Genomic DNA, 57671 nt, shown 5'->3' with positions numbered 1-57671 from the left:
TAAGATTTTGGCACTGATACCAACTAGCTTAGAACCAAAGCTGGTCGCAAACTCACCGACTTTTTGTGCGATGGCTTGGGGCTCAATGTTGTCGAAAGGCAGGTAGTTATTCACAAATGACAGCGCTTTGACCACTAACGGATGAGCAAACAGAGTCTGAATGCCACCGTGGGTCACCCATTGGTAAGTATTCTGAGAGAACAGAGAACCTTGCTGAACAATTGCTGCGAATACTGCCAATAAAGGGATAACAATAATGAAGGTCAGTATGATACAAGACAGCAGAGAGACGATGTTTTCTTTATTCGGGAGCTTTTTTTCAAGCCACTCATGGATTGGGAACATCAATAGTGAAATGATAAAGGCCATCACGATAGAGTTAACGTATGGCTCGATAAGCAAGTAACAAGCATAAGCCGCCGCGAGTAGGGCAATGATGATCACCCAGTGGCTGGAATTGATTTTGAGTTTTTCTGACACGGTAATGGTCTCTATATTTGCGTTCTGAGTTTATAATGGCTGCAAAACAGAGAGTTAGCAATGAGGAGTTTTGATAATGGGATGCTGTAATAAAGATAAGAAATGCCAAGACGAAGAACAGCAAACAAAAAAAGAGATCCCTTGGTTCAGAATGTTCCTTGGTACCTTGATGTTGTTGGTTTTCCTTTTCTGGGAACGTTAATGCTTTTGGTTCAGCTTTAGCCTTAGTCGACGGCTAAATAAGCTGTCATATTTGTGGCTGGTGAGCGCGATATATAAAAAAGGGCTGCATTTAATGCAGCCCTAAATTCAATCGGTTAGCGACTTATAAAGTGCTTTCGATTATTTGCTTTCAGCAGCAATGATCGCAAGAGAGCGGTCAGCAGCTTCTAGTGTTGCATCAAGTTCTTTTGAACCATGAGCAAGAGAAGTAAAGCTTGCTTCGAATGCTGAAGGTGCAAGGTAAACACCGTGATCTAACATTAGGTGGAAGAAGCGCTTGAAGCGTTCTACATCACACTTAGTTACATCTTCGTAGCACGTCACAGTTTCTTGGTCAGTGAAGAAGAAACCAAACATACCGCCAACTTGATGAACTAGCATCGGGATGCCGTGCTTGTCAGCAAGTTGCTTGAAGCCTTTTGCCAACTGCTTAGTTTTTGAAGCTAGACGCTTTTCGTTGCCTTCTTCTCGTAGAAGGTTCAAACATGCGTAGCCAGCAGCCATTGCAACAGGGTTACCTGAAAGCGTACCCGCTTGGTAAACAGGGCCAGTTGGTGCGATGTATTGCATCACGTCTTTACGACCACCGAAAGCACCGACAGGCATGCCGCCGCCAATCACTTTACCAAGACACGTTAGGTCTGGCTTGATGTTGTAGTAAGCCTGAGCACAACCTTCAGCAACGCGGAAACCTGTCATTACTTCATCAAAGATTAGCAATGCACCTTCTTGATCACAGATTTCACGTAGACCTTCGTGGAAGCCTTCTACAGGAGGGATACAGTTCATGTTACCCGCTACTGGCTCAACGATGATACAAGCGATCTCGCCTTTGTTTGCTGCGAAGATTTCACGTACTGAATCTAGATTGTTGAAGGTTGCCGTTAATGTCAGCTTAGCAAAGTCAGCCGGTACACCAGGAGAGCTTGGTTGACCTAAAGTCAGTGCGCCGGAACCAGCTTTTACCAGTAGACTGTCTGCGTGGCCGTGGTAGCAGCCTTCAAACTTAAGAATTTTGTCACGACCAGTGAAGCCACGAGCTAGACGAATCGCGCTCATTGTTGCTTCTGTACCTGAGCTCACCATACGTAGTTGTTCCATTGATGGAACCATCTCAGATACCAGTTCAGCCATTTTGATTTCAGTTTCGGTTGGAGCACCGAAGCTAAGGCCGCGTTGAGCTGCTGCAATAACTGCGTCACGAATAACCGCGTGGTTGTGACCAAGGATCATTGGACCCCAAGAGCCAACGTAATCGATATACGCTTTACCATCAGCATCAAAAATAAGTGGGCCATCAGCGCGTTCAACGAAGATTGGAGAACCACCTACGCCATTGAATGCACGAACTGGAGAGTTTACGCCACCAGGAATGGTTTGCTGTGCTTTTTCGTACAGCTCTGCTGATTTGGTCATTGATATATCCTCTTTTGACTGTCGGACCAATTGGCACGCATTGTACCTATCCCTAATCCAACTAGGAATGCTTTCGCCCAGATAATCACCCGAATCTGGTTGTTTTGTGTGGTTACACGTTTTAATTGTTAGATATTGGCGAGTTTACAGCAGTAAAAGGACCGATCCTGTGGTGAATACTTGAACGTTTCAGTCAGGTATTAGATAATCACCGGAATATAAGAAAATACTCAACAACTATGGTCTCGAATTAGATTTGTATCATGTTGTTTTTGACACAGGTAAGAGAGGTTGTCGTGAGCGAAGTAAATATCCCATTGTCTTTTTCTGATGCAGCAGCTACCCGCGTACAAACGCTAATTGCTGAAGAAGAAAACCCAGAACTAAAACTGCGTGTATACATTACAGGTGGTGGTTGTAGCGGTTTCCAATACGGCTTCACATTTGATGAAAAAGTAAATGATGGCGACACTACAATTGTAAACAGCGGTGTAACGCTGGTTGTTGATCCAATGAGCCTACAATACCTAATGGGCGGCATGGTTGATTACACTGAAGGCCTAGAAGGCGCACGCTTCTTTGTGAACAACCCGAACGCTACAACAACATGTGGTTGTGGCGCATCATTCAGCGTATAGCATGAGTTGAAAATAGCTTGAGCTCAAAGCTGTATTAGATACATTTCAAACGCCGAACTTATGTTCGGCGTTTTTGTTTTTACTTAGTAACTTATTACTTTTCAAAGCATTCCTCTCATTTTTAGTACACGGCATATTTTTTAAACTGTCGATAGCGTCCAACTTCGTTGAGGATTGGTCTGTTAAGGTTACCTTTGTGCATAAGGAAGTTGCACATCACGCTATTAAGCCAACTAGCGCGCCTGAATGACATCGGACAAAAGGATTTGTTATGCCCACTCTATTTTCTAACTCACCACTTTTTCAGAAATTGAAGCAGCCGTGGCTGGTTTCTCTGACTCTAGTCGTGTTGTTGTCGATCTGGCTTGGTTTAGGCGTAGGGCAAGCAGAAGAGTCACCTGAAAAAAAGGCAACAGAAATTCCGCTGGCTAAGGTTTCCTTTCAAACCTTCACCTCATCACCGACCTTTAAAACGATTGATCTCTATGGAAGAACGGCGCCCGATAGGCATGCTCGTCTAGGTGCAGAAGTCGCGGGTAAGATTGTCAGATTGAATGTTGTTAAGGGGGGGATGGTTAAAGCAGGACAAGCCATTGCCCAGATAGATAAGGGTGATTTAGAGATTCAACTAGAGCGAGCATCTGCGTTATATCGCTTGAAGCAGAAAGAGTTCAAAGCGGCGCAGTCACTGAAGAAAAGAGGACTGCAAGGTGAAATCGCCTACACCACAGCTGAGGCTTCATTAACAGAAGCAAAAGCCATGATGCGCAATGCGGAATTGGCTTTAAAGAATACTGTGATTACTTCGCCTTTTTCGGGTGTGGTTCAAGATTTGATGGTGGAGCTCGGTGATTTCGTTAGTGTTGGCGATCCTGTTGCTGGCGTGATTGACCTCGATCCTTTGGTTATTGAGGCGGATGTCAGTGAGCGTCATATCCAACATTTGCTAGTCAATCAATCTGCTTTGGTTCGTTTGTTAGGGCGAGAAGAAGCGGAAGGCCGTTTACGCTATGTTTCTCGTATCTCTTCTGTTGCTACTAATACCTTCCCAATCGAGATAGAAATCGATAACTCTAAAGGCCTATTACCAGCAGGTGTCAGTGCCGAAGTTAAACTCAACCTAGAAACAAGAGATGCAATAAAGATAACACCGGCGATGCTAGCATTGGATGAGGCGGGTAACCTAGGGGTCAAAACCTTGGTTTCAGTCGATGACTCACCAACGGTGAAGTTTGTAGGCATTCAGCTAGTAAAGGCCGAACAAGATGGAGTCTGGCTCACGGGGCTAGGTCAACGCGTCGATATCATCACAGTAGGCCAAGGGTTTGTGCGTGATGGTGATTCGGTGATTGCTGTTGAGCAAGTCGCTGAACTCTCTAACGTAACCGCAGAGTAGGAGATAACCGATGTATTCAATTATTGATGCAGCCTTGTCTCGTGCTCGAACAATGCTCTCCCTTTTAGCGTTAATCCTTGTAGCCGGTGTCTTCACCTATATCACGATACCTAAGGAATCGAGCCCAGACATTACCATCCCAATTATCTATGTTTCGGTCGGGCACCAAGGGATCTCGCCAACGGATGCAGAACGTTTATTGGTTCGACCTATTGAGCAAGAGCTGAGGTCGATTGAAGGCGTAAAAGAGATGACAGCAACCGCAGCAGAAGGGCATGCCTCTGTTGTGTTGGAGTTTAATGTTGGCGTCGATCTCACCAAAGCAATGGCCGATGTGCGTGACGCGGTTGATCTGGCTAAACCAAAACTACCAGAAGACAGTGACGAACCGACCGTAAATGAGGTGACGCTGGCTTCTGAGCAACCTGTTTTGTCTGTTGTGCTATTCGGTACCGTTCCTGAGCGCACCATAGTGCAAATTGCCCGAGAGCTTGGAGACAAATTAGAAAGCTATCGCCAAATCCTTGAAGTCGACATTGCAGGCGATCGCGATGACATAGTAGAAATCATCGTTGATCCATTATTGATGGAGAGTTACAGCCTAGATCAAGCGGACATCTATAATCTGATTGCTTTGAATAACCGAGTGGTGGCCGCAGGTTTTGTTGATACTGGCTACGGACGTTTTTCTGTCAAAGTCCCTTCGGTATTTAACTCCTTAAAAGACGTGCTTGAGTTGCCTATTAAAGTGGATGGCAAGCAGGTGGTCACTTTTGGCGATGTCGCTACGGTTCGTCGAGCGTTTCGAGATCCTGAAAGTTTTGCTCGTTTAGATGGCAAATCTGCGGTGGTGTTGGATATCAAGAAGCGTGCAGGTGAGAACATCATCGAAACCGTTGAGCTAGTCAAAGCGGTAATGGCTGGTGCTCAGCAGCAAGCGGAATGGCCAAATAACCTGTTGGTCAAATACACCTGGGATGAATCTAAAGATGTGAAGATCATGCTTAATGATCTGCAAAACAATATCTTATCCGCCATTATTCTGGTGGTGATCGTTATCATCGCGATTCTTGGTGTGCGTACCGCTTTGTTAGTGGGTATTTCCATTCCAGGCTCATTCCTAACCGGGTTATTGGTTCTTTCGGTGTTTGGCTTAACCGTCAACATCGTAGTGCTGTTCTCTCTGATTATGGCGGTGGGGATGCTAGTAGACGGTGCGATTGTGGTGACCGAATTTGCAGACAGGCGAATGCAAGAGGGTGAAGGGCGCAAAGCCGCTTACCGAGATGCAGCGAAACGGATGGCGTGGCCGATAACCGCATCGACTGCCACAACCTTAGCCGCATTTGCTCCGTTACTGTTTTGGCCTGATGTGACGGGCGAATTTATGAAGTTCTTACCACTAACTCTGATCGCGACTTTAACTGCATCATTGATCATGGCGTTGTTGTTTGTGCCCGTGCTGGGCGGTTTGATTGGCAAACCTCAATACGTATCGTCTAAAAGCCAAGCTCGAATGGTCGCACTGCATAATGGTGACTTTTCACAGGCTACTGGTTTAACCAAGGCTTACTACCACACGCTTTCTTTAGCGATTAAACACCCCTTTAAGATTTTGTTCAGTGCGATACTGCTCGCGGTTGCAGTTGGTTTTACTTATTCAAAAGCGGGTCTAGGTGCAGAGTTCTTCCCAGAAGTTGATCCGCCATTCTTTAATGTCAAAGTTCGCTCGCATGGGGATCTGTCTATCCAAGAAAAGGATGACATCATGCGTGATATTGAACTGATGATGCTCAATCATGATGAGTTCGATACCGTTTACACGCGTACTGGTGGTGACGACCAGATTGGTTTGATCTCAATTACGCCTGTTGACTGGCAATATCGACGCAGCGTTAAGGCGATTATTGATGAGTTGAAGGTACAAACCGATCAATACGCTGGTGTTGAGATTGAATATAAGTTCCCTGATGCTGGGCCTCCAGTTGAAAATGACTTAGTGATTGAGCTGTCGGCAAGAACTCCAGAGCAGCTCAATCAAGCTGCAAAAATTGTGAGAGGTTGGGCTGATGGAAATAAAGCACTGACCAATATCAGCGATACTGCGAGTAAAGATGGCATCGATTGGAAGGTGGATATTCGCCGCGACGATGCTGCGCGCTTTGCAGCTGATGCGACCTTAGTGGGTAACACCGTTCAATTCGTGACTAATGGTCTCAAGATTGGTGATTATCTGCCCGATGACTCTTCAGAAGAGGTCGATATCTTGGTGCGCTACCCTAATGATAAGCGTGATATCGGGCGCTTCGACCAGCTTAGGGTGAAAACGCCAGCAGGTTTAGTACCTATTACTAATTTCGCTCAGATCGTTCCCGACCATAAGCAAGACACCATTAAACGCCTTGATGGCAAGCGTGTGGTGAACATCATGGCGGATATGGAAGAAGGGTATAACCTTGCTCTCGAACTACCAAAGATCGAACAAGCATTGAGTGAGCTAGGGCTGCCGAGTAGCGTGGAATTTCGCATCCGTGGTCAAAACGAAGAACAAGAAAACTCGTCAGCCTTTTTACAAAGTGCTTTCTTGGTTGCTTTGGCGGTAATGGCTTTGATTCTGATTACTCAGTTCAATAGCTTCTATCAAGCGTTTTTGATTCTGAGTGCTGTATTGTTTTCGACCGTTGGCGTGTTCGTTGGCTTACTGATCTTCCAACGTCCGTTTGGCATTGTGATGTCGGGAATTGGGGTAATAGCGCTCGCCGGCATAGTCGTGAACAACAACATCGTGTTGATTGATACTTATAATCAGCTCATCAAAAGAGGCTTGGACAAGCGAGATGCGATTCTAAGAACCGGTGTTCAGCGTTTAAGGCCAGTAATGCTCACGACGGTTACGACTATCTTAGGTTTAATGCCGATGGTGTTAGAGATGAACATCGACCTGATTAATCAAAAGATAGAGTTTGGCGCGCCAAGTACACAATGGTGGTCACAGCTTGCGACCGCTATTGCTGGTGGTTTGGCGTTTGCCACGGTGCTGACTTTAGTATTAACCCCTTGTTTGTTAATGCTTGGACGGAACAACAAACCTGAAAAACAGTAGCTAGTTGTGGTATGTGAGCATAAAAAAGAGCGCCTTGATGGGCGCTCTTTGCATTTTTCTATTTTGCAGTGAAGCTACAAACGCCTAGTTAGTCGCTAGTAACTGACCGTATCGCTCAAGGTTTCTTAATCGAATCTCTGAGTTGGCAATAAAGGTTGCTTTTGCTTTACCAGTTAACGACTTGGATTGAGGCAATTTCACGGTACGCGCATTTTTATGTACGCCATTAACCAAGAATTCATAATGTAAGTGCGGGCCAGTCACACGGCCTGTACCGCCCAAAGTACCAATGGTTTGGCCTTGTTTTACGCGCTGACCGGTTTTCACCATACGTCGCTTCATGTGCAGGTACTTGGTGATGTAGGTGTTGCTGTGGCGGATGAACACGTAGTTACCATTGAATTGGTTGTAACCTGACTTCTGAACAATACCGTCACCGGCTGCCCAGATAGGCGTGCCAACAGGGGCTGCGTAGTCAGTACCGCGGTGAGCTCGAATCTTACCGGTTACTGGGTGTCTCCTGGTAGGGTTAAAGTTCGATGTTACGCGACGAAAATCAATTGGTGAGCGCAAGAACGCCTTCTTCATCGCACGACCATTTTCATCGAAGTAGTTGCCGCTTTTATCATCCAATACCGCGGTAAATGAATCGCCTTGGTTTTTGAATACGGCTGCCATGATCTTACCGCGACCAACTACTTCACCTTCAACCACTTTCTCTTGGTATAAGATTTTGAAGCTGTCGTTCTTACGAATATCTAACGCAAAGTCGATATCCCAACCGAAGATGCCGGCCAGTTCCATAATTTGGTTTGCGGTTAAACCTGCGCTGACGCCAGCGTTCCAGAAGTTAGAGGTGATGTTGGCTTCGGCATAATTGTATTGGTATACCACTTCTTTTTTGTCGAAACTTGATGAGAAAGAATCGCCAGATTTAGTGATCTTGAAGCTTTCAAACGCACTAAGTTGTCGTTTTAACTGAATAAGGTCGTTGTTTTCATCAAAGCCGAACTGCAAGACATCACCAGGTCTTAGGTTAGACAGCTGCTTCTTAATATCATTATTGGTATTGAGTAGCGTGATCAGCAGACGGTATGAGAGGCCAATACGTTCAAATAAAACAGAGGTGCTTTCGCCAGAGCGAACGGTGTATTTCTCCCAATTGAGCACTGCCGTCGGTGGAGCGTCACTTGAGCTAATAAGTGCAGAGGCATTGATAGTCAGTGGGTAATGTTTTCCCACAACTAAAGCGCCCGAATCGTCACGCAAACTGTTGACGTCGGGGAGTAAGAAAATCGCGACGAAAATTATGGCACTAAAAAATGCGATAAAAGCCCGGTGCAAAATAGGAAGGCGTGCAAAAATAGACAACATGTTCCGGTTCGTTCTGTAAATATTATGAAAATCGACGACGGAATAGTGTAACTGGTTTCAAAATACATCGCTATTCAAGTAAGATGTCTAATTAATGTATTTTTGCCAAATCTGTGGGAGTGAACAAGAATGGCGAGTATTGAAGCTGCACTAGCCGAGATCAAACGTGGCGTAGAAGAACTGATTCCAGAAGACGAACTGATTGCAAAACTAAAAGAAGGTCGTCCTTTACGCATTAAGCTGGGTGCCGATCCAACAGCTCCAGATATCCACCTAGGCCATACGGTTATCTTTAACAAGCTTCGTGCTTTCCAAGAGCTTGGTCATGAAGTGACATTCCTTATCGGTGATTTCACTGCAATGGTTGGTGACCCATCAGGTAAAAACTCAACACGTCCACCGCTAAGCCGCGAAGACGTATTGAAGAATGCTGAAACTTACAAAGAGCAAGTATTCAAGATTCTAGATCCTGCGAAGACGCAAATTCGTTTCAACTCTGAATGGCTATCTGAGCTTGGCGCTGAAGGCATGATTCGTCTTGCTTCTAACCAAACTGTTGCTCGTATGCTTGAGCGTGATGACTTCAAAAAGCGTTACGCTGGTGGTCAACCGATCGCAATCCACGAATTCATGTACCCACTTCTACAAGGTCACGACTCTGTTGCACTAGAGAGCGACGTTGAGCTTGGCGGTACTGACCAGAAGTTTAACCTTCTAATGGGTCGTGAACTGCAAAAAGCAGCAGGTCAAAAACCACAAGCGGTACTAATGATGCCACTACTTGTTGGTCTAGACGGTGTTAAGAAGATGTCTAAGTCTGCGCATAACTACATCGGTATTAGCGAAGCACCAAGCGAGATGTTTGGTAAGATCATGTCTATCTCTGACGATCTAATGTGGAGCTACTACGAGCTGCTGTCTTTCCGTCCTCTTGAAGAAGTTGCGGAACTGAAAGCTGGCGTTGATGCAGGTAAGAACCCGCGTGACGTTAAAGTGCTTCTTGCTAAAGAGATCATCGCTCGTTTCCACAGTGAAGCAGATGCTGAAGCCGCTGAGCAAGAGTTCGTTAACCGTTTTGCTAAGAACCAAGTTCCTGATGAAATGCCGGAGTTTGAATTCGAAGCAGGCCTGCCAATTGCGAACGTTCTAAAAGAAGCGGGTCTTGTAAACTCGACTTCTGATGCGATGCGTATGATCAAGCAAGGCGCTGCTAAGCTTGAAGGCGAGAAGATTGAAGACAGCAAATTCGTGCCTGAAGCAGGTACTGCCGTTTACCAAGTAGGTAAGCGTAAGTTTGCTCGTATTACTATTAAGTAATAATGTACATCAATAATTGAACCAAAGGCATCCACGGATGCCTTTTTTATTGACTTAAAATTGACGAAACTTTGAAACGCCTATTGCTACACTATGCGCGCTGTCAAATTGACAGTAATTCTGGAGATTTTTATGAACAATACCGACCATCCTCCCAGTTTGAATGGAGAAGAATGACCTGTCTCGGTATTGATCTATTGTCCTGCCGTTCAGGTAGGGTATCTTTGTTTTCCCCCGCATTCTTTTCCACACACTAGATTCTAACAAGTAGACACATCAGTAGCTTTCAGCTCTTGGTGCGCTTAGCTGTACGCTCTTGGTGTATTAGCTATAGGCTATTTGTTTTGATGGTCGTTACCTTTGCCAATCGGGAGATTCGCCATGACGGTAATGAACAACACTTTTTTATCTATTGAAGCTCTGTACTCAGAGCAAGACATCCAAGCTGTATCGAATGCATTTCAACAGTACGGACGTGAACAACAAATTAACCTTTTGAACCGAATGCCGCTCGAAGATGCGGTGCTAGTGCTGGGACAATGCTCTCTTAGTACGATTCAGACTTTACTTAGTGAGCTAGAAGAGCAGGGCTTTGAGAAGCGTTCTCGACATCTAGCTCACCAACTAGGGCTGATCTACTCAGAGGTAGAACCTCAGCAGGGCTACCTTTCTACTGGCGTCATGAGCCACGTTAGGCAGCGTATCGGTTGGATTATTGCGTTAGCACTATTGGGAATCGTCTCAGGGCTTATCATTGCTCAGTATGAAGACATTCTCAGTCAGTTAGTACTTTTGGCAATCTACATGCCGGTAATTGCTGCTGCTGGTGGTAACACCGGAACACAAGCCGCGACTTTGGTGATCCGAGCCTTAGCCACAGGTGAGTTGAAAAAACGCCAATGGGCTCACGTTCTGTGGAAAGAGTTTAGAGTTGCTATTTGTCTAGCTCTAGCGATTGCCGTAGTGATGATTGGACGTATTCTGCTATTTAGCGAAAACCAATCGACAGGTGGCTATGACATCAACATGATTGCGTTAGCGATTGCGGTAGCGCTGTTCATTCAGGTGACCATATCAACCGTGCTTGGCGGCGGGTTACCGATAGTCGCTAGGCTATTTAAGCTTGATCCAGCGGTGTTAGTGAGCCCAGTGCTTGCTTCCATAGTTGATATCTCAGGAATGTGGATCTACTTCACTGTGGTTAACTCATTCCTCGGTATCGCTTAGCTCCTATAAAAATAGGCACCTATAAAAATAGCTAAATACATCTGAGAAACAAAAATGGCGCTGCAGATTGAAGGTCTTCAGCGCCATTTTTATTGTTTGAGCAGAAGTTTACACAGAGCTAAGCATTACTTAGATTTGCTTTGTGTTTGACTGAACTCGACCACATCTTTGTAGAAAGCACGCTCAAACTGGGTGATAGGTGCTTCCACTGGTTTGTCTGGATCTTGTTCTTCAGGGAAGTAATCACGGACAAATTGTACAAACAGAGAGTTTGGTTTTCCCGCTTTATCTAATCCGTATCCCGCCATGTTGTAACTGCCGTATAGAGAACCACTCTTGGCGATAATGTTGCCTTGAATCGGTGCTTTTCTCATGCTCTGACGGTATTTGAGCGTTCCATCAGTGCCAGATGTAGGCATAGCCTCAATCAGGCTGAGCTGTTGATCGTTTTCCCAGATATAACGAAGCACTTGAGCCATGGTCTGTGACCTCATTCGGTTATTTCTGGATAACCCTGAACCATCGACGAGCTGCGCTTTACTGAGGTCAATATTAGCCTTGGTCAGCAGTATCTGTTTTATTGCTTCAGTGCCGTTATTGAAGCTGCCCGGTTGAACATAAAATGTTGCTCCTAGCGTTTTAGTTAGATTATCTGCGATAAGGTTATCTGACTTCTTGAGCATGATATCGAGCAGTTCAGGAAGCTTTTCTGAGTTGTGACTAGCGACTAACGTGGTTTTGTCTGCTTGCGCTTTTTTACCAATAATCACATCACCTTTTACTTCTATTTTCAGTTCTTTGAGAAGCGATGTAACGACTTGATAGGTGTAAAGTTCTGGATTTTGAATCGCGAACTTGAGTGGCAGTGGCTTTTTACGCTCAACCAAGCAACCAGAGAGCTTGTAAGCGTTATCTGGTGTGGTGGTGAGCTCTAAGTCGCATTGTGTTGCCTTCTGCCCAGAGCGAGTTACTGTCGCTGCGGTGGTCGTCACGTCTATCGGATAGTGAGCGGGAATATAAACGCGTGTCGCACCATTATCTTTTGTATAAATAGAGGCTTGTGCGCAGTTGCTGTCTAAGGTCATTGCACTAGAAGGCGCGCTGTAACAAACCCCTAGAATGTCCCAAGGCCAACCCACCGCTCGCTGATAGCCGGTATAAGCCGAGTTATCGAGGTATAAGTTGCCTTTGATGGCTCTGGACTGAGACTTAGCGTATTGAGCCAAAAGGCTTTTAAGCTGCTCACGTTGTAGTGTTGGATCGCCACTAAATGAAATGATTGAGTCACTCCCAGAACGAACAATATTGGTCGTGTAGTGAAAGTCATCCCCTAACTCCAACTTAGCCGCCAAAGCTGTCACCAGCTTTAAAGTACTGGCGGGTGGATAGAAGCCATCACTATTGGAATTCAGTTTGTTTGAATCGCCTTTCAGGGATTCCAAAATTACACTGGTGCTACTGCCATCAGGCAGTTTATCTAGAGGGGGGTAAGCGAAAGCGTTAACTGAGAAAGCGCTAATGGAAAAACTACATACCAGTAGTGTGGATAGAAGGCGCATAGAAGATTTCTTGGATGGCTGATGTTTTTAGTATACAGATATAAAAAACGCCCGCTAGATAGCGGGCGTTTTGATTCTCAATTAACTAATTAATCAATTAGATAATCAGAATTAGAAGTCGTAACGTAGACCTAGAGCGATTTCGTCTTCAGCTTGAGCAGAAGTTGCTTTGCCGTTAGAAGCTAGGTTTGTTGTACCGATCGTATCATTTTCAGAGATTAGGTTGAAATTGTACGAGATGTAAGTACGGAAGTTAGGCTTGAAGTAGTAAGTTGCATCGATTGCAACGTTATCTGCAGAAGTTTCACCGTCAGTTTCTGCATTGTTGTACGTTAGCGTGAATGCAGTTTTATCTAGTGTGTATGCTGCTGCGAATTCGTAACCTGTGTAGTCTACAGAATCGTTCTTGATTACACCTGTAGTCTGTTTTTCGCCATCAGTGAATACACCAGCGAAGTAGAAATCGCTCATGCGGTAAGATGCAGAAAGCATGTATTCGTTAGATTGATCTTGGTCTGCGTAACCAGCACCTAGCTTAACGCCAGAATCGCCGATTGCGTAGATAGCAGATAGAGAGTAGCCATCTTTACCGTTGTCGCTGAACTCATCGTTAGCGTCAACATCACGGTCAGCGAAGCGGTAGCTTGCTTTTAAGCCTAGGTCTTGGAATTGACCTTTGTAAGAAAGCATGTTGTCTGAACGATCAGCTACTGCGATTTTGTCTGCCGCTGAGTTACCGTGGTAAGACATGATATCGGTAAAGTCAGTGATAACGCCTAGCGCACCGTCGTTTTTACCGTATGTAACTTCACCGAATGTACCGCCAATACCAGCGTACGTGTAACGGTTAGTGATGTCGCCGTCGTTGTTATCAGTAGAGCCGCCGTTTTCAGCAGTTGTGAATTCGCCTTCGTAGAAACCAACACCGTATAGGCCGTCTTGGATTTCGACTTTACCTAGGAAGTTAAGACGTACACGTGTTTTGTCTTCAGCTTTGCCATCTTTTAGAGATAGACGAGCTTCAGCACGACCACCGATTTCTAGAGAAGTGCCGTTTGAGCTGTATACAGAAGTACCGGCAATATCACCAGCTTGTTTACCGTCGGCTGCCACTGCGTTAGTAGCAAGAGCTGCAGCAGATACAGCAAGCGCGATCATAGTCTTGTTCATGTTATTATTTCCTAATTACTGTCCATAGAAGTTTTATTAAGGATTTGAACCCTTTTGTGTATTGCCTGTATTAATCAGGCTTCATAATCATGATTAGAACAGAAGTCTGAAAATGCCAGTGCAATCCATGGGTTACTTTTTACCTCTAAAGTTCCATGGTCAGTTAGTAAAATGATATAAAACTAAAAAATGAACACTGTTTTATTATATCTTTTTTGTTTAAGTGGTTGTTTTTGAGTGTATTTTATAAAAGTGTGATCTGTGTTTATTTTGTTTGTTTTTTGTTTTTTTAGGTATTTAGCTCTCCACTTATTGATGGGGAGGTTATTATTCATTTTTGTGATGTCTGTAATTTAGACCTAGATAAAGCTTTTATAACGCAAAGTGGAATAAAGGTGATTTAGCCATAAAGTTTGTTTACACTAAGCCAAATCGTTTTGTTTCTATCACCCAATAAATACGTTGGGTGTATTTATGTTGGCCAAAGAAAGCTTTGGCATAGAGGTAAAAAATGGAAAAGGTTCCAATGACAGTACGTGGCGCTCAGCAGCTACGTGACGAATTAGATCGCCTACTTAAGCTACGCCCTGTTATCTCAGCAGCTATTGGTGAAGCACGTGAACTAGGTGACCTGAAAGAGAATGCTGAATACCACGCCGCTCGTGAAGAGCAGGGTATTTGTGAAGCTCAGATCCGTGATATTGAATATAAGCTATCACTGGCTCAGATCATCGATGTAACGCAAATGGATAATACGGGCAAGATTATCTTTGGTACGACAGTGACACTGATTGATGTGGATACCGATGATGAGTTCCGCTACCAAATCGTTTCAGAAGACGAAGCAGACATCAAAACGGGTCGCATTTCTGTGAAATCGCCAATTGCTCGCGGTCTTATCGGTAAAATGGAAGGCGACGAAGTCATGATCTCTACCCCTGGTGGTGACAAAGACTTCGAAATCGACAAAGTAGAATATATCTAATTGAATTTTCTTTGTTTCTGATAAGTAAAAAGGTCGCTAAATGCGACCTTTTTCGTTTCTCACGCTACACTAAAAGATAAGCGCTGTGGCTTCCTATTAGTGAAGTTAGCTTATATCAAACTCGCTTATTTACGTGGAATCTCGATTTTACGTGCTTCTGACTGGCGGAACAGTACTAGAACTTTACCGATAGTCTGTACTTTCTCAGCTTTAGTTTCACGTACAATTGCATCGATAATCAGTTGCTTAGTCTCACGGTCTTCTGATGCAACTTTAATCTTGATCAGTTCGTGGTGGTCTAGAGCTAATTCGATTTCCGCTAGAACAGCTTCAGTAAGTCCATTTGCGCCCATTAGCACAACAGGTTTTAAACTGTGAGCTAGGCCCTTTAGATGCTGCTTTTGTTTGGTACTTAGGTTCATTACGCGGCCAATTTTCTTTACTATTAGGGTTGAAAAAACCTATTTTAACGCCATCTAAAGCTGAAGACTATAATTTATTCAGCAATTAGTACTTTCCTCCAATTTAGGTATCCAATGAGCAAACAGAAACACTCGGCCAGTTCAGGCCGTTGGTTGAAGGAACACTTCGACGACAAGTACGCAAATGAAGCAAGAAAGAAAGGCTATCGTTCACGTGCTTATTTCAAAATGGAAGAGATTCAAACGAAAGATAAATTGCTGTCTCCTGGGATGACCATTGTGGATTTGGGTGCAGCACCTGGCGGTTGGTCTCAATATGCTGCTAAGATTGTTGGAGACAACGGACAAATCATTGCGTGTGACTTGTTACCAATGGATCCGATTGCTGGTGTTAGCTTTTTACAAGGCGATTTCCGCGAAGAAGCTGTGCTAGATGCCTTGTTGGAACGTATACAACCAAACATGGTTGATGTCGTGATGTCAGATATGGCACCTAATATAGCAGGCAACAATTCTGTGGATCAGCCAAGAGCTATGTATTTAGTTGAATTAGCTTTGGATATGTGTCGACAAGTTCTAGCTACCAATGGTAGTTTTGTTGTAAAAGTATTCCAAGGCGAAGGGTTTGACCAATACGTTAAGGACGTCCGTGAGATGTTTAAAACAGTAAAAGTTAGAAAACCCGACTCTTCTCGAGCTCGATCTCGTGAAGTGTTTATCGTAGCCACTGGTTACAAAGGTTAACGATTCTCTTCCAAGAGTGAGAGTTAACAACATGGCTACAGGTTACAAACTGTAGTACCCTACCTTTAATTACAATTAGTTATCGAGAGGCTTACACCTTGAGTGACATGGCAAAAAATTTAATTCTGTGGCTTGTTATCGCGGTAGTGTTGATGTCGGTATTCCAGAGCTTCGGCCCTGGGGAAAGTAACGGCAGAGCAGTAGATTACACCACGTTTGTACAGGAAGTTGGCCAAGGCCAGATTCAAGACGCACAGTTCAATAACAGCGAAATCACTTTCACACGTCGTGGTGGTGGTTCTAAGTATGTAACTTACATGCCTGTTTATGATCAAAAGCTACTTGATGACTTAATTAATCAAAACGTAAAAGTTCAGGGTACACCACCTGAAGAGCAGAGCCTGCTTGGCACTATCTTCATCTCATGGTTCCCAATGATCTTACTGATTGGTGTATGGATTTTCTTCATGCGTCAAATGCAAGGCGGCGGCGGCGGTAAAGGCGCGATGTCTTTCGGTAAGAGTAAAGCTCGAATGATGAGCGAAGAACAAATCAAAACCATGTTTGCTGATGTTGCTGGTTGTGACGAAGCTAAAGAAGACGTGAAAGAGCTTGTGGACTACCTTCGTGACCCAAGCCGCTTCCAAAAGCTAGGTGGTAAGATCCCGACAGGTATCCTGTTGGTTGGTCCTCCTGGTACGGGTAAAACATTGCTTGCAAAAGCGATTGCCGGTGAAGCGAAAGTACCGTTCTTTACTATCTCTGGTTCTGACTTCGTTGAAATGTTTGTTGGTGTTGGTGCATCTCGTGTGCGTGACATGTTCGAACAAGCGAAGAAAGCGGCACCTTGTATCATCTTTATCGATGAAATTGATGCTGTAGGTCGTCAACGTGGCGCTGGTGTTGGTGGTGGTCACGATGAACGTGAACAAACACTGAACCAAATGTTGGTTGAGATGGATGGTTTCGAAGGTAACGAAGGTATTATCGTTATCGCTGCGACTAACCGTCCAGACGTACTAGACCCTGCATTACTTCGTCCTGGTCGTTTTGACCGTCAAGTTGTGGTTGGTCTACCGGATGTACGTGGTCGTGAACAGATTCTTAAAGTACACATGCGTAAAGTGCCACTATCAGGTGATGTTGAACCGTCGCTGATCGCTCGTGGTACTCCAGGCTTCTCTGGTGCAGATCTTGCGAACCTTGTGAACGAAGCGGCGCTATTTGCTGCTCGTGGTAACAAGCGCAATGTATCTATGGTTGAGTTTGAACTTGCGAAAGACAAAATTATGATGGGTGCAGAGCGCCGTTCAATGGTTATGTCTGAAGAAGTGAAAGAGTCAACGGCTTACCACGAAGCGGGTCACGCAATTGTTGGTCGTTTGGTACCTGAACACGATCCAGTGTACAAGGTGTCAATCATTCCACGTGGTCGTGCGCTTGGTGTAACCATGTACTTGCCAGAGCAAGATCGTGTGAGCATGTCTCGCCAACATCTAGAGTCTATGATTTCTAGCCTGTACGGTGGTCGTCTTGCTGAAGAACTTATTTACGGTAAAGACAAAGTGTCAACTGGTGCGTCTAACGATATCGAACGTGCAACTGATATTGCTCGTAAGATGGTTACGCAGTGGGGCTTCTCTGAGAAATTGGGTCCTCTTCTTTACGCAGAAGAAGAAGGTGAAGTTTTCCTAGGTCGCGGCATGAGCCAAGCTAAGCACGTTTCTGATGACACGACTAAGCTTATCGATGAAGAGATTCGTATCCTTATCGACCGTAACTACGATAGAGCTAAGAAGATTCTTGAAGATAACATGGATATCATGCATTCGATGAAAGACGCTCTAATGAAGTTCGAAACGATCGATGCAGGTCAAATTGATGACTTGATGGAGCGTAAGCAAGAGATTCGTGATCCAGCTGGTTGGGGTGATCAGGTAAAAGCTGAACCTACAAAGGAAGAAGCAAAACCTGAAGCGAAATCAGAAGAAGCAACAGCTGAACCAAAAGCTGAAGAGTCGAAAGTTGAAGAAGCTAAATCTGAAGCAGATGATGCTCAAAACAAAGATTCTTAATTGCTAAGCTTTAAATTAAAACCCTGAGTACGCTCAGGGTTTTTCTGTTTCTAGCCCTAGATGTTTTTACCTTTAAGACCCACCTTCCATGATATTAAAAGCACACAATAAAACGCTCGTTTTAGACCGCCCACATGTGATGGGTATCCTCAATGTTACGCCTGACTCTTTCTCTGATGGCGGAAAATTCAATTCATTAGATAGTGCTCTACTGCAAGCAGAGCGAATGATTCAAGCTGGTGTTAGCATTATTGACATTGGTGGTGAGTCAACTCGCCCGGGAGCACCTGATGTACCTTTAGAAGAAGAGCTCGCTCGCGTTATTCCTGCTATTAAAGCCATTCGTGCCAAGTTTGATGTGTGGATCTCGATAGATACCAGTAAAGCGGAAGTGATGCGCCAAGCTGTTGAAGCGGGCGCTGATTTGATCAATGATGTGCGCGCTTTGCAAGAGCCTGGAGCATTACAAGTCGCCGCTGATGCTAATGTTCCGATTTGTCTGATGCACATGAAAGGTCAGCCGAGAACCATGCAAGCTAACCCAAGTTATGATGATGTTCTTCAGGATGTAGAAGCATTCTTGCAAGAAAGGGTAGAAGCGTGTGAGGCGGTGGGTATTTCAAAAGATCAGCTGATCCTTGACCCTGGCTTTGGCTTTGGGAAAACCATCGAACACAATTATCACCTACTAGCGCATCTTGAAAAGTTTCATTCGTTAGGCTTACCTGTTTTAGCGGGGATGTCGAGAAAATCGATGATCTTTAAATTGCTAGACAAGGTTCCGGCCGACTGCATGGTCGCAAGCGTCACTTGCGCTACCATCGCTGCAATCAAAGGCGCACAAATTATTCGCGTTCATGATGTCGAGGAGACACTGGAAGCGATGAAAATAATCGAAGTGATGGACAACAATCACTAAATATAATTAAGGAAAATCACTATGTCTGATAAAAGACGTTATTTCGGCACAGATGGTGTGCGTGGCAAAGTAGGCCAGTACCCGATCACACCTGATTTTGTTCTGAAGCTTGGCTGGGCTGCTGGTCGTGTACTTGCGAAGCAAGGTACAAAGAAAGTTATTATCGGCAAAGATACTCGTATCTCTGGTTACATGTTGGAGTCTGCGTTAGAAGCTGGTCTTGCGGCTGCTGGTCTTCAGGCTACGTTTACTGGCCCAATGCCAACACCTGCTGTGGCTTACCTAACTCAAACCTTCCGCGCTGAAGCAGGGATCGTTATCTCTGCATCACACAACCCATACTACGATAACGGTATCAAGTTCTTCTCTTCTGAGGGAACAAAACTGCCGGACGATATCGAGTTGGCAATTGAAGCAGAGTTGGATAAAGACATCGAATGTGTTGATTCTTCAGAGCTAGGTAAAGCAGTACGTTTGAACGATGCGGCTGGCCGTTACATCGAGTTCTGTAAAAGTACGTTCCCACATAAAATGACATTAGCTGGCATGAAGATCGTTATCGATTGTGCACATGGTGCGACTTACCACATTGCGCCTGCTGTATTTAAAGAACTGGGTGCTGAGGTCGTTGCGATTGGTGTTGAGCCAAACGGTACTAACATCAACCACGAAGTCGGTGCGACGGATGTACGTGCTCTGCAAGCAAAAGTGCTTGAAGAAAAAGCGGCATTAGGTCTTGGCTTTGATGGTGATGGTGACCGTATCATCATGGTTGACGAGCTAGGCAACAAAGTTGATGGCGACCAAATCGCTTACATTATTGCTCGTGATGCACTGCGTCGCGGTGAGTTGAAAGGCGGCGTTGTTGGTACACTAATGACCAACCTGGGTATGGAAAACGGCCTTAAGCAGTTAGGTATTCCGTTTGTACGTGCTGCTGTTGGTGACCGTTACGTAATGGAACAGCTTCTTGCTAAAGGCTGGAAGATCGGCGCTGAAAACTCGGGGCACGTTATCCTACTAGATAAAGTGACGACGGGTGATGCTATCGTTGCTGCTCTGCAAGTTTTGGCTTCAGTTGTTGATAGCGAAATGACACTGAATGAGTTGTCTCAGGGCATGACGTTGTACCCTCAAGTTCTAGAAAACGTTCGTTTCAGCGGAGATTCAAACCCACTAGAAGCCGAAGCGGTAAAAGCAGCGGTTGTTGAAGTAGAAGCAGAGCTTGGCGAGAAAGGCCGTGTACTATTACGCAAGTCTGGTACCGAGCCACTACTGCGTGTCATGGTTGAAGGCGAAGATGCAGAGCTTGTTCAAGCATCAGCGCTTAAGATTGCAGATGCAGTAAAAGCAAACTGCTAATTTAACCTTTTACTTAGCTGGCGCAGCGAATAGCGCTTGTGATTAGAAGTGGTTGACTTATATCACGGTCAAAAGATATAACGGTCAAAAGAGACATAAATGAGTTTTGTGTCGCTTTTGACCTTTTTTTGACCATTCACTTGGTAAAGGCTTATTTTTTAGCAAATTCTCCTTGTCAGCCATCGTCGCATTCGCTAGTATTGCTCGGCCTTCAGTTAGGAGGTCGCTAGCCTTGTTCTTAAAAATAGTTTTATGAACGGCGCTGGCTCAACAATTAGGAACATAGGTGGAAAAATGTTTACAGTTCTACTTGTGATTTACCTGTTGGCAGCGCTTGGTGTAATTGGCCTAGTGTTGATTCAACAAGGTAAAGGCGCAGATATGGGAGCCTCTTTCGGTGCTGGCGCTTCAAACACTGTGTTTGGTGCTGGTGGCTCAGGAAATTTCCTTACCCGAATGACTGCAATTTTTGCAACTACATTTTTTATCCTTAGCTTAGTGCTTGGTAATATGTCTACACATAAAACTGAGTCACAATGGATTGACCCGACCCAAGGTCAGGTGATTCAACAAGCTGATGATGCAGTGAGTGAAGTTCCGGCGCAAGGCGACGAAATTCCACAATAATCTGTAAAGATTTGATGCCGAGATGGTGAAATTGGTAGACACGCTAGCATGAGGTGCTAGTGCCTTAGGGTGTGAGGGTTCGAGTCCCTCTCTCGGCACCATGTTTACAAACTTGTAAAACATCTTGTTGGGCGTATAATGCTCGCAAGTCGGACGCGGGATGGAGCAGTTTGGTAGCTCGTCGGGCTCATAACCCGAAGGTCGTCGGTTCAAATCCGGCTCCCGCAACCAATTTCAATGCTATTATATAGCTTGTATTGGTAGCAAGTTTGCACAGTGTGAACCTCACTGTGAGTTAGGTGCGATATCGAATGTGATGGCACTTAACATATAAGGGTCCAGCAACAAAAACCCCGGCTTATACGGGGTTTTTTGTTATCTAAGCATTTGTAAATGTATTTAGATAATGTTTGCTTGGAATTTAAATTGGGCTTTGAGCCCTTTTTTTGTTTCTGGAGTGGTTAAATGACTGGTTTAGAAAGACAACTTACTGAAATGCTTGACGCTCCAGTAGCAGCATCAGGTTATGAGTTAGTTGGATTAGAATTTATTCGTGCTGGTGAGCACTCAACGCTACGTATTTACATCGATTCACCAAACGGTATCAATGTAGATGATTGCGCTGAAGTTAGCCACCAAGTAAGTGCCGTAATGGACGTTGAAGATCCAATTTCAGTGGCTTATAACCTTGAAGTGTCTTCACCAGGTTTAGAGAGACCACTGTTCAAAGCAGAGCATTACCAACAATTTATTGGTCACGAGGTAAGCATCGTTTTGAAAATGGCTGTCGGCAACCGTCGTAAATGGAAAGGTGATATCCAATCTATCGAAGGCGAGACAGTGAAAGTATTGGTTGAAGGACAAGAAGAAGAATTCGTCCTGAGCAATATTGCGAAAGCTAACCTGATCCCTAAATTTTAGTTCTCCTAGAGAGAAGAGCTTAAGAGGCTAGATTAATGAACAAAGAAATTTTGGCGGTAGTAGAAGCTGTTTCAAATGAGAAAGCAGTTCCTCGTGAGCGTATTTTTGAAGCGCTTGAAATCGCGCTTGCAACGGCAACAAAAAAGAAAAGCGAACTAGAAATTGAAGTTCGTGTTGAAATTGACCGTAAAACGGGTGATTTCGAAACTTTCCGTCGTTGGGAAGCTGTTGAGGAAGTTGAATTCCCAACAAAAGAAATCTCTATTGAAGCTGCAAAGTACGATGACCCAGAGATCGAACTTGGCGGTTTCATTGAAGATGATATCGAATCAGTAACGTTTGACCGTATTACGACTCAAACGGCTAAGCAAGTTATCGTACAGAAAGTACGTGAAGCTGAACGCGCTCAAATCGTTGAGCAGTTCATCGATAACGAAGGCGAGCTAGTAACTGGCGCAGTTAAGAAAGTTAACCGTGACACTATTATTCTAGACCTAGGTAACAACGCTGAAGCGGTAATCCTTCGTGATGACCAACTTCCTCGTGAAAACTTCCGTCCAGGTGACCGTGTTCGTGGTCTTCTTTACGCAGTTAAACCAGAAGCTCGTGGTTTCCAGCTTTTCGTTACTCGTTCGAAGCCAGAAATGCTAGCTGAACTATTCCGTGTTGAAGTGCCTGAGATTGGTGAAGAGCTAATTGAACTTAAAGGTGCTGCACGTGACGCTGGTTCTCGTGCTAAAATCGCTGTGAAAACAAACGACAAACGTATTGACCCAGTTGGTGCGTGTGTTGGTATGCGTGGCGCACGTGTACAAGCTGTTTCTAACGATCTTGGTGGTGAGCGTATTGATATCGTTCTTTGGGATGATAACCCGGCTCAATTCGTAATCAACGCAATGGCTCCTGCTGATGTTGCTTCAATCATCGTTGATGAAGACGCACACTCTATGGATATCGCTGTTGAAGCGGATAACCTAGCACAAGCGATTGGCCGTAGCGGTCAAAACGTACGTCTAGCGTCTCAACTTACTGGTTGGGAACTGAACGTAATGACTGTTGCTGATCTTGAGAAGAAGCACCAAGAAGAAGCAGTTGCTTCTATTGAAAACTTCATGAAGCACCTAGACATTGAAGAAGACTTTGCTCAAATGCTTGTTGAAGAAGGCTTCTCTACGCTTGAAGAAGTAGCATACGTTCCTGTGAACGAGCTTCTTGAAGTAGACGGTCTAGACGAAGGTATCGTTGAAGAACTACGTAACCGCGCAAAAGACGCACTGACTACTCTAGCGCTAGCGAAAGAAGAAACTTTCGACGGTGTTGAGCCTGCTGAAGACTTACTTGCACTTGAAGGTCTTGAGCGTGAAATGGCTTACAAGCTAGCAGCAAAAGGCGTTGCGACACTGGAAGACCTAGCTGACCAAGGCGTTGATGAACTAGAAGGCATCGAAGACCTAACTGCAGAGCGTGCAGGCGAGCTAATTATGGCTGCGCGTAACATCTGTTGGTTCGGCGACGAAGAATAATTCAGCAAGGAGAGAAAGCGGTATGACACAATTAACAGTTAAAGCACTGAGTGAAGAGATTGGTACGCCAGTTGACCGCTTAATTGAACAACTTGCTGATGCAGGCATGAAGAAAGCAGGGTCGGATCAAGTGACTGATTCAGAGAAGCAAACATTGCTAACGCACCTTAAAAAGGAGCACGGCGATACTTCAGGCGAAACAGAACCGACTCGTTTAACTCTTCAACGCAAGACCCGCAGCACGCTAAGTGTTGCCGCTGGAGGCGGTAAGAGTAAGGATGTTCAAGTAGAGGTACGTAAAAAGCGTACTTACGTGAAGCGCAGCACTATTGAAGATGAAGCGAAACGTGAAGCTGAGGAAGTAGCTAATCGTGAAGCGGAAGAGAAAGCACAACGCGATGCTGAAGAGCAAGCGAAACGTGATGCTGCAGAGAAAGCACAGCGCGAAGCTGAAGAAAAAGTAACACGTGAAGCGGATGCAAAACGTGAAGCTGAAGAGAAGGCTCAACGCGCACAAGCTGAAAAGGCTAAAAAAGACATGAATTCAAAAAATGCAGACGCTAACGCACAAGCGAAAAAAGAAGCGGATGAACTTAAAGCTCGTCAAGAGCTAGAAGCAACTCGTAAAGCAGAAGCTGAAGCAGCTAAGCTTGTTGAAGAAGCTCGTAAGTTAGCAGAAGAGAACCAAGAACGTTGGTCTGAAGAAGAGAAGAAGAAGAAAGAGCAAGAGAAATCTGCGGATTACCATGTGACTACTTCTACTTACGCTCGTGAAGCTGAAGATGCGGCAGATAAGAAAGATGAGAAAGCACCTCGTCGTCGCAAGAAGAAAGCAGCTCCTGCTAACCAACCTGCAAACAACCGTGGTGGTCGTAACCAGCGTGGTCGTGGCGGTAAAGGTAAGCTTGCTAAACCAACTTCAATGCAGCAAGGCTTCGATAAGTCAGCAACTGTTGCTAAATCTGACGTTGCTATCGGCGAAACTATCGTTGTTTCTGAACTGGCTAGCAAAATGTCAGTTAAAGCAACTGAAGTTATCAAAGTAATGATGAAGATGGGCGCTATGGCGACTATCAACCAAGTGATCGACCAAGAAACAGCACAACTTGTTGCTGAAGAAATGGGTCACAAGGTAATCCTACGTAAAGAAAACGAACTTGAAGAAGCAGTACTAGCTGACCGTGATAGCGATGCTATCGCTGAAGGTCGTGCTCCTGTTGTTACTATCATGGGTCACGTTGACCACGGTAAAACTTCAACACTTGATTACATTCGTAAAGCACACGTTGCTTCTGGCGAAGCTGGCGGTATCACGCAGCACATTGGTGCTTACCACGTAGATACTGACAACGGTATGATCACTTTCCTTGATACTCCTGGACACGCGGCGTTTACAGCTATGCGTGCTCGTGGTGCTCAAGCGACAGATATCGTTGTACTTGTAGTTGCAGCAGACGATGGCGTAATGCCACAAACAATCGAAGCAATCCAGCACGCGAAAGCGGCAGGCGTTCCTCTGATTGTTGCTGTGAACAAGATCGATAAAGAGGGTGCAAACCCAGACAACGTTAAGAATGAGCTAGCTCAATACGACGTTATCCCTGAAGAATGGGGTGGTGAGAACATCTTCGTTCACATCTCTGCTAAACAGGGTACAAACATCGATGGTCTTCTAGAAGCTATCCTTCTTCAGTCTGAAGTTCTTGAACTTACAGCGGTTAAAGAAGGCATGGCGTCTGGTGTTGTTGTTGAATCTCGTCTTGATAAAGGTCGTGGTCCAGTTGCAACAGTACTAGTACAGTCTGGTACTCTAAACAAAGGCGATATCGTTCTTTGTGGTCAAGAGTACGGCCGTGTTCGTGCAATGCGTGATGAAAACGGTAAAGACATCGAAACTGCAGGTCCATCTATTCCTGTAGAAATTCTAGGTCTTTCTGGTGTTCCTTCGTCAGGCGATGAAGCGACTGTTGTACGTGATGAGCGTAAAGCACGTGAAGTTGCGAACTACCGTCAAGGTAAATTCCGTGATGTTAAACTAGCTCGCCAACAAAAAGCGAAACTAGAGAACATGTTCGCGAACATGACGGCTGGCGAAGTTGCTGAGCTTAACGTTGTACTTAAAGCTGACGTTCAAGGTTCTGTAGAAGCGATTGCTGACTCTCTACTGAAACTGTCTACTGACGAAGTTAAAGTGAACATCGTAGGTTCTGGTGTTGGTGGTATTACTGAAACTGATGCAACTCTTGCTGCAGCTTCTAACGCTATCATCCTTGGTTTCAACGTTCGTGCTGACGCAACTGCGCGTAACACGGTTCAGAACGAAAACCTAGATCTACGTTACTACTCAATCATTTACCAACTGATTGACGAAGTTAAACAGGCGATGGGCGGTATGCTTGCTCCTGAATTCCGTCAAGAGATCATTGGTCTTGCACAAGTTCGTGACGTATTTAAGTCGCCTAAACTTGGTGCAATCGCTGGTTGTATCGTGACTGAAGGTACGATTAAGCGTAGCAACCCAATCCGCGTACTTCGTGAAAACGTTGTTATCTACGAAGGTGAACTAGAGTCACTTCGTCGCTTTAAAGATGACGTACAAGAAGTTAAGAACGGTTACGAGTGTGGTGTCGGCGTTAAGAACTACAACGACGTTCGCGTTGGTGACCAGATCGAAGTATTCGAAATCGTTGAGGTTAAACGTACTCTAGACTAATCAGTCTGTACGACTCGACATATTGACTAAGGTTACTAACATTACTAGTAAAGGTAATAAGTAATCGGTTGTTGAATACACCATGGGGGGCTGGTAATTACCAAGCCCCCCATCTTTCTAAGTGAGAAAAGAAAATGTCAAAAGAATTTAGCCGCACACAACGTGTGTCTCAGCAGCTTCAAAAAGAGCTTGCTCTTATCCTACAACGTGAAGTTCGTGACTCACGTATTGGTATGGTAACTATCTCAGACGTAGAAGTGTCTCGTGACCTTGCTTACGCAAAAGTGTTCGTGACTTTCCTGTGTGTTGGTGAGCAAACTCCTGAATCATGCCTTAAAGCTCTTAAAGAGCATGAAGTGCCAGTTCGTATGGCTCTTGGTAAGCGTATTCGCCACCGTCTAACGCCTGAAGTTCGTTTTACTTACGACAACACACTAGTAGAAGGCATGCGTATGTCTAACCTAGTAAGTGAAGTTCTGAACGATGATAAGCGTAAGCAAGAAGAAGCTGGCCGCACTGACGAAGCTCAGTCTAAGGGCGAAGAGTAATGGCTCGCCGTCGTAAAGGTCGCCCTATCAACGGGGTAATTCTATTAGATAAGCCGACTGGCATTTCGTCTAATGATGCACTGCAAAAAGTAAAGCGTATTTACTTTGCAGAGAAGGCAGGGCACACCGGTGCTCTGGATCCTCTTGCGACTGGCATGCTGCCAATTTGTCTTGGTGAAGCAACGAAGTTCTCTCAGTTTCTTCTAGATTCTGATAAGCGCTACGTTGTTATCGCTAAGCTTGGTGAGCGTACCAATACCTCTGACTCTGATGGTGAAGTGGTAGAGACACGTGATGTTAACGTGACTCAAGAACAGCTTGAACGTTGCATTGCGAGCTTCAAGGGTGAAACCGATCAGATACCATCAATGTTTTCGGCATTGAAGTATCAAGGTAAGCCTTTGTACGAATACGCACGTGCAGGTATCGAGGTTCCTCGTGAGTCTCGTAAGATCACTGTGTACTCTATTGAACTGCTTCGCTTTGAAGGTGATGAAGTTGAAATGGAAGTGCACTGTTCGAAAGGCACATACATCCGCACAATTACCGACGACCTTGGTGAAATGCTAGGTTGTGGTGCTCACGTGACCATGCTTCGTCGTACAGGTGTCGCAAAGTACCCATACGAGCGTATGGTGACTTTGGAGCAGTTAAACGAGATCCTAGAGCAAGCACAGGCGCAAGAAATTGCACCGAAAGAGCTGCTTGATCCACTGCTGATGCCAATGGACACTGCCGTTGAAGACTTACCAGAAGTAAACCTGAACGCGGAACTGACTGACCTAGTTCAGCACGGTATGCCAGTTCAGGTTGCTGGTGCGCCAACTGAAGGCACGGTTCGTATGACAAGTGGCGAAGAGAAGCTGTTTGTCGGCGTAGCTCAGATTGCTGAAGATGGCCGAGTTGCACCGAAGCGTTTGGTTGTTTTCAGAGATGAAGAGCCACAAGCGTAGCGCTTACATCGGATCTTAGCGCTGAGTCGTGAAAAGCGAGCAAATAAGATAGAAAGCGAACGCCTAATTTAGGTGGTTCGCTTTTTTCGTTTTTAATGGGTTCGATTGTTATTGCACCAACTGACAAACTTCCCTATAATCCTCGGCTCGCGTAGCGGCTGAATCAGAGATTGGCTGCTACAAATATAAACTTACTCTTATCAGGAGAGAATTATGTCTCTGAATGCAGAAACTAAAGCAGCAATCGTTGCAGAATACGCACAATCTGAAGGCGACACAGGTTCACCAGAAGTACAAGTAGCACTACTTACTGCTTCTATCAACCACCTACAAGGTCACTTCAAAGCGCATAAACACGATCACCACAGCCGTCGTGGTCTACTACGTATGGTTTCTAGCCGTCGTAAGCTTCTTGATTACTTGAAAGGCAAAAACCTTGCTCGTTACCAAGACCTAATCAAGCGTCTAGGCCTACGTCGCTAATAGCGATGTCTGCAAAGACAGTTTGAAGAAAAGGAGCATTTATGCTCCTTTTTTTGTGCCTGTAAGAAAATGCTAGGCTGGATGCTCAGAATATCATCTGGCTTTTTCTGATAGGAAATATATCTCCTAATAAAAATAGTTTATACTACGCCCGCCTATAGCGTTTTCAGCGTTTGGCAATCAACCTCTCAAGAGATTACAGTCACAGATGTCGGCCAATAGGTCGCGACTATTCAAAGGCGGATTTGGTCTTAATTCGGCGTATGAACACATACAAAGAGTCACCATCCTAAGTCCCTTTTCACTAGTCGCGATTGGTAATGTCTTGAGTCATTATTCACTTAATCTAAAGTCTGACTTTAGAGCTAAGGATATACAATGTTTGAAAAACCAGTTGTAAAATCGTTCCAGTACGGTAACCACACCGTTACTCTAGAAACGGGCGTAATTGCACGTCAAGCTACTGCTGCTGTAATGGCGACTATGGACGATACTTCAGTATTCGTTTCTGTTGTTGCTAAGAAAGAAGCAGTTGCAGGTCAAGACTTCTTCCCACTAACAGTAAACTACCAAGAGCGTACATACGCTGCGGGTAAAATCCCTGGTGGTTTCTTCAAGCGTGAAGGTCGTCCATCTGAAGGCGAAACACTAACAGCTCGTCTGATTGACCGTCCAATTCGTCCACTTTTCCCAAGTGCGTTTAAAAACGAAGTTCAAGTTATCGCTACGGTTGTTTCTATCAACCCTGACGTAAACCCAGACATGATCACTATGATCGCAACATCTGCTGCGCTTGCTATCTCTGGTGCTCCATTCAATGGTCCTATCGGTGCTGCACGTGTTGGTCACATCGACGGCGAACTTGTTCTTAACCCATCAAATACTGAGCTTGAAAACTCTAAACTAGACCTAGTTGTGTCTGGTACAGAAGGCGCAGTACTTATGGTTGAATCTGAAGCAGATAACCTATCTGAAGAAGAAATGCTTTCAGCTGTTGTTTACGGTCACGACCAACAACAAGTTGTAATCAAAGCAATCAACGAGTTTGCTGCTGAAGTTGCAACTCCATCTTGGAACTGGGAAGCACCAGCAGTTAACACTGAGCTTAAAGCTCAAGTTGCTGAACTTGCTGAAACTCGTCTATCTGACGCGTACCAGATCACTGAGAAAATGGCTCGTTACGAGCAAGTTGGCGTAATCAAGAACGACGTTGTTGAAGCTCTAATTGCACAAGACGAAAACCTAGATGAGCGCGAAATCCGTGGCATGCTTGGTTCTCTAGAGAAAAACGTAGTACGTAGCCGCATCATCGCTGGCAACCCACGTATCGATGGCCGTGAAAAAGACATGGTTCGTGCGCTAGACGTACGTACTGGTGTTCTTCCACGTACACACGGTTCTTCTCTATTCACTCGTGGTGAAACTCAAGCACTTGTTACTGCAACGCTTGGCACACAACGTGATGCTCAAATCATCGACAGCCTGATGGGTGAGAAGAAAGACAACTTCCTTCTACACTACAACTTCCCTCCATACTGTGTAGGTGAAACTGGTTTCGTTGGTTCTCCTAAGCGTCGTGAAATTGGTCACGGTAAGCTTGCTAAACGTGGTATCCAAGCAGTAATGCCTTCTGTTGAAGAATTCCCATACACAGTTCGTGTTGTATCGGAAATCACAGAATCTAACGGTTCTTCTTCAATGGCTTCTGTATGTGGTACATCTCTAGCTCTTATGGATGCTGGTGTTCCAATCAAAGCTTCTGTTGCGGGTATCGCAATGGGTCTTGTTAAAGAAGGCGACGATTTCGTTGTTCTTTCTGACATCCTTGGCGACGAAGATCACCTAGGTGACATGGACTTTAAAGTAGCAGGTACTAACGCTGGTATCACTGCACTTCAAATGGACATCAAGATCGAAGGTATCACTAAAGAGATCATGCAAATTGCACTTAACCAAGCGCAAGGAGCACGTAAGCACATCCTTTCTGTAATGGATGAAGCTATCTCTGGTGCTCGTGAAGATATCTCTGAATTCGCTCCACGTATCCACACAATGAAAATCAGCTCTGATAAGATCAAAGATGTTATCGGTAAAGGCGGCGCAGTTATCCGTGCTCTTTGTGAAGAAACTGGTACTACAATCGAAATCGAAGACGATGGCACAATCAAGATTGCTGCTACTGAAGGCGCAGCTGCTAAAGAAGCTATCCGTCGTATCGAAGAGATCACAGCTGAAGTTGAAGTTGGTCGCATTTACCAAGGTAAAGTTGCTCGTCTAGCTGACTTCGGTGCATTCGTTACTATCCTTCCAGGTAAAGATGGTCTAGTACACATCTCTCAAATCGCTGACAAGCGCGTTGAGAAAGTGTCTGACTACCTAACTGAAGGTCAAGAAGTTCCTGTTAAGGTTCTTGAAATTGACCGTCAAGGCCGTGTACGTCTAAGCATGAAAGAAGCAGTTGAAACGCCAGCTGAAGGCGAAGCACCTGCTGCTGAGTAATTCTCAGTGTGTCGATGGTGATATCGCTTTTTAGTGATTTCTAACCTATCGTCAACAAAGCATGTTATAAAGGGGAGCATATCGCTCCCCTTTTTTATTGCGGTCATAACAGGAGTAATTATTTGTGAAATGGTTTCAAACCGCGAGTATGTGTTTACTGCTTGTACTAACAGGTTGTGCGACAACATCAGATAACACCTCAAGTTGGGTTTATCCACCGATGGCTGTGCCACTGCAACCAAGCGTTCAGCAAGAAGTTCAAATTGCACGTCTTAGTCAGTTATTACAGCGCCCAGATTTGAACGATGAAGTTCGAGCTAAGATGCTGTTTGAACGTGGTAACTACTACGACAGTGTTGGCCTGCGTGATCTCGCGCGTCTCGACTTCAACCAATCTCTTTCATTGAACCCTGCTCAACCTGATATCTTCAATCTTTTGGGTGTTTACTTTACGCAGGTAGGGGAGTTTGATGCGGCTTATGAATCTTTTGATTCTACGTTAGAGCTTGATCCTGCAAACTCTTACGCAGAAAGGAACCGCTCTATCGCGCTTTACTATGGCGAGCGTTACGACTTAGCCAATGAAGAGATGATGAAGCACTATGCCGACGATCCTAGCGATCCGTTTCGCGCTCTGTGGTTGTACATCATTCAGCATGAGCTGACGCCAGAGCAGGCTAAGCTTGATTTGCAAAAACGTTACGAGAGCCGTGATGAGCAGTGGGGTTGGGTATTAGTCGCGATTATGCTTGATGACATTACTGAAGAGCAGGCTTTCAAGGCGATCTTAACCGGTACTCGTGACAACACGTTACTTGCGCAGCGTCTAACAGAGACGTACTTCTACCTTGCTAAGCGTTACCATATGAATGGTGATTACGCGAATGCTATCTCTTTGTACAAGTTAGCGGTTTCTTTTAACGTGTATGAATACGTAGAACACCGTTACTCTTTCTTAGAGTTAAGCCGTATCTTCACCACGCTTAAAGCTGAGCACTTAGCACAAGTTAAGTTAGCTGAGGCCGAAGAAGAAGCTAACGCTAAGTAAGCAACACATTTTGATTCCGAAAAGCCGCTGCCTGTCAGCGGTTTTTTTATGCTCCTTTTTTATGATCTTCATCTCGTTTTGATTGCTTTTTATTTAAACAACACTAAAATAGTTAGCCTTGCTAACTAAATGCCATTCTTTGATTAGGTGAGTATGCTGAACCAGAATTTAGAAAAGATTGAGCGCTTCGCCTCTAAGATATGGCGCACTCAGGTAAATGAAGATCCTATTTGCCAATTGAGCTTCAATGAATATGACTATTTGAAGGTCATTCAAGCCTCTCCTGAACCGATCCGATTGACAGATCTGGCGATTGAAATGCAAGTAACCAAGCCTTCAGCAACTACTATGGTTCAAAGGTTAGAGAGAAAAGGTCTCGTTGAGCGTAAAGCTTCGCTCGAAGATGCGAGGTCTAAGTTGGTCGTACTGACCAGCAAAGCGGAAGTCGGCTTGGAAGAAGAAAGTAAGATCTATCAGGTCATGGCACAGATACTGGAAAGCCGTTTGTCTGAGCAAGAATCTCAGCAGTTAAACCTATTATTAAATAAAGCTTTAAAGTAAATAATTTAGATATTTAGTTAGCCTTGTTAACTAATTTTTCGAGTCATATCTTGTTGATATGCGACTCACAAATGAAAGTAGAGTAAGAAATGAGTAACTCAATTAGTCGTCAATTTTGGCGATACACAATCCCTACCGTGGCGGCCATGTTGGTTAATGGCCTGTACCAAGTGGTGGATGGCATCTTCATTGGCCGCTATGTGGGGGCTGATGGACTTGCAGGTATCAATGTTGCGTGGCCTGTGATTGGTTCGATTCTTGGTATTGGTATGTTGGTGGGTGTGGGCACAGGTGCGCTTGTCTCGATTCGCCAAGGTGAAAAAGATACTCAAGGCGCTAAGCAGATCTTAGCAACGGGCTTAACCTTGTTGTTAGCGATAACGCCTATTGTCTCTGCATTGCTGTTCTTGTTTGCTGATAACTTCTTGCTTTGGCAGGGCGCTGAAGGGCGAGTGTATGAACTTGGTCTGCAGTACTTACACATTCTGATTGGTGCTAGTGTCTTCACGCTAGGTTCGATCGCGATGCCGTTTCTACTGCGTAACGATGACAGTCCGAACTTAGCGACGATACTGATGATCGTTGGTGCGGTGATTAATATCGTGCTCGATTACCTGTTTATCGCTCTCTATGGCTGGGAGTTGATGGGTGCAGCATTAGCAACAGCGATTGCCCAGTTTGTAGTAACGGCTCTCGGCTTGGCTTACTTCTTCTCGCGTCGAGCAAACCTACGTTTACGTTGGAATGAGTTGAGATTGAAGCTGGATGTGATTCCACAAATCTTCGCCATTGGTACATCAAGCTTCTTTATGTACGCTTATGGTTCGATGATGGTGGCGTTGCACAATGCGTTGTTCTCTCAATATGGCGACCAGTTGATGATCGGTGCTTACGCGATTTTGGGCTACATCGTGACGGTTTATTATCTCACGGCTGAAGGTATCGCCAACGGCATGCAACCATTGGTGAGCTACAACCATGGTGCGCGTAACCAAGCAAACATCCGCAAGCTACTTAAGATTGCGATGATGAGTTCGGTATTGATTGGTGTGGCGTTCGTGCTGCTTCTCAATGCGTTCCCACGTGAGTTTGTATCAGTATTTAACTCAGACGAACCTCAGTTAGTTGAGTACACGGTGTTGGGTATTCGACTACACATGTTTGCATTGGCGCTGGACGGTTTCTTAGTGGTAGCGGGTGCTTATTACCAAGCGGTAAACAAGGGCAGCAAGGCGATGTTTGTAACGATAGGCAATATGCTAATCCAACTGCCGTTCCTGTATATCATGCCTAAGTTGTACGGTGTGCCGGGGATCTGGATTGCGTACCCACTGTCTAACATCGCGCTAAGTGTGGTGGTGATGGTGATGCTCTACAAAGATATAAAGAAGCTCGATGCCTCATCGATGGAAACCGCGGCGGCATAGGTCGCGTTTCTTAAGTCGAATAAAATAGGTCTAGCGAATGCTAGACCTTTTTTGTATTTGTTACTGGTTAGTCCAATGCGAGGAACTAGATGTTCTTAACGTCTAAACCTGCAAGCTGATGCCAATACCCATTACATTGGCGGCTTTCAATTTTCATCGGTTTTTGACCTTGCTCGTTTGCTCTGAAGTTGTTGATTTCAGAGAAGGTATCGATACCGAGAGGGCTTAAACGAACCACATCAACCAGGTCGTGCATGTTCGGTAAATCATTGACTAGGTTGTAGCAGTAGCCTGATTGCGTCTGAATACCGTTAAGGTTGAAGACTGATTGGCCTTCTTGGCTTTCTACTTGTAGCCCTGTTGGGTACTTGATACAGCAGGTTTCGCAATCGTCTTTAGCTTTGTTTTCAGCGCGAGCGGTAAAGCAGCGTGCTGAGTAAGCAAGCGGCAGGTAGCCGTGGCTAAACACTTCAACTTCGAACTTGTTACGAATATTTAGCTCTTCGCACTGGGTCATTACGTTGCTTAGCCATTCGCGAGAAAGCTCAACCGGCATACACCAACGCGTCATACCTTGTTTCAAGAACAGGTTCAGGGTGCGTGCGTTGTAGGTGTTTACTGCCGGGCCAACCACGAAAGGTACTTTGCTTTCGCTGGCCAGTTGAATAGCAGACACATCATTGGCTTCGATCGCAAAGTCACCGTTATCGATGTACTTCTTCATGATGTTGACTTCGCTTGGTGCTTCTAGCAATGCCATGGTGGAAAGTACGACTTGCTTACCTGAAGCCGACAGCTCTTTAGCAATGTCCATCCAGTGTTTCGCTTTCATCTCACGACGCTTTGAACACACCGCTTCACCTAGGTAGATGATATCGGCTGAGCTTGATTTCGCTTGCTCATAGAAGCTTTCAACGTCTTGTTTTGGCCAAAAATAAAGTAGAGGGCCTAATGCGTATTTCATTGAGTTCTCCATTTGGCTCTATTGCCATTTACGGTGATAAGCGCCAAGCGTGGTTTGTGTACCTTCAGATACATTCGCCAGTGTCGCATTCCAAGCTTGTTCCACTTGGTATTGTTCTGGGTTCGCTAAGTAGCGGTCGATAGCTGCGCGCCAAGTGCGAGTGACTTGTTCAACATAAGCAGGGCTACGTTGGCGACCTTCAATTTTCACTGAGGCAACGTTGGCAGCAAATAGCTCAGGCAACATAGACAGCGTGTTGAGGCTGGTTGGCTCTTCAAGTGCGTGATAGCGTTTACGCTCACCATCGATTTCTGCTTCAAAGCGGCCTTTACACAGCGTTGGGTAGCCCGCGTTTTCGCCAGCTACGTACTTGTCGATAAGAATCTCATTCAAGCGTGACTCTAGGCCTGTTTCTGTTTCTTGCCAGCGAACGTATTTTGCTGGAGAACAAGCACCAACGGTATTGGGTGATTCGCCGGTCATATATGAAGAGAGGTAGCAACGACCTTCTGCCATGATGCACAAACTACCAAAAGCGAATACTTCAAGGTCAACGTCAGAGGTGATGTTACGAGAAAGCTGTTTGACCTGATGAATTGACAATACGCGAGGCAATACCACACGCTTTACATTGAAGTTCTTGTGGTAGAAGTCGATTGCAGCCGCATTGGTTGCAGAAGCTTGAACCGATAGATGCAATTCTAGTTCTGGATATTTGTTTGCTGCGTACTCAAGCACTGCGATATCAGCAATGATCAGCGCATCAACACCTAGTGCTGCGGCGTTGTCTACGGCATTTGTCCAGCGTTCGAAGCCATTTGGGTGAGCAAAAGTATTTAAGGCAACGTGAATTTTCTTGTTGTGGTCATGCACATACTGCACAGCACGATCGAGCTTTTTACCCGCAAAGTTTAGGCCTGCAAAGTGTCGGGCATTGGTATCGTCTTTGAATCCGATATAGACAGCATCCGCACCACAATCAATAGCGGTTTTCAAAGCAGGTAAGTTACCCGCTGGGCATAAGAGTTCCATTTGCTCACTACCAGTAGAATTAAGTTGAAGCGAGCATTTTATGAAGAATTGTGAATGACGGAATTGATGTAAGGCAGGTTTAGATGGATAAATCTGCTTTTACTCCGTTTGAGGTACTGACGAGTGGTAGTTTTGTGTGTTGCTTTGGTTTTGAATGAGGTGCGTATTGGAATCGTCTAATCAGTTCTTATGACGGCGGTTTTGAGCAAACAACTCTTCGACATCTTGTTTTGGTTGCGGACGATAGAAGTGGAAGCCTTGAATCGAACTACAGTTGAGGTTAGACAGCAGAGTCGCTTGCTCACTGGTTTCGACACCTTCTGCAACCACGGTCAAATCGAGAGATTTACCTAGGTTGATGATGTTTTCAATTACGGTAATTTGCTTTGGTAGGGTATCGATATCAGAGATGAAAGCACGGTCTATTTTAAGCTCATCAATTGGGAAGCGAGCAAGGTAAGACAGTGAAGAGTAACCTGTACCGAAATCATCAATTGAGAGAGCAAAGCCAAGTTTCTTGATGGCGTTAAGCATTTGAAGTGTGTGTTCACTATCACTCATTACCGCGCTTTCCGTTAGCTCAAACGTAATCGCACTTGGATCAAGCTCGGTCGAACGCAGCAATTTTTCCATATAATCAATCAGCTTTGGGTTACCAAACTGTTCTGGAGATAGGTTGATCGCGACACGACCTGGAAGGATACCTTGCATCTTCCAGCGCTTAACCGTAGCAAACACTTCACGCATTACCACTCGGCCAAGTTGTTCAATAAGCCCTGCTCGTTCCGCCACAGGAATGAACGCGGCCGGACTGATATAACCTTCGACAGGATGCTTCCAACGTACCAGAGCTTCAGCGCCGTTGATGGTGAAATCACGGGCATTCACTTTCGGTTGATACCAAACCTCAAGTCCATTTTGTTGCAGTGCTTTTTGGAGCTCTATCTCAAGCCACAGTCGCATACGCGCTTCTTTATTCATCTGTTCGTTGAACTTGATCAGACGATTACGACCACGATCTTTCGCTTCATACATTGCTGTGTCTGCATTTTGCAGCAAGATACGAGCATCAGTACCATCTTGAGGAAAGCTCACACTACCAATAGAGCAGGCTAAGCGCTTGCTAAAGTGGTGAAGATCGAAGGGTTGATTGATCAGGGAAATGATCTTTTCAGCGAGCATTTCAGGTGTTCGCTGATGTTCAGGTTCTGGAAGGATAATACCAAACTCATCCCCGCCTAAATGTCCAATCACGGCCTTACGAGGCAGTAAGCGTTTAAGACGCGAAGCGACCTCTTTAATCACCTTGTCACCGATGTGATGACCAAGTGAGTCATTGATATTTTTAAAGTTATCAATGTCTAAGTAGAGCATCACCACCGGCGTATCGTTGTGAATGAACTGCTCAAGACGCTTAGTAAACCCAACTCGATTGTAGAGTTTGGTCAGTGCATCTATGTAGGCATCTTCACTGTTTGCTGGTGTGTATTGTTTTGCGGTTTCTTGTGCGTCTTGGATAAGCACCAACTGAGTGTTGCTTCCAAGAACAGTGGTGGAGTCGATGTTGAGCTGAACCTTACGTTCAAAGCCGCATCGTGCACCCGTTAAGCAAACCAAACCAGACTCAGAAATAATAGAGCTGAGGTTATTATTGAAGACTGTTTTGGTTTGTTCATCGATAAATAGGCGTCCCAACTCTTCACCAATTAACTCTGTGGTTGAGTTAAAGCCAAGCAAGCGCGCTGCTGCTGGGTTAGATGACAAGATATAGTCACTTTCAACGAGCAGTAATCCGTCAGGGAGTAGTTGAGATAGTTTGTGGAATTTGGCTTCGGATTCTTCTAAAGAACGGACAAGTACTTGGTTTTCTGATGTGTCGAAGGCGTGAAAGACGATGTAGTCGGTTTTGTTGCCATTGGTAAGCGGAGATAGGCTGAAATGAAGGCTGGTATCGAGGTCTGTTTCGTTGAGGGTGACTTCGGCCTCAATCGTTTCGCCACTGAATGCACGCTCATAGTAAGGTTTGAGATGTTGGTAGAACTGTTCGCCCAATGTTTGGCGATCATTCATGCCTGCAAGCTCTGTTTGACTCAAACCAGCAATATCGCAGTAACGCTCATTCACCATAAAATAGTTATGTTGAGCATCAAGTACTGCAAAAAAGAACGGACTATTTGCAGTTAGCTGGGTAAACCAATGTTGTAGTTGTTGGGGAGGCATCAAAGTACTACCAATTCTCCAAGAGCTTGAATATTCACTATCGATAAATATTTATTACTTTTTGTGTGGCTATCGATATTTACCTGTGAGTGCAGCGATCCGCTGTAATTCTCATTACCTGAGTTACTATAACTGTGATTTTCAGGATATTAAAGGTCGAGTATCAAACAGAAGTTAATTTGATACATAACAGTAACTGAGATCTCAACATCATCTATGATGCATTCCATATTATTGACAAAGTTACGGATAAGTCACGTGATAAACAAGATTCGCACTCAACTAGTTCAAAATGCCGCATCAATTTTGCGATCTCCAGTCCAGTTATTGCCTAAAACAGTACAAAAAAGAGCCTTATTGGAGGCGCTGAAGAATGTATTCAAGGAAGCTTTAGAGGACGGTGACTTTGAGTTTTTAGAAGACAAATGGCTGAAAGTCTCAATAAAAGACATGGGGTTAAGTTGGTGTATTAGCTACAAAAATGAGCAACTGGTTGTAGCTGATAAAGACGTGGTTGAAGATGTAAGCTTTAGCGGCAATCTTAACGATCTTGTGTTGATTGCGGGACGTAAAGAAGACCCAGATACGCTTTTCTTCCAACGTCGACTGTCTATTGAAGGTGATACAGAGCTCGGTTTAGAGGTCAAAAACTTGATGGATAGCGTAGATTTGGACTTATTGCCGACTCCTATGAAAACTTTGTTAAATCAATTAGCTGATTTTGTGCAGAAGGGAGTACAATCCCCAGATACACAAAGTGAGGTAATGAATGCTTATTCGAACTGAAGCACCGGCAGATATACTTGTCATTGATCGTCTATTGAAATCTGTTTTTGAAACGGATGCAGAAGCTAATTTGGTTATGAGCTTGCGTGAGAATAGTCATTTAACGCTATCGCTGGTGGCTTGCTCTGACGAAGGCGAGGTGGTTGGTCACCTGATGTTTAGCCCAATTACCCTTAAAGGTGACGATCACAACTGGCAGGGGCTTGCACCACTTGCTGTGAAAGAAGAGTTCCGCAACCAAGGCATTGCTAAATCACTGGTTGAAGATGCTTTCTCTACTTTGGTTGATTTTGGTTACCCAGCCTGTGTCGTGCTTGGTGATCCTGCCTATTACGGTCGCTTTGGTTTCAAGGCTGCGAGTGAATTTGGTTTGAGCTGCACTTGGGATGTACCTGAAGGAGCTTTCCAAGCTATCGAGTTAGTTGAAGGTGCGCTTGCAGGGCATTCTGGTGAGATTGCTTACAGTCCTGAGTTCAACGACTTATAAGCTGATTTATCACGCAACAAGATACAAACTGATTTAGTCTAAATAAAGGAGCTTGATGCTCCTTTATTTTTTGTTAGTATCAGCCCTGCTCTAATAAGCGCTCTTTCAATAGAGGCAGCTTTCACAAAACTAGTTCTAACAAACTTCTGGTTTCAATAAACTTTGGCTCCAATAAACTTAAGGTTACTACCGCTAGATATGTCACAAACACACGCGCAATACCTACATGAGATGGGCATTAGCCAATGGGAACTAAGTCACCCAGAGCGTTTAGCAGGTTATGAATCTGAATTGACTCCGCTCTCGAGCGATTGCAAGTTACTGTTGGTTTCGCCTGAAAAACCTCAGGAAGATCTCGCCGTGATGTTTGAGCGAGTACTCAAAAGTATCAAGCTCGACTTATCTCAGGCTTTACACCTTCAACCGCAACACTTGTCTACTGTGGATTTAGGTTCGGTTGAGTGGATATGGTTTGCTGGTTGTGAGTCGGCTCAAGAGCTGAAGGCTAAAACACTTCAATCGCCATTACTGTCTGACATTAACGGTAACAACCAACACCGCCGCGACTTATGGCAACAAATTTGTGCTTATGACTAATCAATTTTTACCGACTTCACAACAACACCTAGACGCCATTTGGAAGATAGAGCAGGCCGCGCATTCTCACCCTTGGTCTGAAAACATGATCCGAGATCTTGATAGCCGAGGCGCTTGTCATCATGTTCTTGAAGTCGATGGGCGAGTGGTCGGGTACTTCTTCGCGCAAAACATCGTTGGCGAAGTCACGCTGCTTAATATTGCCGTTGACCCAAGCCAGCAAGGCAAAGGGTATGGAAAAGCGTTAACTGAACATTTCCTTGATATGTGTGAGCAAGCCGACGCGGAAAGCGCTTGGCTAGAAGTTCGCGAAAGTAATGTGAATGCGTTTAATCTTTATGAAAAGGCCGGTTTCAATGAAGTTGATCGCCGTCGTAACTATTATCCAACCAAGCAAGGCAACGAAGACGCCATCATTATGAGCTATCTTTTTATGTCGTTTAGTTAAGCTGAGAGTACACGAAAAATAGGGTGTAAACTGACCCTTTAGAAAGTGACACGCTTTCTGTATAATCCGCACACAGAATTCAAGGGCAAGTATTATCTACTTGCCCTTTTTACGCTTTAGATCAGCAAAGGGCGACTATGTCTTTCCAACAAGAAGTGAGCAAACGTAGAACGTTTGCGATTATCTCTCACCCGGATGCGGGTAAAACCACGATTACTGAAAAAGTTCTTTTATTCGGAAACGCGATTCAAAAAGCTGGTACCGTAAAAGGCCGTGGCTCTAACCAGCACGCTAAATCTGACTGGATGGAGATGGAAAAAGAACGTGGTATCTCGGTAACTACGTCGGTAATGCAATTCCCATACAATGATTGCCTAGTAAACCTACTAGATACTCCAGGACACGAAGATTTCTCGGAAGATACGTACCGTACGCTAACAGCGGTTGATTCATGTTTGATGGTTATCGATGCTGCGAAAGGTGTCGAGGATCGTACTCGTAAACTAATGGAAGTAACACGTCTGCGTGATACGCCAATCGTAACGTTTATGAACAAACTTGACCGTGACGTTCGTGACCCAATGGAAGTGCTTGATGAAGTAGAGAGCGAGCTAGGTATGGCTTGTGCTCCAATCTCATGGCCAATTGGTTGCGGTAAAGAGTTTAAAGGTGTTTACCACATTCACCGTGATGAAACGATCTTGTATGAATCTGGCCACGGCCACGAGATCCAAGAAGTTCGTATCATCAAAGGTCTAGATAACCCTGAGCTAGATGAAGCAGTAGGTGCTGATCTTGCGGAAAGCGTACGTGAAGAGCTAGAGCTTGTTATCGGTGCTTGTCCTGAGTTTGACCATGAATTATTCCTAGCGGGTGAACTAACGCCGGTTTACTTCGGTACTGCATTGGGTAACTTTGGTGTTGACCACATGCTTGATGGTCTAACGAAATGGGCTCCAGCACCTCAAACGCGTCAAGCGAACGAGCGTGATGTTGAAGCGACAGAAGAGAAGTTCTCTGGTTTCGTATTTAAGATCCAAGCAAACATGGACCCTAAACACCGTGACCGTATCGCATTCATGCGTATCGTTTCGGGTACTTACAACCAAGGTATGAAGATGAACCATGTTCGTACAGGCAAGAGTGTAAGTATCTCTGATGCGGTAACCTTTATGGCGGGTGACCGTGCACGTGCTGAAAAAGCATACGCGGGTGATATTATCGGTCTACATAACCACGGTACTATCCAGATTGGTGATACCTTCACTCAAGGTGAGAGCCTGAAGTTCGCTGGTATCCCTAACTTCGCACCTGAGCTATTCCGTCGTATTCGCCTGCGCGATCCACTTAAGCAGAAGCAACTTCTAAAAGGCTTAGTTCAGCTTTCAGAAGAGGGCGCAGTACAAGTATTCCGTCCTATGCAAAACAACGACCTGATCGTTGGTGCGGTTGGTGTGCTTCAGTTCGACGTGGTTGTAGCGCGCTTGAAAGCGGAATACAACGTAGAAGCTATCTACGAAGGTGTTAACGTTGCAACAGCTCGTTGGGTTGAATGTGATGACGCTAAGAAACTAGAAGAATTCAAACGTAAGAACCAATCTAACCTAGCGCTAGATGGCGGTGACAACCTGTCTTACATCGCACCAACTATGGTGAACTTGAACCTAGCTTCTGAACGTTTCCCTGAAGTTCAATTCCGAGCGACGCGCGAGCACTAATTTCTCCGCGATCTATTAGAGTTAAACAAAAACGTCTATTGTTCTGCAATAGGCGTTTTTTAATGCGTTTTATTTGAGGTTTAAAGGCTGAGGTTAGAGGCAGTTATGTTGGGTTGGATAAAAACTTGGGTTAAAAGATATGATAAGTGGTGTGAAGAGCTTGGGCTAACGCCTGAAAACAAGCGCAGTTGTGTTGCTTATCGTCGTGATCCTCAAGGGAAACAAATGGAGAGTAGGGAAAGTGACACAGCAAATAAGTGACTTTCCGCTGTTTGATACTCATTGCCACGCGGATTTTGAGGCGTTTGAGCAAGGTTTTACACCTGATCAAACTATTGATGGCTATCTTAAAGAAGCGAAACAAGCGCAAGTCGAGAAGTTAATCATCCCTTCTATCGGCCAACGTAACTGGAGGAAGCTCGATGAAATCGCTCAATCTCACCCCAATATTTACTATGCATTAGGCTTCCATCCTTACTTTTTAGAACCGGCCAATGACGAACAATTTTCGGAACTTCGCCAATTACTCGCTTCAAAAAACAGCCAATGTGTCGCGATAGGTGAGTGCGGGCTCGACTTTTTTGTGGACGTTGAACGAGAGAAACAAGAGCGCTTTTTCATCCAACAAATGGAGCTTGCGAAGGAGTTTGACCTGCCTTTAATCATCCATGAGAGGAAGTCTTACAACCGACTTATCGAGCTAATAAAGCAGCATAAGTTCACCTTAGGTGGTGTGATTCACGGTTTTTCTGGGAGTGAACAGCAAGCTTTGGCGTGGATCAAGCTCGGTTTCTATATTGGCGTCGGTGGAACGATAACTTACCCAAGAGCGCAAAAAACACGCACAACCATCGCAAAATTGCCCCTTGAATGTCTGGTATTGGAAACGGATGCTCCGGACATGCCCATGTATGGAAACCAAGGAAATGTTAATCATTCCAAATATTTAGTTACGATCTTAAATGAACTTTTTTTGCTTAGAAAAGAGCCAAAGCAATCGATTGCAGCGCAAATTTGGCAAAATAGCCATCGCGCATTCGGTATATGTGAATAAAATCGAAGGTTTTTGTTTATCGTTTGCGTAAATTGCACTGAGCTTGTGATTTGGGTCACATTTGCGCGTGAATGGTACATGAATCTTCTACGAAAGTGTGAGGACGGCATTACTTTATTAGTGGTCGCATGAGTATAATTGCCTCCGCTTTATAGCCCCATTTTGTAACACGCCAATAAATAACTAATAAGGAAGTCATAAACTATGAGCCTGTTTATGAGCCTAGTCGGAATGGTTGCACTGATCGCAATCGCAGTACTACTATCTGACAACCGCAAAGCTATTAATCTAAGAACAGTGGGTGGCGCTTTCGCTATCCAATTCGCACTTGGTGCATTCGTACTTTACATCCCTTGGGGTCGTGATCTACTTGCAGGTTTCTCTGCTGGTGTAGCAAACGTGATCGACTACGGTAAAGACGGTACTGGTTTCCTATTCGGCAGCCTAGTTAACTTCTCAGTTGACGGTATCGGTTTCATCTTTGCTTTCCAAGTACTACCAACTCTGATTTTCTTCTCTGCACTTATCTCTGTACTTTACTACATTGGTGTTATGCAAATTGTAATCAAAGTTCTTGGTGGTGGTCTTCAGAAAGCTCTAGGTACTTCTCGCGCCGAGTCTATGTCTGCAGCAGCAAACATCTTCGTTGGTCAAACTGAAGCACCTCTAGTTGTTCGTCCATTTGTTCCTAAAATGACTAACTCTGAACTATTCGCAGTAATGTGTGGTGGTTTGGCTTCTGTAGCTGGTGGTGTACTAGCGGGTTACGCATCTATGGGTGTACCTCTAGAGTACCTTGTAGCAGCATCATTCATGGCAGCACCAGGTGGTCTACTATTCGCTAAAATCATCAAGCCTGAAACAGATACGCCAGACGACAACATCGCTGACGAAATGGACGGTGGCGATGACAAACCAGCTAACGTTATCGACGCAGCAGCAGGTGGCGCATCAGTTGGTCTACAACTAGCACTTAACGTTGGTGCAATGCTACTAGCATTCATCGGTCTAATTGCTCTAATCAACGGTATCCTAGGTGGCATCGGTGGTTGGTTCGGTATGGAAAACCTAACTCTAGAACTTCTTCTAGGTTGGATCTTCGCACCGCTAGCATTCATCATTGGTGTTCCATGGGAAGAAGCAACTATCGCTGGTTCTTTCATTGGTCAGAAGACAGTTGTTAACGAATTCGTTGCATACCTAAACTTCGTACCATACGTTGGTGAAAACGCTCAAGTTGTTGCAGCAACTGGCCAAGTGATGTCTGAGAAGACTCAAGCTATCATCGCATTCGCACTATGTGGTTTCGCAAACCTTTCTTCAATTGCGATTCTTCTAGGTGGTCTAGGTGGTATTGCACCAAGCCGTCGCCACGACATCGCACGTATGGGTGTTAAAGCGGTAATTGCTGGTACTCTATCTAACCTGATGGCAGCAACAATTGCTGGCTTCTTCCTGTCTTTCTAATTAGTTAGAAATCGATATATAGACGCCATAATAATATCGCCCCGTAGCAAGAAATTGCTGCGGGGCTTTTTTGTTTTTAGGCCTGCCGTTTTTAGTATATGCACGCGCTTATGCTTAGATTCGATGTAGGGTCTAGAATATTTTTTTGAGATACAAACCGTTTGCGTTCTAAGGAGCACTACAATTTATTGATGGATACCTATAATGTATAAGCTAAAGGGATAGGATGTCTCTGTTGGCAAGAAAGTAACCTCGAAATCAACTCGAACGTTATTCTTCTGGGATTAAGCCAAAATTAGCGATACGCTATAGATGTTAGACACAATATGACTGATTTGTTGTGCCATAGACCAAACTGGTACTGTGCGGTGACAAGGATTGCAATTGGTAGCGAAAGTTATCAAGTCTTCAGGGAACCAAGTCCGTTCATTTGTGGCTACTGAGCATTACTAAAATATCCATCTATACTGGATGGAGGGCGAAGTAGTTAACTATTTGAATATATTGATCGGAGATAGAAATGAGCGATTTAAAAGCAGCAGCTCTACGTGCACTTAAACTTATGGACCTAACTACGCTAAATGACGACGATACTACTGAAAAAGTAGTGGCGCTTTGTCATGACGCGAAGACTGCAGTAGGCAACACCGCTGCAATCTGTATTTACCCTCGCTTTATCCCAGCAGCTAAGAAAGCGTTGCGTGAACAAGGTACTCCAGAAGTACGCATTGCGACTGTAACTAACTTCCCTCATGGTAATGACGACATCGAAATTGCTGTTGCAGAAACAAAAGCAGCGGTAGCGTACGGCGCAGACGAAGTTGACGTAGTATTCCCATACCGTGCTCTTATTGCTGGCAACGAAGAAGTTGGCTTTGAGCTAGTTAAACAGTGTAAAGCAGCTTGTGGTGACATCACGCTTAAAGTGATCATCGAAACAGGTGAACTGAAAGAAGAAGCACTAATCAAGAAAGCTTCTCAAATCTGTATCGAAGCAGGTGCAGACTTCATCAAAACTTCAACAGGTAAAGTGCCAGTAAACGCGACTCCAGAGTACGCGCGCATGATGCTTGAAGTTATCCGTGACATGGGCGTTGCTAAAACAGTTGGTTTCAAACCAGCTGGTGGCGTACGTACTGCTGAAGATGCAGCACTATACCTAGCAATGGCTGATGAGCTACTAGGCGCTGAGTGGGCAGACAACATGCACTACCGTTTTGGTGCTTCAAGCCTACTAACTAACCTTCTTAATACATTAGAAGTGACAGACCAGACTGCTGATCCAGCAGCATACTAATTTACTCGTCATATTTGACACCGCAGCGTTGTTGACTGCGTAAGTTCCTCCTAATCACATAGAGCCTCTATGCTCATAGGAATGAACTCACTGGTCGCCTAACTGCAACGCCAAATATTTAGAGTATTGAACATAATAAGTCTGTTTGATGGAGTGGCGTCAAGCCACTCCATATTACCTCTTTTCCCTACAAACCATACTCACTAGAGTTTGGGAGGCACTAATGTATCTACCTCAAGAAATTATTCGCAGAAAACGTGACGGTGAAGTCCTAACAGCTGAAGAAATTAACTTCTTCATTCAAGGTGTGGCTAAGAACACGGTTTCTGAAGGCCAAATTGCCGCATTCGCAATGGCTATCTTTTTTAATGAAATGACGATGCCAGAACGTATCGCACTAACGTGTGCAATGCGTGATTCAGGCATGGTGATTGACTGGAGCCACATGAACTTTGATGGCCCAATCGTTGATAAACACTCTACTGGTGGTGTTGGCGACGTTACTTCTCTGATGCTTGGCCCAATGGTGGCAGCATGTGGCGGTTTCGTTCCAATGATCTCTGGTCGTGGTTTAGGCCACACTGGCGGTACGCTAGACAAGCTGGAATCTATTCCGGGTTACAACATTACACCAACCAACGATGTGTTCGGTGAAGTAACGAAAGATGCTGGCGTGGCTATCATCGGTCAAACAGGCGATCTAGCGCCTGCTGACAAGCGTGTTTACGCAACTCGTGATATCACAGCAACAGTCGATAACATCTCGCTGATCACGGCTTCAATCCTATCTAAGAAACTGGCTGCGGGCCTTGATTCTCTAGTGATGGATGTAAAAGTAGGTTCAGGCGCATTCATGCCGACTTACGAAGCATCTGAAGAGCTAGCGAAATCTATCGTTGCAGTAGCAAACGGTGCGGGTACTAAAACAACAGCAATCCTAACGGACATGAACCAAGTGCTGGCTTCTTCAGCGGGTAACGCAGTAGAAGTTCGTGAAGCGGTTCAGTTCCTAACGGGTGAATACCGTAACCCTCGCTTGTTAGAGATCACTCTAGCATCGTGTGCTGAAATGCTGGTGCTCGGTAACCTAGCTAAAGACTCAGACGAAGCGCGCGAAAAACTGATGGCAGTACTGGATAACGGTAAAGCAGCAGAGTGCTTTGGTAAGATGGTAGCGGGTCTTGGTGGTCCAGCTGATTTCGTAACGAACTACGATAACTACCTAGAAAAAGCAGACATTATTAAGCCAGTGTACGCGCTAGAAAGCGGTGTGGTATCAGCAATGGATACTCGTGCAATTGGTATGGCTGTGGTTGGTATGGGCGGTGGTCGTCGCGTAGCAACTGACAGCATTGATTACGCCGTCGGTTTTGATCACTTCATTCGCCTAGGTGAAGTAGCAAGTGAAGATAAGCCATTAGCAATGATTCATGCTCGCAACGAACAACAGTGGCAAGAAGCTGCAACTGCATTACAAAATGCAATCACTGTGGGTGGAGAATATACAGCAACGCCAGACGTTTACCGTCAGATTCGTTCTGAAGACGTGTAAATAACCGTTATCGGTATGCCTCGCGTATACCGATAAACAGAGTTCTGGTGCAAAGAGCAATAAGTTGGTGAAGAAAATGAAAAGAGCATTTATTTTAGTTTTAGATTCATTCGGTATCGGTGAAACAGCGGATGCAGACAAATTTGGTGATGTAGGTTCTGACACTATGGGCCACATCGCAGATCATTGTGACCAAGGTCTTGCAGACAATGCAGATCGTAAAGGTTCACTGGCACTGCCAAACCTGTCTAAGCTAGGTCTAGCGATGGCTCACAAAGAGTCTACGGGTCGTTTTGCTCCTGGTATGGATGCAGACGCTGAGATCATTGGCGCTTACGGTCACGCTGCTGAGCTGTCTTCTGGTAAAGACACGCCATCAGGTCACTGGGAAATCGCAGGTGTTCCTGTACTGTTTGACTGGGGCTACTTCACCGACAAAGAGAACAGCTTCCCAAAAGAACTGACTGACCGCATCCTTGAGCGTGCAGGCCTGTCTGGTTTCTTGGGTAACTGCCACTCATCTGGTACGGAAATCCTAGATAACCTAGGTGAAGAGCACATGAAGACTGGTCTGCCAATCTTCTATACTTCTGCAGACTCTGTTTTCCAGATCGCTTGTCACGAAGAGACATTCGGCCTGCAAAACCTATTAGATCTTTGTCAGATTGCTCGTGAAGAGCTAGAAGATTACAACATTGGTCGTGTTATCGCTCGTCCGTTCATTGGCCCAGGTAAAGGTCAATTCGAACGTACTGGTAACCGTCGTGACCTTTCTGTTGAGCCACCTGCAGCTACCATTCTTCAGAAGTTGGTTGATGAGAAGGGCGGTAACGTTCACTCAATCGGTAAGATCTCTGATATCTACGCGGGTTGTGGCATCACTCAGAAAACCAAAGCAACAGGTATCCCTGCGCTATTTGAAGCAACCAAAGATGCGATCAATGAAGCGGGCGACAACACTATCGTGTTCACTAACTTCGTTGATTTTGACTCAGCTTACGGCCACCGCCGTGATGTTGCTGGTTACGCAGCGGCACTTGAGTACTTCGATGGTCGCATCAATCAAATCATCGATATGATGAAAGAAGACGATGTGCTTATCTTAACTGCTGACCACGGTTGTGATCCGACATGGCCAGGTACAGACCATACTCGTGAGCACATCCCTGTGATTGTTTACGGTCAGAAGGTTCCAGCCGGTTCTTTAGGCCGTCGCGATACATTTGCTGATATCGGTCAAAGCTTAGCGTCATACTTTGGTACATCGCCAATGGGACACGGTACAAGCTTTCTATAATAGTTAACGAAGAGAGAGGGAAACTTCTCTCTTCTTTTTTTGTTTTGAGATTAAGGATATTTTCAATGGCTACTCCACATATTAATGCTGAAATGGGTGATTTCGCTGACGTAGTTTTAATGCCAGGCGATCCGCTACGTGCTAAATACATCGCTGAAACCTTCTTAGAAGAAGTGGTTCAAGTGTGCGACGTTCGCAACATGTTTGGTTACACCGGTACTTACAAAGGTCGTAAGGTTTCGGTAATGGGACACGGTATGGGCATTCCATCTTGTTCTATTTACGCGACTGAGCTTATCAAAGACTTTGGTGTGAAGAAGATCATTCGTGTGGGCAGTTGTGGTGCAGTGAGCGAAGATATCAAAGTGCGTGATGTGGTGATCGGCATGGGCGCATGTACTGACTCTAAAGTGAACCGTATTCGCTTTAAAGATCATGACTTTGCGGCGATTGCGGATTACAAAATGGTGCGCGCGGCAGAAGATGCAGCCAAAGCTCTCGGTGTCGGCGTAAAAGTCGGTAACCTGTTCTCGGCTGAGCTGTTCTACACGCCAGATCCAGAGATGTTCGAAGTAATGGACAAATACGGCATTGTTGGCGTAGAGATGGAAGCGGCTGGCATCTATGGTGTATGTGCTGAATACGGCGCAAAAGCTCTAACGATCTGTACTGTTTCTGACCACATCAAGACTGGTGAGCAAACGACATCAGATGAACGTCAAACGACTTTCAACGACATGATGGTTATCGCACTAGACTCAGTGTTGCTTGGTGACCAAGAATAATCTTGATTTGTCTTAGCTTGATAAGTTAACAGATAACAAAAAGCCCCGTTGCTGCCTGAGCGTCGGGGCTTTTTATTGGATTGCTGTACTTATTCTGAGTCTAGTATTTATTGTCAGCCTAGTGTGTTTATGAGCTTACATTTTTCAATAGTAAGTTCTCACCAGACTTAGTTGGTCTTCTGCGAATCAGCATGATGAACAACACGCCACTCACAAACCCCATCAACACCATACCGATCATGTAGCGATCACTTTTGCGGTAGTGGTGATCAGAAATCGCCGTCATCTTACCGGTTTCAAAAGTCACTCGAATAAAGCCGATGATCGTTTTCTCTGGAGAATAAATAGGTTCAACTAACTGTTGTCTGCCGATACTTGCTGTTGAAAGTGGTGTATCTAAGCCAAGAACCTCACGTACCGAGAGGGCTTTTTCGCTCGAAGCCAGTCGAATACCCTCTGCATCATAGATGGTGGTATCGAACACCAGTCGGTCTTGAGATAGCTGGTTAGTCAGATCAAGCAATCGCTCTTGGTCTTGTTGCGTGATCATCTTGCTGGCTGAAAGTGATGCCTGAGAGATAAGCAGCTTGGTAAGAGTTTCCAATTGTTTTGCTTGGATCTTCTCGTTACCTTTACTGATCACGACCGTATTTTTAATCGTTACAACGAACATGGTAGCCAACAAAATGAGGGCTAGCATTCGTAAAGCGTTACGTATTGAGAACAATGATTCATTCATGTTTAACGAAGCCTGAAATAAACAAATGTTATGATTAAGACATATTGAGACTTGCGTTTTCAAATTGCAATAGGTTAACGTTTAGCATAGTTAATTAGGAATCATACACATGGACGATCAGAAATATCTGCCGATAAAAAGGCATACGACATTATTAACTCGACTCCCCGAGACTCGTTTCGCTTCTCAACTCGCTAAATCCAAGGCCAATTGGATTGTGTTTGGTGAGTACCTATCTCCACAATCTTTCGATGACATCGACTTTTTCACTGGCACTTACAACACCATCCTCGATACGTGGAAGGTTGGGCATTATGAAGTGGCTTTGATGTCAGGCAATCTAACGCCAGCACACGAAGAAATCCTCCAAGCGCTAAAGCTTGATTATGCTTGCCTTAGCGAGGTCCCAGACTTATCTAAGCCAGGTTTGATCGTGATGGATATGGATTCCACAGCGATTCAAATTGAATGCATTGATGAGATTGCCAAGCTAGCTGGAGTGGGAGAGTTAGTCTCTGAAATCACAGAACGAGCGATGCAAGGCGAGCTCGACTTTGAACAGAGCCTGCGCCAACGAGTAGGAGCACTGAAAGGTGCGGATGAGTCGATATTAGAGCAAGTGCGTCAGTCATTGCCATTCATGCCAGACTTGGTCGGGCTGGTGAATACTCTAAATAAGCTTGGCTGGAAAACAGCGATTGCATCAGGAGGTTTTACTTACTTCTCTGACTACCTGAAAGATACCCTTGATCTAGACCATGCTCAATCAAACACGCTTGAGATCGTCAACGGTAAGTTGACGGGTGAAGTCTTAGGCGATGTTGTTTCGGCGCAGACCAAAGCGGATATCTTGGTAGAGTTGGCTGAAGAGTACGAATTGGAACTACATAATACCGTTGCCGTTGGTGATGGTGCCAATGACTTGGTGATGATGGGCTCTGCAGGTTTAGGCATTGCCTACCACGCAAAACCAAAAGTAGAGCAGCAAGCTCAAACTGCTGTTCGTTACGCAGGTTTAGGCGGTGTGCTGTGTATCTTGTCGGGTGTATTGGCTAAGCAACAGAAGATCAGCTGGCAAGCGAAACCTTAGGGGCTATACCTAAGTGCTATTGGCTATGTATCTTATTTAGCAATAGTGGCTCAGACACAAAAAAAGCAGGCTATCAGCCTGCTTTTTCAATTTTCATGCTTAAGTTAATACGCCACTCGAGGCTAGCGTGTTAGCTCCAATCGAATCAGCACTTCATCGGTAATGTCCTCTATCTCGCCATAACCGATAAACGCCGTCACCTCATTCTCTAGCTTCTTAGCTTGATGCATACTGATGCGTGAAAGCTCTTCTAAATCCGACTGGAATAAACTCGTTAGCGGATTAAAGATAGGTGCCGTGGTGACTCGCAATACATACACATCACCTAAGTGCTGCGCTTTCTTGATGAATAAGATGCGTTCCTTTGCTGAGGCGAAGTCTTTGACCAACTTGGTGTGTACCGACTGGATTTTGTCGCCAAACTTCACTGCAGCAATGTACACGTCATGATGCTTAGGCTCCGCACCTTCAATTCTTTTTAGTGGCTCAGCCAACAGTGAGTTGGTGTGACCCTTGAAGATTGGCTCGAGTGAGAACTTTTGGTTGTGACCAAGTTTAGCAAGTAACGTTAGATGCTTATTCAGTGGGAAATTCACACCAATGATCTTACAGCGCAGCGTTGAACTTGGCTTATCAATGAATATTGGGTTACTGACCATCTTGCTCAACAAAATGTTGTGCAGTGATTCGAGTAGCGAATGTGTTGGCAGTATCTCTTGCTTCTTAATCAGCTTACTTTGGTTTTGATCGATAAGCCCATTAAGGAAAGCGATGGTACGCATTGTCTTGGCGTTCTCGGCAATAACCAACTGCACGTTGCGACCATTCGGACTCACTCGAATTACGTGGTAAGGCACTGTGCTCAGTGGCAGGTTCTTGTCATAGAGCTGCAGTTCATTGAAGCTCACTAATACCGGATCATTAATCTTGAGTACCATTGGGTGTTCAAGGCTAATGCTCAGTCCACGCTTCGAAATATCTAAGGTGTGTCCGTTCGCCGCTGCGCCATCTTGTGATGTAAGTTGCAACGGTGACTTAAATTGGTATCTCGGCTCTTTACGACGAGTCTGAGAGTCAAAGTAGATGCTTTGAATATTGCCGACGACAGTACGCGGGTGACGGAAGCGGTTCAATTCACTGCTTGGAATGCGTGGCTTTTCACTCAGAAGATAGTCCGCCGCACTTTCGTGATCGCCAATCTCTTGCAAGATTCCGCAATGCGTCAGTTGAGCTGAGCTTTGAGCCAGCGTATCCGAGTGTTTAGCTAATGCTTGTCGCTCAGTGTCTGAAAGTTCGAAAACCGAGAACTTGAACGCCTTCCAACTTTTACGTTTGCCACCGATGTGCCAGAACAGCTGTCTTTGTTCACGAGAGGCTTCAGGCAGCATCATTGAATAGAACAAGGTCTTGTTTTGGTGTTCATGGGTAAAAGAGTAGATAACGTTACTGGTTCCCTTCACTCCTGGTTTCGCCAACAGGTTCATACGTTGCTCGTTGAACAGGGTACCCAGCGCTTGTTGATTTCGTTCGTCGTGCCAATATTGCCATAATGGATGGTTGTTATCCGTCAGTAGGGCAAGCTTTAGTTCGCTGCCGCTGAAAAACAGGGGTAGGTTACAAGTATGCTTTAGATAGGTATGTTCGATTCCTCGAGTACGAGTTCGAATAATCCTATCTTGATTCTCATGGCTGGTTTTCTTACTGGTGCTATTTAAAGACTCATCGAGTAAGCGAGCCACAATATTGTTGTCGCTTACCTTGATGGTTCTTAGAAATTTGACCGCGTTGTTCTCATAAGATTCGTCGATACCCAAAACACGAAATTCAACCGCTTGGTTAACATCGTTTTCTTGGGACTTTTCGATAAGCTCTGAGAACTTAACGCTGATGATCTCGCCGAGGTTGTATCGAAAGGCGCTCGGTACTTTGAACTTTGCACCCGACGGGGAGATATCAACCGTTACACCATGTAGGCTTTGCCCTTTCGATGTGGTGATCTCGACCTGCGAGCTAATCTTGAGTCTGTTCTCTTGGCGTTTTAAGTCGTAACCTAGGTTAATAGCTTCCGCTTCGTACGGGCTATTGGCGCTAGTAATGTCGTGGTTACCTTGAGAAGATGTTTTAACAACGCTCAGAGGCTGAGTTCGCGGAGTCATTACTAACTCCCATGCGCCTTCTGTGTAACCTTTAAACTTTTTCGTACCACGTTGATATGCGTTTAAAGCGATATCATCGAGCCAGTGCTTACGGCCATCGAGAGTGAACTGACGACACTCATTATCAATACGCCCGCGTAAATCAATGCTCTTTGTACACGGAGCCATGATACGATTCAGTTCCATTTTAACGAGCAGCTTCAGAGACGGCGATTCCCCTTCTGTCATTTGAGAAAGAAGGAATTCGAAATCTTCGGCGTGGTAAGCCGGGATTAAACGTTCTGCTACAGATAGAATTTCAGATTGCTGCATACTTTTCTTGTTAGAATGGACGGTGCGTTTATGTTATCGACTAGTTTAAATCGATCTTTAAGTATAAGTGGTATGACTGCAACTTTTATTTTCATCCGTACGGTCAAATAAGTCACAAATTGACAACATCATTGTGTAATTGAGTAAATTATTGAGGTTTTATGGCGAAGGCAAAGCGAGCTTATGTGTGTAATGACTGTGGTGCCGATTTTCCACGTTGGCAGGGGCAGTGCAATGCATGTGGTGCTTGGAACACGATTACAGAAGTTAGGTTAGCCGCTTCACCTCAGGTCGCACGTAATGAACGATTGAGTGGTTATGCGGGCGGTGCAACTGAATCTTCGGTTCAAACGCTGTCAGAAATCGATCTGCAAGAAGTCCCACGTTTTAGCAGTGGCTTTAAAGAGCTAGACCGCGTACTTGGTGGTGGTGTTGTTCCTGGCGCTGCGATCCTGATTGGTGGTAACCCTGGGGCAGGTAAATCAACGCTGTTATTGCAGACCATGTGTCAGCTCTCTTCTCAATTACCGACACTTTATGTAACCGGAGAAGAATCCCTACAGCAGGTTGCAATGCGCGCTTCTAGACTTGGGTTGCCAAAAGAGCACCTAAAGATGCTCTCTGAGACCAACGTTGATAAGATCTGCCAGGTTGCTGAAAAAGAACAGCCAAAGATCATGGTCATCGACTCAATCCAAGTTATGCATGTAGCTGATGTTCAATCTTCACCGGGCAGTGTTGCCCAGGTTCGTGAGTCGGCAACGGCGTTAACGCGATACGCGAAGCAGAATAACGTTGCTGTGTTCTTAGTTGGACACGTAACTAAAGACGGCACCTTAGCAGGGCCAAAAGTACTTGAGCACATTATTGACTGTTCTGTTTTATTAGATGGCGGAACCGATAGCCGTTTTAGAACGCTACGCAGCCACAAAAACCGTTTTGGTGCAGTGAATGAACTGGGTGTGTTTGCGATGACAGGCCAAGGGCTAAAAGAAGTCAGCAACCCATCCGCTATCTTCTTGTCTCGTGGTGAAGAAGAAACCTCGGGCAGTTCTGTCATGGTGGTGTGGGAAGGGACGCGTCCACTTCTTGTCGAAATCCAAGCGCTGGTGGATTATTCACAGCTGGCTAACCCACGTCGCGTCGCTGTCGGCCTAGAGCAAAACAGGCTTTCTTTGTTATTAGCGGTGCTGCATAAACACGGCGGCTTACAAATGGCTGACCAAGATGTGTTTGTGAATGTCGTCGGTGGTGTTAAAGTAACCGAAACCAGTGCTGATCTTGCGTTGGTGATGGCTCTACTTTCTAGTTTCAGAGACCGCGCATTACCAAAAGATGTGGTGGTATTTGGAGAAGTAGGCCTAGCGGGTGAGATTCGACCTGTACCGAGCGGACAAGAGCGTTTAAATGAAGCATTTAAACACGGCTTTAAGAAAGCGATTGTACCGGCGGCTAACATGCCTAAAGGTGGCATTCCAGGAATGCAGATCCACGGTGTGAAAAAATTATCGGAAGCAATTAATGCTTTTGATGAGTTGTAATTGAACTCACTTCAGCTACTCTATACAGCAGCAATTCAGCCTAACCTTAACGCCGATTAGGCTTTAGGTTAGCACTATAATTAACAATCATTTAGATTGTTACTACTGAGTGCCTTTTTCTATATGTTAGAAAAAGGCAAAGTTTTTTAGTCCCAAATGCATGCAAAGCTATCAGTCTTCACAGATTGTGATATACTCTGCGCGCATTTTATATCCTATTAACAGAGTAAGACAATGGCAGATTTATCGAAATACAGAAACATTGGTATTTTCGCGCACGTTGATGCGGGTAAAACAACTACCACTGAGCGTATCCTTAAGCTAACTGGTCAAATCCACAAGACTGGTGAAGTACATGATGGCGAATCAACGACTGACTTCATGGAACAGGAAGCTGAGCGCGGTATTACTATCCAATCAGCAGCTGTAAGCTGTTTTTGGAACGATCACCGTCTAAACGTTATCGATACTCCTGGACACGTTGACTTCACAGTTGAAGTATACCGTTCTCTTAAAGTTCTTGATGGCGGTATCGGTGTATTCTGTGGTTCTGGTGGTGTTGAACCTCAATCAGAAACTAACTGGCGCTACGCTAACGAATCAGAAGTATCTCGTCTGATCTTCGTTAACAAACTAGACCGTATGGGTGCAGACTTCTACAACGTTGTTGACCAAGTTAAAAACGTTCTAGGTGCAACTCCTCTAGTAATGGTTCTACCAATCGGCCGTGAAGACGAGTTCGTTGGTGTTGTAGACCTACTAAGCCGTAAAGCATACGTTTGGGATGACACTGGTCTTCCTGAAAACTACGAAATCAAAGATGTTCCAGCGGACATGGTTGATGACGTTGAGCAATACCGTGAAGAGCTAATCGAAACTGCTGTAGAGCAAGACGATGACCTAATGGAAGCTTACATGGAAGGTGAAGAGCCTTCTATTGAAGACGTTAAGCGTTGTATCCGTAAAGGTACTCGTGATATCGCATTCTTCCCAACGTTCTGTGGTTCTGCGTTCAAGAACAAAGGTATGCAACTTATCCTTGATGCTGTAGTAGATTACCTACCAGCACCAACTGAAGTTGACCCTCAGCCTCTAATGGATGAGAACGGTGAAGAAACTGGCGAACACGCTATCGTTTCTACAGATGAGACTTTCAAAGCGCTTGCATTCAAAATCATGGATGACCGCTTCGGTGCTCTAACTTTCGTTCGTATTTACTCTGGTAAACTGAACAAAGGTGACACGATTCTTAACTCATTCACTGGCAAGACTGAACGTGTTGGCCGTATGGTTGAGATGCAAGCTGATGACCGTAACGAACTAACTAGCGCACAAGCTGGTGACATCATTGCGATCGTTGGTATGAAGAACGTGCAAACTGGTCACACTCTATGTGATCCTAAGCACCAAGTAACGCTTGAGCCAATGGTATTCCCAACTCCAGTAATCTCAATCGCTGTATCTCCAAAAGATAAAGGCGGTTCTGAGAAAATGGGTATCGCTATCGGTAAAATGGTTGCAGAAGATCCATCTTTCCAAGTTGAGACTGACGAAGAGACTGGCGAAACTATCCTGAAAGGTATGGGTGAACTTCACCTAGACATCAAGGTAGATATCCTTAAGCGTACATACGGCGTTGACCTAACTGTAGGTGCTCCTCAAGTTGCTTACCGTGAAACTATCACTCAAGCAATTGAAGATAGCTACACGCACAAGAAGCAATCTGGTGGTTCTGGTCAATTCGGTAAGATCGATTACCGTATCAAACCAGGCGAAGCAGGTTCTGGCTTCAAGTTCAACTCTGTAGTTGTGGGCGGTAACGTTCCTAAAGAATTCTGGCCTGCAGTTGAGAAAGGCTTCGCATCTATGATGGAAAACGGCGTACTAGCTGGCTTCCCAACTCTAGACGTTGAAGTTGAACTTTTCGATGGTGGTTTCCACGCAGTCGATTCATCTGCTATCGCATTTGAAATCGCAGCGAAAGGCGCATTCCGTCAATCTATGCCTAAAGCTGGCGCGCAACTTCTTGAGCCAATCATGAACGTTGACGTGTTCACTCCAGACGATCACGTTGGTGATGTTATCGGTGACCTTAACCGTCGTCGTGGCATGATCAAAGATCAACAAGCTGGCGTTACTGGTGTTCGTATTAAAGCTGACGTACCTCTTTCTGAGATGTTCGGCTACATCGGTCACCTACGTACTATCACTTCTGGTCGTGGCCAATTCTCTATGGAATTCGCACAATACGCACCATGTCCAACTAACGTTGCTGACGAAGTGATTGCAAAAGTTAAAGCAGAAAAAGAAGCTGGTAAGTAATTAGCCCTTTTCTCAATTAGCTAAAAAAGCCCCGCAAGTGAAAGCTTGCGGGGCTTTTTATTGCTTGTAACATACTGCGAGATGCGAGATGCGAG

The 57671-nt window shown here is 45.0% G+C and carries 47 protein-coding genes and 2 tRNA genes (1 of these 49 running past the window's edge); 38 read left to right on the top strand and 11 right to left on the bottom strand.

Annotation, left to right across the window (positions count from 1 at the left end):
* Positions 1-480 carry the beginning of an AI-2E family transporter gene (locus AB4161_RS09960; RefSeq protein ID WP_017059406.1) on the bottom strand. The gene continues 606 nt to the left of window position 1, outside the view, so the window shows 480 of its 1086 coding nt (coding positions 1-480); the start codon lies at positions 478-480; its stop codon lies beyond the left edge, outside the window.
* A 76-nt stretch (positions 481-556) separates the two neighbouring features.
* Here AB4161_RS09960 and AB4161_RS09955 point away from each other — a divergent pair, with 76 nt between their 5' ends.
* Positions 557-682 carry a hypothetical protein gene (locus AB4161_RS09955; RefSeq protein WP_004734537.1) on the top strand — a complete coding sequence of 42 codons (126 nt, stop codon included), beginning with the start codon at positions 557-559 and terminating at the stop codon, positions 680-682.
* 140 nt (positions 683-822) lie between these two features.
* Here the strand turns inward: AB4161_RS09955 and hemL are convergent, their stop codons facing one another.
* Complete coding sequence (gene hemL / locus AB4161_RS09950; RefSeq protein WP_010436060.1) at positions 823-2118, bottom strand: glutamate-1-semialdehyde 2,1-aminomutase; 1296 nt, start codon at positions 2116-2118, stop codon at positions 823-825.
* Between the two features lie 296 nt (positions 2119-2414).
* On the opposite strand from hemL, the gene erpA reads away from it, so the two are divergent.
* From erpA to AB4161_RS09935, 3 genes are all read left to right on the top strand, one after another.
* A complete protein-coding gene (gene erpA / locus AB4161_RS09945) occupies positions 2415-2756 on the top strand; it encodes an iron-sulfur cluster insertion protein ErpA (RefSeq protein ID WP_004734539.1) in 342 nt (113 codons plus the stop codon).
* Positions 2757-3027: 271 nt separating this feature from the next.
* Entirely contained in the window at positions 3028-4152 is a 1125-nt protein-coding gene (locus AB4161_RS09940; protein WP_017059405.1) for an efflux RND transporter periplasmic adaptor subunit, read from the top strand.
* A gap of 10 nt (positions 4153-4162) precedes the next feature.
* A complete protein-coding gene (locus AB4161_RS09935) occupies positions 4163-7255 on the top strand; it encodes an efflux RND transporter permease subunit (protein WP_372083283.1) in 3093 nt (1030 codons plus the stop codon).
* Positions 7256-7339: 84 nt separating this feature from the next.
* Here the strand turns inward: AB4161_RS09935 and AB4161_RS09930 are convergent, their stop codons facing one another.
* Positions 7340-8629 (bottom strand): peptidoglycan DD-metalloendopeptidase family protein, encoded by a 1290-nt coding sequence (locus AB4161_RS09930; protein WP_065584911.1) that lies wholly within the window; start codon positions 8627-8629, stop codon positions 7340-7342.
* Positions 8630-8758: 129 nt separating this feature from the next.
* Between AB4161_RS09930 and tyrS the strand changes: the two genes are divergently transcribed.
* Positions 8759-9946: a tyrosine--tRNA ligase gene (gene tyrS, locus AB4161_RS09925; RefSeq protein ID WP_017059402.1), complete on the top strand. Its 1188-nt coding sequence runs from the start codon at positions 8759-8761 to the stop codon at positions 9944-9946.
* Positions 9947-10327: 381 nt separating this feature from the next.
* Positions 10328-11173 carry a magnesium transporter gene (locus AB4161_RS09920; protein WP_372083282.1) on the top strand — a complete coding sequence of 282 codons (846 nt, stop codon included), beginning with the start codon at positions 10328-10330 and terminating at the stop codon, positions 11171-11173.
* 125 nt (positions 11174-11298) lie between these two features.
* Here the strand turns inward: AB4161_RS09920 and dacB are convergent, their stop codons facing one another.
* Both dacB and AB4161_RS09910 read right to left on the bottom strand, forming a co-directional pair.
* Entirely contained in the window at positions 11299-12732 is a 1434-nt protein-coding gene (gene dacB, locus AB4161_RS09915) for a serine-type D-Ala-D-Ala carboxypeptidase (protein ID WP_372083281.1), read from the bottom strand.
* A 111-nt stretch (positions 12733-12843) separates the two neighbouring features.
* Positions 12844-13902, bottom strand: a complete 1059-nt coding sequence (locus tag AB4161_RS09910) for a porin (protein ID WP_372083280.1) — start codon at positions 13900-13902, stop codon at positions 12844-12846.
* 511 nt (positions 13903-14413) lie between these two features.
* Here AB4161_RS09910 and greA point away from each other — a divergent pair.
* Positions 14414-14887: a transcription elongation factor GreA gene (greA, locus tag AB4161_RS09905; RefSeq protein ID WP_017059397.1), complete on the top strand. Its 474-nt coding sequence runs from the start codon at positions 14414-14416 to the stop codon at positions 14885-14887.
* Between the two features lie 125 nt (positions 14888-15012).
* Here greA and yhbY read toward each other — a convergent pair whose 3' ends face one another.
* A complete protein-coding gene (yhbY, locus tag AB4161_RS09900; protein WP_004738252.1) occupies positions 15013-15309 on the bottom strand; it encodes a ribosome assembly RNA-binding protein YhbY in 297 nt (98 codons plus the stop codon).
* 114 nt (positions 15310-15423) lie between these two features.
* Between yhbY and rlmE the strand changes: the two genes are divergently transcribed.
* The 17 genes from rlmE to AB4161_RS09815 all read left to right on the top strand — a co-directional run bounded on the left by rlmE (position 15424) and on the right by AB4161_RS09815 (position 33712).
* Positions 15424-16053 carry a 23S rRNA (uridine(2552)-2'-O)-methyltransferase RlmE gene (gene rlmE / locus AB4161_RS09895; protein WP_017059396.1) on the top strand — a complete coding sequence of 210 codons (630 nt, stop codon included), beginning with the start codon at positions 15424-15426 and terminating at the stop codon, positions 16051-16053.
* Between the two features lie 107 nt (positions 16054-16160).
* The gene (gene ftsH / locus AB4161_RS09890) at positions 16161-18128 is read left to right on the top strand and encodes an ATP-dependent zinc metalloprotease FtsH (protein ID WP_372083279.1); all 1968 of its coding nucleotides are present in this window, start codon (positions 16161-16163) and stop codon (positions 18126-18128) included.
* Between the two features lie 88 nt (positions 18129-18216).
* Positions 18217-19047: a dihydropteroate synthase gene (folP, locus tag AB4161_RS09885; protein ID WP_372083278.1), complete on the top strand. Its 831-nt coding sequence runs from the start codon at positions 18217-18219 to the stop codon at positions 19045-19047.
* 21 nt (positions 19048-19068) lie between these two features.
* Entirely contained in the window at positions 19069-20409 is a 1341-nt protein-coding gene (glmM, locus tag AB4161_RS09880) for a phosphoglucosamine mutase (protein ID WP_017059393.1), read from the top strand.
* 294 nt (positions 20410-20703) lie between these two features.
* Positions 20704-21036, top strand: a complete 333-nt coding sequence (gene secG, locus AB4161_RS09875) for a preprotein translocase subunit SecG (RefSeq protein WP_017059392.1) — start codon at positions 20704-20706, stop codon at positions 21034-21036.
* Between the two features lie 16 nt (positions 21037-21052).
* Positions 21053-21137: transfer RNA gene (locus AB4161_RS09870), tRNA-Leu, on the top strand.
* A gap of 53 nt (positions 21138-21190) precedes the next feature.
* A tRNA-Met gene (locus AB4161_RS09865) sits at positions 21191-21267 on the top strand.
* A 234-nt stretch (positions 21268-21501) separates the two neighbouring features.
* Positions 21502-21957, top strand: coding sequence for a ribosome maturation factor RimP (gene rimP / locus AB4161_RS09860; protein ID WP_004738265.1), 456 nt, complete (start codon positions 21502-21504; stop codon positions 21955-21957).
* A 35-nt stretch (positions 21958-21992) separates the two neighbouring features.
* Positions 21993-23480, top strand: a complete 1488-nt coding sequence (gene nusA / locus AB4161_RS09855) for a transcription termination factor NusA (protein ID WP_017059230.1) — start codon at positions 21993-21995, stop codon at positions 23478-23480.
* Between the two features lie 22 nt (positions 23481-23502).
* A complete protein-coding gene (infB, locus tag AB4161_RS09850; protein ID WP_017059231.1) occupies positions 23503-26193 on the top strand; it encodes a translation initiation factor IF-2 in 2691 nt (896 codons plus the stop codon).
* Positions 26194-26327: 134 nt separating this feature from the next.
* Complete coding sequence (rbfA, locus tag AB4161_RS09845; protein ID WP_017059232.1) at positions 26328-26741, top strand: 30S ribosome-binding factor RbfA; 414 nt, start codon at positions 26328-26330, stop codon at positions 26739-26741.
* The gene (gene truB / locus AB4161_RS09840) at positions 26741-27694 is read left to right on the top strand and encodes a tRNA pseudouridine(55) synthase TruB (protein ID WP_017059233.1); all 954 of its coding nucleotides are present in this window, start codon (positions 26741-26743) and stop codon (positions 27692-27694) included. Before rbfA ends, truB begins: the two co-directional genes overlap by 1 nt.
* 213 nt (positions 27695-27907) lie before the next feature.
* Complete coding sequence (rpsO, locus tag AB4161_RS09835) at positions 27908-28177, top strand: 30S ribosomal protein S15 (RefSeq protein ID WP_010436144.1); 270 nt, start codon at positions 27908-27910, stop codon at positions 28175-28177.
* Positions 28178-28555: 378 nt separating this feature from the next.
* Positions 28556-30676: a polyribonucleotide nucleotidyltransferase gene (pnp, locus tag AB4161_RS09830; RefSeq protein ID WP_017059234.1), complete on the top strand. Its 2121-nt coding sequence runs from the start codon at positions 28556-28558 to the stop codon at positions 30674-30676.
* Positions 30677-30800: 124 nt separating this feature from the next.
* Positions 30801-31724: a lipoprotein NlpI gene (nlpI, locus tag AB4161_RS09825; RefSeq protein ID WP_017059235.1), complete on the top strand. Its 924-nt coding sequence runs from the start codon at positions 30801-30803 to the stop codon at positions 31722-31724.
* Between the two features lie 153 nt (positions 31725-31877).
* A complete protein-coding gene (locus AB4161_RS09820) occupies positions 31878-32285 on the top strand; it encodes a MarR family winged helix-turn-helix transcriptional regulator (RefSeq protein WP_017056675.1) in 408 nt (135 codons plus the stop codon).
* 89 nt (positions 32286-32374) lie between these two features.
* Positions 32375-33712 carry an MATE family efflux transporter gene (locus tag AB4161_RS09815; RefSeq protein WP_017059236.1) on the top strand — a complete coding sequence of 446 codons (1338 nt, stop codon included), beginning with the start codon at positions 32375-32377 and terminating at the stop codon, positions 33710-33712.
* A gap of 85 nt (positions 33713-33797) precedes the next feature.
* Here the strand turns inward: AB4161_RS09815 and AB4161_RS09810 are convergent, their stop codons facing one another.
* The 3 genes from AB4161_RS09810 to AB4161_RS09800 form a co-directional block, all read right to left on the bottom strand.
* Positions 33798-34676, bottom strand: a complete 879-nt coding sequence (locus tag AB4161_RS09810) for a U32 family peptidase (protein ID WP_017059237.1) — start codon at positions 34674-34676, stop codon at positions 33798-33800.
* A gap of 18 nt (positions 34677-34694) precedes the next feature.
* Positions 34695-35708 carry a peptidase U32 family protein gene (locus tag AB4161_RS09805; protein WP_372083277.1) on the bottom strand — a complete coding sequence of 338 codons (1014 nt, stop codon included), beginning with the start codon at positions 35706-35708 and terminating at the stop codon, positions 34695-34697.
* A gap of 180 nt (positions 35709-35888) precedes the next feature.
* Entirely contained in the window at positions 35889-37928 is a 2040-nt protein-coding gene (locus tag AB4161_RS09800) for a bifunctional diguanylate cyclase/phosphodiesterase (RefSeq protein WP_017068226.1), read from the bottom strand.
* 258 nt (positions 37929-38186) lie between these two features.
* Between AB4161_RS09800 and AB4161_RS09795 the strand changes: the two genes are divergently transcribed.
* The 11 genes from AB4161_RS09795 (at position 38187) to deoD (ending at position 49416) form a co-directional block, all read left to right on the top strand.
* Positions 38187-38714, top strand: a complete 528-nt coding sequence (locus AB4161_RS09795; protein WP_170963063.1) for an SCP2 domain-containing protein — start codon at positions 38187-38189, stop codon at positions 38712-38714.
* Positions 38698-39201, top strand: coding sequence for a GNAT family N-acetyltransferase (locus AB4161_RS09790; RefSeq protein ID WP_017059241.1), 504 nt, complete (start codon positions 38698-38700; stop codon positions 39199-39201). The genes AB4161_RS09795 and AB4161_RS09790 overlap by 17 nt, the downstream gene beginning before the upstream one ends.
* A 198-nt stretch (positions 39202-39399) precedes the next feature.
* Positions 39400-39798, top strand: coding sequence for a DNA polymerase III subunit psi (locus AB4161_RS09785; protein WP_017063280.1), 399 nt, complete (start codon positions 39400-39402; stop codon positions 39796-39798).
* Positions 39791-40246 (top strand): ribosomal protein S18-alanine N-acetyltransferase, encoded by a 456-nt coding sequence (gene rimI, locus AB4161_RS09780; protein WP_372083276.1) that lies wholly within the window; start codon positions 39791-39793, stop codon positions 40244-40246. Before AB4161_RS09785 ends, rimI begins: the two co-directional genes overlap by 8 nt.
* Before the next feature lie 137 nt (positions 40247-40383).
* Positions 40384-41964, top strand: coding sequence for a peptide chain release factor 3 (prfC, locus tag AB4161_RS09775; RefSeq protein WP_017059244.1), 1581 nt, complete (start codon positions 40384-40386; stop codon positions 41962-41964).
* A 190-nt stretch (positions 41965-42154) separates the two neighbouring features.
* A complete protein-coding gene (locus AB4161_RS09770) occupies positions 42155-43018 on the top strand; it encodes a TatD family hydrolase (protein WP_372083275.1) in 864 nt (287 codons plus the stop codon).
* Positions 43019-43222: 204 nt separating this feature from the next.
* Positions 43223-44485 (top strand): NupC/NupG family nucleoside CNT transporter, encoded by a 1263-nt coding sequence (locus AB4161_RS09765; protein ID WP_017058833.1) that lies wholly within the window; start codon positions 43223-43225, stop codon positions 44483-44485.
* A 520-nt stretch (positions 44486-45005) separates the two neighbouring features.
* Positions 45006-45782, top strand: a complete 777-nt coding sequence (gene deoC / locus AB4161_RS09760) for a deoxyribose-phosphate aldolase (RefSeq protein ID WP_010436196.1) — start codon at positions 45006-45008, stop codon at positions 45780-45782.
* 223 nt (positions 45783-46005) lie between these two features.
* On the top strand, positions 46006-47334 hold the full coding sequence (gene deoA, locus AB4161_RS09755; protein ID WP_048615578.1) for a thymidine phosphorylase: 1329 nt from the start codon (positions 46006-46008) through the stop codon (positions 47332-47334).
* 76 nt (positions 47335-47410) lie between these two features.
* Positions 47411-48631: a phosphopentomutase gene (locus AB4161_RS09750; RefSeq protein WP_372083274.1), complete on the top strand. Its 1221-nt coding sequence runs from the start codon at positions 47411-47413 to the stop codon at positions 48629-48631.
* Between the two features lie 65 nt (positions 48632-48696).
* Positions 48697-49416, top strand: a complete 720-nt coding sequence (gene deoD, locus AB4161_RS09745) for a purine-nucleoside phosphorylase (RefSeq protein ID WP_017063285.1) — start codon at positions 48697-48699, stop codon at positions 49414-49416.
* Between the two features lie 127 nt (positions 49417-49543).
* On the opposite strand, the gene AB4161_RS09740 is transcribed toward deoD, so the two are convergent.
* Positions 49544-50155 carry a YtjB family periplasmic protein gene (locus AB4161_RS09740; RefSeq protein WP_076655999.1) on the bottom strand — a complete coding sequence of 204 codons (612 nt, stop codon included), beginning with the start codon at positions 50153-50155 and terminating at the stop codon, positions 49544-49546.
* A 109-nt stretch (positions 50156-50264) separates the two neighbouring features.
* On the opposite strand from AB4161_RS09740, the gene serB reads away from it, so the two are divergent.
* Positions 50265-51245 (top strand): phosphoserine phosphatase, encoded by a 981-nt coding sequence (serB, locus tag AB4161_RS09735; protein ID WP_371721146.1) that lies wholly within the window; start codon positions 50265-50267, stop codon positions 51243-51245.
* Between the two features lie 122 nt (positions 51246-51367).
* On the opposite strand, the gene AB4161_RS09730 is transcribed toward serB, so the two are convergent.
* The gene (locus AB4161_RS09730; protein ID WP_372083273.1) at positions 51368-53713 is read right to left on the bottom strand and encodes a PilZ domain-containing protein; all 2346 of its coding nucleotides are present in this window, start codon (positions 53711-53713) and stop codon (positions 51368-51370) included.
* Between the two features lie 161 nt (positions 53714-53874).
* Between AB4161_RS09730 and radA the strand changes: the two genes are divergently transcribed.
* Positions 53875-55254 carry a DNA repair protein RadA gene (gene radA, locus AB4161_RS09725; RefSeq protein WP_017063288.1) on the top strand — a complete coding sequence of 460 codons (1380 nt, stop codon included), beginning with the start codon at positions 53875-53877 and terminating at the stop codon, positions 55252-55254.
* A gap of 234 nt (positions 55255-55488) precedes the next feature.
* Positions 55489-57576 (top strand): elongation factor G, encoded by a 2088-nt coding sequence (fusA, locus tag AB4161_RS09720; RefSeq protein WP_017058825.1) that lies wholly within the window; start codon positions 55489-55491, stop codon positions 57574-57576.
* Positions 57577-57671 lie beyond the last annotated feature (95 nt).

Origin of the sequence: Vibrio sp. 10N.286.51.E5 (assembly GCF_041469125.1) — a bacterium.
In the GTDB taxonomy this organism is placed as follows: Bacteria; Pseudomonadota; Gammaproteobacteria; order Enterobacterales; family Vibrionaceae; genus Vibrio; species Vibrio crassostreae_C.
This window is presented reverse-complemented; position numbering and strand designations above follow the sequence as displayed.

Excerpts from the sequence above, each read along its gene's own strand:
- AB4161_RS09955 (WP_004734537.1), top strand. The coding sequence starts at position 557 with ATGGGATGCTGTAATAAAGATAAGAAATGCCAAGACGAAGAACAGCAA.
- hemL (WP_010436060.1), bottom strand. The coding sequence starts at position 2,118 with ATGACCAAATCAGCAGAGCTGTACGAAAAAGCACAGCAAACCATTCCT.
- AB4161_RS09940 (WP_017059405.1), top strand. The coding sequence starts at position 3,028 with ATGCCCACTCTATTTTCTAACTCACCACTTTTTCAGAAATTGAAGCAG.
- AB4161_RS09935 (WP_372083283.1), top strand. The coding sequence starts at position 4,163 with ATGTATTCAATTATTGATGCAGCCTTGTCTCGTGCTCGAACAATGCTC.
- AB4161_RS09930 (WP_065584911.1), bottom strand. The coding sequence starts at position 8,629 with ATGTTGTCTATTTTTGCACGCCTTCCTATTTTGCACCGGGCTTTTATC.
- tyrS (WP_017059402.1), top strand. The coding sequence starts at position 8,759 with ATGGCGAGTATTGAAGCTGCACTAGCCGAGATCAAACGTGGCGTAGAA.
- AB4161_RS09920 (WP_372083282.1), top strand. The coding sequence starts at position 10,328 with ATGACGGTAATGAACAACACTTTTTTATCTATTGAAGCTCTGTACTCA.
- dacB (WP_372083281.1), bottom strand. The coding sequence starts at position 12,732 with ATGCGCCTTCTATCCACACTACTGGTATGTAGTTTTTCCATTAGCGCT.
- AB4161_RS09910 (WP_372083280.1), bottom strand. The coding sequence starts at position 13,902 with ATGAACAAGACTATGATCGCGCTTGCTGTATCTGCTGCAGCTCTTGCT.
- greA (WP_017059397.1), top strand. The coding sequence starts at position 14,414 with ATGGAAAAGGTTCCAATGACAGTACGTGGCGCTCAGCAGCTACGTGAC.
- yhbY (WP_004738252.1), bottom strand. The coding sequence starts at position 15,309 with ATGAACCTAAGTACCAAACAAAAGCAGCATCTAAAGGGCCTAGCTCAC.
- rlmE (WP_017059396.1), top strand. The coding sequence starts at position 15,424 with ATGAGCAAACAGAAACACTCGGCCAGTTCAGGCCGTTGGTTGAAGGAA.
- ftsH (WP_372083279.1), top strand. The coding sequence starts at position 16,161 with ATGGCAAAAAATTTAATTCTGTGGCTTGTTATCGCGGTAGTGTTGATG.
- folP (WP_372083278.1), top strand. The coding sequence starts at position 18,217 with ATGATATTAAAAGCACACAATAAAACGCTCGTTTTAGACCGCCCACAT.
- glmM (WP_017059393.1), top strand. The coding sequence starts at position 19,069 with ATGTCTGATAAAAGACGTTATTTCGGCACAGATGGTGTGCGTGGCAAA.
- secG (WP_017059392.1), top strand. The coding sequence starts at position 20,704 with ATGTTTACAGTTCTACTTGTGATTTACCTGTTGGCAGCGCTTGGTGTA.
- rimP (WP_004738265.1), top strand. The coding sequence starts at position 21,502 with ATGACTGGTTTAGAAAGACAACTTACTGAAATGCTTGACGCTCCAGTA.
- nusA (WP_017059230.1), top strand. The coding sequence starts at position 21,993 with ATGAACAAAGAAATTTTGGCGGTAGTAGAAGCTGTTTCAAATGAGAAA.
- infB (WP_017059231.1), top strand. The coding sequence starts at position 23,503 with ATGACACAATTAACAGTTAAAGCACTGAGTGAAGAGATTGGTACGCCA.
- rbfA (WP_017059232.1), top strand. The coding sequence starts at position 26,328 with ATGTCAAAAGAATTTAGCCGCACACAACGTGTGTCTCAGCAGCTTCAA.
- truB (WP_017059233.1), top strand. The coding sequence starts at position 26,741 with ATGGCTCGCCGTCGTAAAGGTCGCCCTATCAACGGGGTAATTCTATTA.
- rpsO (WP_010436144.1), top strand. The coding sequence starts at position 27,908 with ATGTCTCTGAATGCAGAAACTAAAGCAGCAATCGTTGCAGAATACGCA.
- pnp (WP_017059234.1), top strand. The coding sequence starts at position 28,556 with ATGTTTGAAAAACCAGTTGTAAAATCGTTCCAGTACGGTAACCACACC.
- AB4161_RS09820 (WP_017056675.1), top strand. The coding sequence starts at position 31,878 with ATGCTGAACCAGAATTTAGAAAAGATTGAGCGCTTCGCCTCTAAGATA.
- AB4161_RS09815 (WP_017059236.1), top strand. The coding sequence starts at position 32,375 with ATGAGTAACTCAATTAGTCGTCAATTTTGGCGATACACAATCCCTACC.
- AB4161_RS09810 (WP_017059237.1), bottom strand. The coding sequence starts at position 34,676 with ATGAAATACGCATTAGGCCCTCTACTTTATTTTTGGCCAAAACAAGAC.
- AB4161_RS09805 (WP_372083277.1), bottom strand. The coding sequence starts at position 35,708 with ATGGAACTCTTATGCCCAGCGGGTAACTTACCTGCTTTGAAAACCGCT.
- AB4161_RS09800 (WP_017068226.1), bottom strand. The coding sequence starts at position 37,928 with ATGCCTCCCCAACAACTACAACATTGGTTTACCCAGCTAACTGCAAAT.
- AB4161_RS09790 (WP_017059241.1), top strand. The coding sequence starts at position 38,698 with ATGCTTATTCGAACTGAAGCACCGGCAGATATACTTGTCATTGATCGT.
- AB4161_RS09785 (WP_017063280.1), top strand. The coding sequence starts at position 39,400 with ATGTCACAAACACACGCGCAATACCTACATGAGATGGGCATTAGCCAA.
- rimI (WP_372083276.1), top strand. The coding sequence starts at position 39,791 with ATGACTAATCAATTTTTACCGACTTCACAACAACACCTAGACGCCATT.
- prfC (WP_017059244.1), top strand. The coding sequence starts at position 40,384 with ATGTCTTTCCAACAAGAAGTGAGCAAACGTAGAACGTTTGCGATTATC.
- AB4161_RS09765 (WP_017058833.1), top strand. The coding sequence starts at position 43,223 with ATGAGCCTGTTTATGAGCCTAGTCGGAATGGTTGCACTGATCGCAATC.
- deoC (WP_010436196.1), top strand. The coding sequence starts at position 45,006 with ATGAGCGATTTAAAAGCAGCAGCTCTACGTGCACTTAAACTTATGGAC.
- deoA (WP_048615578.1), top strand. The coding sequence starts at position 46,006 with ATGTATCTACCTCAAGAAATTATTCGCAGAAAACGTGACGGTGAAGTC.
- AB4161_RS09750 (WP_372083274.1), top strand. The coding sequence starts at position 47,411 with ATGAAAAGAGCATTTATTTTAGTTTTAGATTCATTCGGTATCGGTGAA.
- deoD (WP_017063285.1), top strand. The coding sequence starts at position 48,697 with ATGGCTACTCCACATATTAATGCTGAAATGGGTGATTTCGCTGACGTA.
- AB4161_RS09740 (WP_076655999.1), bottom strand. The coding sequence starts at position 50,155 with ATGAATGAATCATTGTTCTCAATACGTAACGCTTTACGAATGCTAGCC.
- serB (WP_371721146.1), top strand. The coding sequence starts at position 50,265 with ATGGACGATCAGAAATATCTGCCGATAAAAAGGCATACGACATTATTA.
- AB4161_RS09730 (WP_372083273.1), bottom strand. The coding sequence starts at position 53,713 with ATGCAGCAATCTGAAATTCTATCTGTAGCAGAACGTTTAATCCCGGCT.
- radA (WP_017063288.1), top strand. The coding sequence starts at position 53,875 with ATGGCGAAGGCAAAGCGAGCTTATGTGTGTAATGACTGTGGTGCCGAT.
- fusA (WP_017058825.1), top strand. The coding sequence starts at position 55,489 with ATGGCAGATTTATCGAAATACAGAAACATTGGTATTTTCGCGCACGTT.